Genomic DNA, 55576 nt, shown 5'->3' with positions numbered 1-55576 from the left:
GGGCGGCCGTCGTCGCCGGCGGCGCGGAGCTGCGCGCCCGGTACCGGGACGGCGACGCCGAGGCCGACCCGATTCGGGATGCGCTCGGCGACCGCGTCAAGCGCGTGCTCGACAGCTGGGCGCCGACGGCCCACTCGGGGCTGGTGGCCCGCGGCCGGCTCCAGGGCCTCGTGGAGTTCCGCCCGGACGAGGAGGAGCGGGCGGTCACGGAGCTGCTCGCGACCGAGGCCGGCGCCGCGGTCCGGCGGGAGGGCGACCTGTTCCTCGCCGCGAGCGACGAGGCGACGCTCGGCGAGCTGCGGTGGGCGCTGGACGACGCGGACCGGTGACCTCGAAAACCGACAGCCATTAGCACGCGCCGCGAGGAGACGCGGGCATGACCGACGCCACCCCCGCGTCGCTCGCGGAGCGCGTCCGCGACGGCGAGATTCGCTTCCACGAGCTCGAAGAGCACGCCGACGCCGACATCGCCGCGGCGGCGCGCCGGCGTCTGGTGAGCGAGACCGCGGACGCCGATATCGACGTGCTGGGTGAGTACGCGTTCGACGCGGCCGACGCCCACGGCTCGAACGTCGAGAACATGATCGGCGCCGTGCAGGTGCCGCTGGGCGTTGCCGGCCCCGTAGCCGTCGACGGCGGCGCGCTCGACGGCGAGCGGTACCTCCCGCTGGCGACGACCGAGGGCGCCCTCGTCGCCTCGATCAACCGCGGCTGCTCGGTCGTCAACGATGCCGGCGGGGCGACCGCGCGGGTGACGAAGAGCGGGATGACCCGCGCGCCGGTGTTCCGCGTCGCGGACGTCGCCGAGGCGGAGGCGCTCGTCTCGTGGGTGCGGGACAACGAGGCGGCGCTGCGGGAGGCCGCGGAGTCGACAACGAGCCACGGCGAGCTGCTCGACGTGACGCCGTACGTCGTCGGCAACAACGTCTTCCTGCGGTTCCGCTATGACACGAAGGACGCGATGGGCATGAACATGGTCACCATCGCGACGCGGGAGGCCTGCGACGCCATCGAGGCCGAGACCGACGCCTCGCTCGTCGCGCTCTCCGGGAACCTCTGTTCCGACAAGAAGCCCGCCGCGATCAACGCGGTCGAGGGGCGCGGGCGGTCGGTGAGCGCCGACGTGGAGATCCCCCGCGAGGTCGTCGAAGAGCGGCTCCACACGGCGCCGGAGTCGATCGCCGAGATCAACACCCGAAAGAACCTTATCGGCTCCGCAAAGGCCGGGGGGCTCGGCTTCAACGCCCACGTCGCCAACGCGGTCGCGGCGATGTTCCTCGCGACCGGACAGGACGAGGCGCAGGTCGTCGAGGGCGCGAACGCGATCACGACCGCGGAGGCGACGCCGGAGGGCGACCTGTACCTCTCGGTGTCGATAGCGAGCCTCGAGGTCGGCACGGTCGGCGGCGGGACGAAGCTCCCGACGCAGGCTGCCGGCCTCGACGTGCTCGGCGTCCGCGGCGGCGGCGACCCCGCCGGCAGCAACGGCGACGCGCTCGCGGAGGCCATCGCGGTCGGCGCGCTCGCCGGCGAGCTCTCGCTGCTCGCTGCGCTCGGCTCCAGACACCTCTCCTCGGCGCACTCGGACCTCGGGCGGTAGGCCGTCGCCGCCGCGAACTGCTTATCACTGACCGCTCAGTCCGACCACGGCGCGCAGTCGTCGCGGAGCGCGTCGCGGCCGGCGTCGGTGACCCGATACACCTCCTCGCCGGTCACCCGTTCCGCGAGTTCGGCCGCCTCGAGCGCCTCCAGCCGCGACTCGACGTGGTCGACGTACAGCCCCGTGTTGCTTGCGACGAACGCCGGGTAGTCGGTCCCCGCGTCGTCGAGGTACGCGAGGACCCGCTCGTCGGAGCGGGTGAGATCGGCGGTCGCGTCCGAGTGCTCCCGGCCCCGACCGTCGGGGTCGCTCTCCGAGCGCGTCCCCTCTTCCGGACCCGCGGCGGACGCGTCTGACGGAGACATGGTTACACGTATCAATGGTTGCCGGTATAAAGGGGTTTCCGTCCGTTCCCGCTGGCTGGGAGCGGGATCAGTCGTCGGCGCCGGCCGACTCGCCGTCGGGGCCCGGGCCGTTCGGCGACCGCTCCGGGAGCATGGGAGAGCCGTCGGCCCGCGGTCCGAGCCGCGGCCCGTGCGGGCCGTCGTCGGGGTCGATCCGCCGACGGGTGCGGTAGTCCGTGGAGCGCTCGACCGGGGTCCGGCCGATCGCCGTGATCATCTCCACGTAGTCGTCGAACGAGCGGTACTCGCCGTACTCGCCCCCGGCGCGCTTCGTGATCTCCTCGGAGAGGATGGTGCCCATGAAGTCGTCAGCGCCGCAGTTGAGCAGCTTCAGGCCGTGGGCGTCGCCCGACTTCACCCACGAGGCCTGCACGTGGTCGACGTTGTCGAGGAAGAGGCGCGCGACCGCGACCACGAGCTCGTCCTCGTCCCGCGAGGGACCGGAGTCGACGACCCCGTGGCGGTACAGCGGCGTGTTCTGATGGATGAAAGAGAGGGGGACGAACTCCGTGATCGAGCCGGTGCGGTCCTGGAGGTCGCGGATCACTCCCAGGTGCCGCGCCCGGTGTTCGACCGTCTCGACGTGGCCGTACATCATCGTGGAGGTGACGTCGAGGCCGGCCGCCATGGCGCCCTCCATCGCCGCGACCCAGTCGTCGGTGCGGATCTTTCCCGGGCAGATCACGTCGCGGACCTCGTCGACGAGGATCTCCGCGGCGGTGCCGGGCGCCGAGTCGAGCCCGGCCGCGGCGAGCTCGCGGTAGACGGTCTCGTACTCCCACTCCGTGCCGCGGGCGGCGTGGTACGCCTCCTCCGGCGTCATCGAGTGGAGGTGGACCCCGCCGACAGACATCGCCGCCAGCTGCTCGACGTATGTCCCCGGGTCGGTGGCGTACGTCTCGGGGGGCTTGTAGTTCACCGCGCTCGCGGGGTCGTCGTCCCCCGACAGGATCTCGTGGTGCTCCTCGTTCAGCGCCAAGGCGGGGTGGAGCCCCGACACCGAGCACACCTCGTAGACTCCCATGTCGAGGGCGTCCTCGACGATCCGTCGGGACTCCGCCGGGGGCTTCGTGAACCCCGCGTGGTCCGCGTCGCTGTCGGCCTCGAACGCGTGCGCGGAGTCCTTGAAGTTGCAGAACAGACAGCCCGTGTTGCAGGCGGTCGTGACGTTGTTGTTGAGGTTGGCGACGAACGTGACCTCGTCGCCGACCGCCTCCCGGCGCCGGCGGTCCGCCGCCTCGAGGACGGCCTCCTTCCGGACCGGGTCGATCCCGTCCCGATCGGTCCCGGTCGCGAGGAGCTCGGTCGCGTCGTCGACGGAGAGGCGGGTACCGTCGCGGGCCTTCGCCAGCGCGTTCTCGAACGACTGGTCGGTGGCGGGCTCGGCGAAGCCGAAGTCGCCGTCGAGATCGGCTGCATCGCGGTCTGTCGCGTCGGGGTCCCCCGCCGGATTCATCACGTGTGTCTCCCCGTCCCACGGATAAAAACGGGACGGTCACGGCACCGACAGACCAGTCGCGGCGGCGTCCCCGGCCACGAGGCGAGCGACGAGCCCGGGGCTTTGGAGAGATTCACCGTCGGTCCGCAGCCAGTCATTTATAAGCGCTCGCTCAGATCGACAGACGCGTTCACCGCGCTCGCGACAGTCGCTTGAAAACAGACGGCCCCGTCGGAGTCCTCGATCGACGACCGTTCGTCGAGGGGCCGCCGAACACAGAGCGCGAGTCGGCCACCGACCGGCGGTCACCCAACGAGACAGAGGCAGGTGAACCCCCGCTGCGGCTCAGTCCTCGCCGTCGGCGTCCCATTCCAGCCGGACCTCGTGGGTCGTTTTCCCGTCGGTCTCTCGGGCCCATTCGGCGACGGAGACGGCGCCACTCGGAGGGCGGCGTTCGGCGTCGGTCCCCTCACTTGTCGGCCGCATCCCCTCGAATCGGCCGGTGAGGTCCTCCCGAAGGCGGCGGAGGTACGTCGCCGCCTCGTCGCGGGTCATCTCGGCGTCCGACACCGAAGACTCCTCCCGCCCCCCGAGGGTCGCGTCGACGTGGGCGAGGCCGACCGCGTTGACCGCGGCGCCCAGCAACAGGACGACACCGGTGAAGTACAGCCAGGTGACCAACAGGAGAATGCTCGCGATGAGACTCCCGCCGCCGCCGCTCACGGAGACGTACAGTTGGAACAGCACTTGTAGGGTCGCCCACCCGACGGCTCCGACGACCGTCCCCGGAAGCACTTCCCGCGGGGCCACGTCGACGCCCGGAAACAGGTAGTACATCGGGAAAAACGCGCCACAGAGACCGACGACGAGTAGCAGGGGAACCGCGACCCCAACGAACGGGACCGCCGAGAAGAACGCGACGACAGTCGTCGCGCCGACCATCGCGACGGCGCCCAGCGCGAGGGTGAAAAGCACCACCAGGCTCTTCTTGATCTGGCCGAGGAACGATCCCCGGTCGGCCGTGTCGTAGATCTCCGAAAACGCCGTATCGAGCCCGCGGAACACCTTGATCGCCCCCCAAATAAAGGTGAACAGCCCGATGAGAGTGGCGCTGATCGTCGAGCCGGGACCGGCGGTTCGCTGCTCTTGGATCATCACCTCGATGACGCCGCCGACCGACGGCGAGACGCTCTCGGTCGCCACTTCGATTATCCGCCCCTGCAGCTCGGGTGCACCGAACACGGAGACCCCGAGGAGAAAGAACATGACCATCGGAACGAGTGAGACGAACGCGCTGTAGGCGATGCTGCCGGCGAGAAACGTCACGTTCTTCTCACGAAACACCCGCATGACGGATTTCCCTCGCGAGACCGCAGACAGTATGTTCATAGCTCACTCATCACATGCGAGCATTGTAACCGACGGGGGTCACAGGCCGCGCCCGACGCGATGCAACCCGAAGAGGCGAAACGTCCAATTTTTCCTGACACCGACGCGCTCTCGGCCCGTTTACACGCTCCCGATAGGTGGGTCGGTGTCCGTGTTGACCGACCGATCAGTCCACGGGAGCCGCGCTGTTCGGTCTCGGCCGCCGGATTGCGACCGGTTCGCCCGGTACACCGGAGTCCGAGCGAGGGCCGTCTTCCCCACTCAGCGTGGAGCTCCCACCGGCTACGACGGGGTTCGACGGAGCCAGCCGAACGACCAACGCCTCCGGGTCCGACACGCGTTCACGCCAAGTCCCGGTCCTCGTCCGCGTGTGCTCGGACCCACAGCTCGCCGATCCGCGAGAGGGTGGTCCGGTAGGACTTCCCGCGCTCCTCGCGCTCGATGTACCCCTTCCCGCCGGGGCCGAGCCGGTCGACGTTGTAGATCACCTTCGAGCGGAACGAGTCGGTGTACTCCTCGTTGAGGTCGGCCGCGAGCGTCTCCGCGAGCTCGGAGACCGACTCGAACTCGCCGTGTTCGCCGAGCGTGAACAGGACGAGCTCCTCGAACGGCTTGACGTTCTGGAAGGAGGCGACCGGCAGCTCGATCACGTGGCTGTCGCCAATTTTCTTCGCGCCGATGGTGGTGCCCCGCTCGTCGAACTCCGCCAGCAGGTCGGTCGTGCTCGCGAGGCGGTCGCCGACACGCTCGTCGTCGACCGCGTCGTCGTCGACCAGTTCCCGCAGGAGGTCCCGGTTGGCGCGGAGCTCCTCTGCCAGCTCGGTCTCCAAGTACTTCTCCGGGGCGGTGTAGTAGGTGTGGATGCGGTCGCGGTCGGCCTGTCGCTCGACCATGATCGAGTGGGCCGCGGTCGCGAACGCGAACGAGACCGGGCGGGGCATCGAACAGAGGTTCACCCACACCTCGCGCTCGTCGCCGTCGTCGACTCCCTCGTCTCGGTCCAACTCCGCGTTTATAAGATCGTAGGCGCGCTCGAAGGCGGCGTCGTAGTCGTACACGTCGGTGAGGCGCTCGCGGACGGTTTCGGCCCCGAGCAGGTTCCGGAAGTCCTGCTCGAGCTTCCGGGCGATGTTCCGCGAGTACTCGACGTTGGCCTCGCTGCCGACCGTTCCCTCCAGGAGGATCACCCGGTCGACGTCGAACTGGTCCCGGATGAGCGGGGCGATCATGCGGTCGTAGTCGAAGCCGACCGGCACGACGTGGGTCTGCATACGCTACACTACGTCGGGCCCGTTATATATCCGCCCGAGTCGCGGACCGCGAAGCGAGACGTCCTCGTCGCGAGGTCCCCCGAGCGCTTAACACGCTCGCCCCCTCGCCTCCTCCATGGAGAGCGCGCCCAACGTGTTCCTGCTGTCGGCGGACTCGCTGCGCGCCGACGCGTTCGCGGACGCGACCGAGCGCCTCGCGGACGAGCTCGACGGGACCCGGTTCCCGACCGCCGTCGCCCCGGCCCCGTTCACGGCCAGCTCCGTTCCCGCGCTCGCGACCGGGCGGTTCGTCGACGGCACGGGCCCCGACGGCGAGGCGCCCGAGGGCCCGGACGGCGACCCCGCGTCGCTTCTCACGCGCTTCCGCGAGGCGGGCTACGAGACGATACTGCTGACGGACAACCCCCTGTTCCGGCCGGCGCTCGGCGAGAGCGACCCGGCCGACGGGGGCCTGACGGCGCGGCTCGACGAGGCGCTCCCGCGGTCGGTGACGCGGGTCGTCGAGCGCGGCTACTTCGACGCCGTCTGGCCGCTCGCGCGGCGGCTCGGCCTCCTCGGACCGTACTACCGCCCAGCGACGGCGCTGCACGACCGCGCCCGCGAGCGGATCGCCGCCGCCGACGGACCGGTCTTCTGCTGGATCCACTACATGGACACCCACACCCCCTACTGGCCGCCGAGCGACGCCGCCAGGGAGCCCGGCGACTACCGGACCTCGGCCCTGAGCCGGAGCCTCGCCGTCCGCTCCGTCGACGACGTCGAGCCGAGGGACCTCGACCCGGTTCGGGCGCTGTACGACCGGAGCTGTGACGCGCTCGGGACGGCGGTCGAGCGGTTCGTCGCGCGGCTCCGCGACCGGGGCCACTACGACCCCGACCGCGACGTCCTCGCGGTGACGGCCGACCACGGGGAGAACTCGGACCCCGGGCGCGAGATGGTCGGCCACGTCCCCGCGGCCTCCTGGGAGTCGCTCGTCCGCGTCCCGCTGGTGGTCGCCCGGCCGGACTGGCCCGCGTCGGTCGTCGCGGACCAGGTCTCGCTGATCGACCTCCCGCGCATGCTGGCCGTCCCCGCGACGGAGGCGCCCGGTGAGCCCGAATCGGCGACTCCCCCCTCGCCGTCGTCGCTCGCCCGCGAGCACGCCTTCACGGTCGCCAGGGCCCTCGGCGCGTCGGACCTCGTGCGGGGCGTCCGCCGGGACGACGGCGAGAAGCTGTTCGGTCGGCGGACGGCCGACGGGGTCGACGCGCTCCGGACGGTCGCCCCGAGCGACGACCCGGGCGCGGAGCGGGTGCGCGAGCGTCGGTCGGCGGACTCGGCTCCCGGGTCGGACTCCGAGTCGCTGTCCGCCGTCCTCGCCGCGCGCGGCGGTCCCGTGGGCGAGGCGCCAGACACCCGGCGATACGACGACGCGCAGCTCCGGGCCCTCGGCTACCTGGAGTGACCGACTCGGGGCGACCGGTTCCGACGGCGAAGCGGTAACGGTAATCCGTCGGACCGAGAAGCGGGCCCATGGACGCACGCATCCGCGAGCACGCCGAGATCATCGCCGACCACTCGACCGGCATCGAGTCCGGTGATAACGTCGTCATCCAGCTGCCCGCCGAGGCGGAGGACCTCGCCGTCGCCCTCCACGAGATCTGCGGGGACCGCGGCGCCAATCCGGTGTACCTCAACTACTCCAAGCGCGCCCAGCGCGCCTTTAAGCGCTCGTCCGAGGAGTTCACCGAGCCGGACCACCGGCTCGCGCTCTACCGGGAAGCGGACGTGTTCGTCATCGCGCGCGGCGGGTCGAACGCGACCGAGGACGCCGACGTCGACCCCGAGACGAACGCCGCCTACAACCGCGCGATGGAGGACGTCAAGCGGACGCGCCTCTCGAAGACGTGGTGTCTCACGCAGTACCCGACCGCGAGCCACGCGCAGCTCGCCGGGATGAGCACCGAGGCGTACGAGGACTTCGTCTGGGACGCGGTCTCGCTCGACTGGGACGCGCAGCGCGAGTTCCAGGCGGAGATGGTCGAGATCCTGGACGGCGCCGACGAGGTCCGGATCACGTCCGGCGAGGAGACGGACCTCACGCTCGATATCTCGGGAAATTCGACGCTCAACGACTACGGCGAGGCGAACCTCCCCGGCGGCGAGGTGTTCACGGCGCCGGTCCGCGACGGCGTCGACGGCGAGGTCCACTTCGATCTCCCCCTGTACCGCTACGGCCGCGAGATCGACGGGGTCCGGCTCCGGTTCGAAGACGGTGAGGTCGTCTCTCACTCCGCCGAGCGCAACGAGGACCTGCTGACTGGGATCCTCGACACCGACGAGGGGTCGCGGCGCCTCGGCGAGCTGGGCATCGGGATGAACCGCCAGATCGACCGGTTCACCTACAACATGCTGTTCGACGAGAAGATGGGCGACACGGTCCACATGGCGGTCGGCTCCGCGTACCCGGAGACGGTCGGCGAGGGCAATGAGATCAACGAGTCCGCCGAGCACGTCGACATGATCGTCGACATGAGCGAGGACTCCGTCATCGAGGTCGACGGCGAGGTCGTCCAGCGAAACGGGACGTTCGCGTTCGAGGACGGGTTCTGAGGGCGGACTCGCCGTTCGGGCGTCGAGACCGGCGGCCTGAATTCGGTGGATCCGGCGTGCGGCTTTATATCGCGCCCCGACGTACGTCCGCCCATGCCTGAAGAAGTCCTCTTCGAGTCGGAGAGCCGCCGGAGCCGCGAGGAGATCGCCGCGTACCTCCGGACCGTCGTGGAGTCGCTGGAGTCCGGAAGCGAGATCACGTTCGTCCGGGGCGAGGAGTCGGTGACGATGGACCCCCCGGCCCGACCGACGTTCGAGGTCAAGGCCGAGCGAGAGGGCCCCGCCGACGGTCCCGGCGAGCTAAGCGTCGAGTTCGAGTTAGAGTGGGACGAGGACGGCGAGAGCGGCGGGCCCGGCGGGGAGCTACAGATCGAGTAAGCGGGTTGAGCCGGTCTCGGTCGACGGGACGCCGCCCGGAACGGACTGCGAGACGCCGCCCCGAACTACGGGACGCTGCCCGGAACGGACTGCGAGACGCCGCCCCGAACTACGGGACGCTGCCCGGGACCTCGACGAACGCGTCGCGTGCGGAGAGGCGGTCGAGCGTGTCGTCCACGCGGTCGCGGACCGACTCCATCCGTTCGACGAGCTCCTCGTACTCCTCGTTGCTCGTCGTGCCGGCGGCCTCCAGCGCGGCCTTCTTCGAGGCCAGCGCGAAGAACGCCTGGCTGTGCTCGTCGAACTCCGCCCGGTGGAGCAGCACCTCGACGAGCGTGAGGAGGTCCTCTTTCGTCACCGGCTTCGTCTTGTAGTCGTCGAACGGCATGTCGACGATGTCGACGTCGGGCTCGACCGCGGTCAGCATCGCGACGCGAGCGTCGTAGCCGGCCTCGCGCATGGCCGAGAGCACCTCGTGGCCGGACATGTCCGGCATCCGTCGGTCGAGGAGGACGACGTCGACCGACTCGTCCATCTGGTCTAACGCCGGCTCGCCGCCGGTCGCGATCCGGACGTCGTACGCCGACTCGAGGTACACCCGGTACAGCTCGGCGAGGTCGGGCTCGTCGTCGACCGCGAGGACCGTCGCGTCCGTCGTCTCGTCGCTCATGGTCGGGGGACCCCGGTCCCTGAATCCCCCGCGGGGGGCGCCGAGCCGACCCCATCGACCGCTGTTCGTGCACTCATAACGTGGGATACGCACACGGCCTGTTAAAACGTTAACTCGAGGATATCAGTTCTGATATTTCTGGGGCAGAGCGCGACGGGCGGCCGCCCCCGAACGGCGACGGGTTTGAGCTCCGCGGTCGGACCGACGAACGGCCGTGACCCAAAGGCACATTTACGCGCGCTTCGTACCAATGAGTAACGAATGTCCCACAGCCCCTCACTGCCCGACCGTCCCCGTTTAGAGCTCGATCCGGAGATGAGCGAGACGGAGCGGCTCGAAGCGATCCGTCAGCACTTCCGGCGGATCCTTCAGGTGAACGAGGAACTGGAACAGCGGCTGGACGACGCGCAGGGTCGCCGCGGCGAGCTGAAGACCGACGTCGACGAGCTGAAACGCGAGAACGAGGTGCTGAAGACCTCGTCGCTGTACATCGCGTCGGTCGAAGAGATCACCGACGAGGGCGTCGTCATCAAGCAGCACGGGAACAACCAAGAGGTCCTGACCGAGGCGTCCACCCGACTCGACGAGGACCTACGCCCCGGTGACCGCGTCGCGATCAACGACTCGTTCGCGGTCCAGCAGGTGCTCGACGACGAGACCGACTCCCGCGCGCAGGCGATGGAGGTCACCGAGTCTCCGGACGTCGAGTACGCTGACATCGGCGGGATCGACGACCAGATCCGCGAGGTCCGCGAGGCCGTCGAGGACCCCCTAGAGAACCCCGAGCAGTTCGAGGCCGTCGGCGTCGAGCCGCCGAGCGGCGTCCTGCTCCACGGCCCGCCGGGGACCGGGAAGACGATGCTCGCGAAGGCCGTCGCCAACGAGTCCGACGCGACGTTCATCAAGATGGCCGGCTCCGAGCTCGTCCGGAAGTTCATCGGCGAGGGGTCCCGGCTCGTCCGCGACCTCTTCGAGCTGGCCGCCGAGCGCGAGCCCGCCGTCATCTTCATCGACGAGATCGACGCGGTCGCCTCGAAGCGGACGGACTCGAAGACCTCGGGCGACGCCGAGGTCCAGCGGACGATGATGCAGCTGCTCTCCGAGATGGACGGCTTCGACGACCGCGGCGAGGTGCGGATCATGGCCGCCACCAACCGCTTCGACATGCTCGACGAGGCCATCCTGCGCCCTGGCCGGTTCGACCGCCTCATCGAGGTGCCCGAGCCCGACGCCGAGGGCCGCGCTCGCATCCTCGAGATCCACACCCAGCACATGAACGTCGCCGAGGGGACGGACGTGAGCGAGGTCGCCGCGGACCTGGAGGGGTACAGCGGCGCCGACGTCGCCTCGCTGGCGACCGAGGCCGGGATGTTTGCGATCCGCGACGGCCGCACCGAGGTCACGCTCGACGACTTCGAGGCGGCCCGCGACAAGCTCCAGGACGCCGAGCAGACCGAAGAGCGGGTCATCAACTACCAGTACTAACACTACGGATCGGCGGTCGGTTTCGGGTTCTGCGGCGTTTCTGGCGGTTGATCGGCGTTGAACAACGCCAAAGGTCCAGCCGCTCACTTATAAACGAGTGACGGTAAACCGACGGCGAACACCGCCAAAACCCCAGCCGCTCGGTTGTACGTCGTTGCTGGCGGATCGACGGCGAACACCGCCAAAACCCCAGCCGCTCGGTTGTACGTCGTTGCTGGCGGATCGACGGTGAACACCGCCAAAACCCCAGCCGGGCTCGACTCCCACAGCTCGCTGCGGTCCTCGGTCGCGACGCTCCCTGCGGTCCTTGCGTCGCTGGGGTCCGTCGAGCCCGGCTGCCCCTTTGCGTCCCACCCCACCGCACAGCACCGCACCTCACGCCTCCCCAGCCTCGTCGCCGGCGGCGAAGCCGCCGGCTGCAAGCGAGAGCTTCGCTCTCGCCCTGTCGGCCGCCCTCCGCTTCGCTCCGGGCGACCGACTCCCTCGCGCCCGGTTCGCGCCCCCGGGGCGCTCACCGGAGCGCGCCACCGCGATTATTGATAAATAACTGCCCCAACCGACTCTCCGGGTACGACCGCTTCGTAACCCCTTAGCGCGGGCGGCGCCGATCCCATCGCGATGAACACCATCCACGTCGCCGGCGGCGTCGGGGTCGCCGACACGGCGATGGCCTCCTACGACGCCGCGCTCGCGGACGCGAACCTCCACAACTACAATCTCGTGGCGGTCTCGTCCGTGGTCCCGGCCGAAGCGACCGTCGAGGCGGTCGAGGCGGTCCCCGACCTCGGCCCCGCCGGCAACCGGCTCACCGTGGTTGAGGCGCGCCGCACGGTCGGGCCGGACGACGAGGTGGACTTCCGCGAAGGCGGCCGCGCCGGCGCGGAGGACGCGGGCTCGAAGCGCGCCCCCCGGCGCCGCCCCGACGTGGCCGCCGGGTTGGGCTGGGCGACCGGCCCCGGTCCCGGACTCTTTTACGAGGTGACCGGCGAGGACCCGGAGGCGGTGCGCGAGCGCATCGAGGCCGGGCTGGACAGCGGCGGGGAACTACGCGACTGGGACCTCCCGGACCGGGAGGTCAGCGTGGAGACGGCGGCCGCGGCGCCGGACCGGTACACGACCGCGGTCGTGATCGCCGCGTACGGCGAGTCGGAGCCGATCCTCCCGCCGTCGGACGCGTAGCGCGGCCCTGCCTCCCCCCGCGTCCGGCTCCCGGCGACCTTGCGGGTTTGGCGGGCTTTAGGCGCCGCGAGGAGGGAAAAATAGGTAGTAATGACGACGAACGACGACCGGATCTGGACGACGCCCGTCGGCAGCCTCCCGCGACTGCCAGAGCTGCTTGACCTCTTCACGCGGCGGCGGGACGTCGCGGACCGGCTGGAGCGCGTCGCCGACGGGACGCCGCTGGTCGCCGCGCCCGACTGCGGGTTCGGCACGCAGGCCGGGATCGGCATGGTCGACCCCGAGATCGCGTGGGCGAAACCGGCGGCGCTTGACGAGGGCGCCGCGATCGCGACCGACCGGATCTACGGCTGAATCGCCCGAAGAGGGCGGAGGGTCGACCGGACCGCCCCCGCCGACGCCTTTTTGAACCGTCTCCGCGTATCTTGTGTGTCTTCGATGAACGGCAACAACCCGTACGCCGGGGCACCGGGCGTGACGAACGCGGGCGAGCCCGCGGCCGTCGACCTCTCCCCCGATCAAGAACGGCGCCTCCGGCGCGCGGTCGCCGGAATCGTTTCGCGAACCGAGTCGTATCTCCCGGACAGCTACGCCGTCGGCTCCGAGCTGTCGGTCGGCTCGAACGGGCCGCAGGCGACCGTCGCGGTCAACCCGCCCGCCGGCCACCCCGTCTCGGCCGGGTTCACGCCGGATCCCGACGAGCTGGAGGCCGGAATCGCCGACGCCGACACCGACGAGGTCGCCCGCGGGCTGGCCGCCAGCGCCGCGATGCAGGTCATGGACGCCGTCGGCGACGTCACGCCGACCGCGAAGTGAGTCCGGGCTACTCGGCCGACTCTCCCCGTACCGATCCGTCTTCCGTCGACCCCTTCTCCGCCGGCGCGTCTCCCGGCGGCTCGATGACTCCCTGCACGCGGCCGTAGATCCCGAATATCCCCTCGTACCCGCGCTCGCTCGCGAGGATCGGGACGGTCCCCGCCTCCTCGACGCGGTGCGTGTACACGTCGTCTTCGGCGAACACGGCTCCCTCGGGCATCTCCTCGAAGTTCGCGAAGTGGACGTGCGGCTCGCCGCCGCCCTTCGGCACCTCCTCGTCGCCCGCGACGACCGTCGTCTCGGTGAACGTCGGCGGCTCGTCGTCGAGCGCGCCGTGCGCACGGAGGAAGGCCAGACACGCCTCGTAGCCGAACGCGGCCGCCTCTTCACTCCCCTGTCGGCCGACCTCGACGGAGACGGTGTGCGGAACGGTGGAGTCGAGCGTCGTCCCGCGGAGCCCGCTCGCGTCGACGACGTACTCGACCGGCATCCCGGTCACGCTCCGGCGCACCGACTCGGTCGGGTCGCTGTAGATCGCGAACGGCGGCGGCGCGCTGTGCGACGTGTGGAGCGCGAGCACCGCGTCCGTCCCCTCCAGTTCGGCCGCGAGCCGCGGCGCGAGCGCCCGCTCGTACTCGTCGCTGTCGGGGTCGCCCGGAAAAGACCGGTTCAGATCCGCGTCCGTGTACCGCGTCCCGGCCGCCAGCGCCCGTTCGTTGGCGACGATCAGCCGAACGCAGCCGCTCCCCGTGCCGGTCTCGTGGAGCTCGTCGGCGAGTCGTCTCACGATCCGCTCGCCGGCGGGCTCGTCGCCGTGGATCCCGCCGACGATCGCGACGCGAGCCGAGCCGGCCGACCCGCGCTCGATCGTTTCCATGGCACACCGTACGCGGCGGTCGAACAATAAAGGGTGGAGCTTCGACCGCCTACCAACGGTGGTGAACGTGCTCGCGGACGCGCTCGTCGTACACCGCGCGGGCCGCCTCGTGCGCGTCGTCGTCGAGCGGCGGCCGATCGCTGACGGCGGCGTTCGCCCGGACGTGCTCGGGGGTCGTCGACCCCGGGATGACCGTCGAGACGGCGTCGTGGTCGAGGATCCACCGGAGCGAGAACGCCGCCAGCGAGAGTTCGTCGCCGGTCGGGTCGTCGGCGACCGCGTCGGCGCGGTCCGCGAGCGCGTCGGCGGCGTCGAGGCCGGCCTCGTAGGGGACGCCCGCGAACGTCTCGCCGACGTCGAAGGCGTCGCCGTCGCGGTTGTAGTTGCGGTGGTCGCTCTCCGGGAACTCGTCGTCCCGCGAGAGCGCGCCGGTCAGCAGGCCCGAGGCGAGCGGGACCCGACAGATCACGCCCACGTCGCGGGCGGCGGCCTCCTCGAGGAACAGCTCGGCCGGGCGCTGTCGGAAGGGGTTGAAGATGAGCTGGACCGACTCGACGCCGGGGTACGCGATCGCTTTGAGCCCCTCCTCGACGCGCTCGACGCTGACGCCGTAGCTCGCGATCCGCCCCTCGTCCGCGAGCGTCGCGAGCGCGTCGAACGCCTCGGGCCGGTAGTAGACGTCGGTCGGCGGGCAGTGGAGCTGGACTAGGTCCAGCGTCTCGACGCCGAGGTTCTCGCGCGAGCGGTCCACGAACCGCCGGAGGTTCGCCTCGCTGTACCCGTCGGCGACGTGGGGGTCGAGCCGGCGGCCGGCCTTCGTCGCGACCGTCACGTCGCCGTGCGCGATGTCGTCTTCGAGGACGTCGCCCAGAATCCGCTCCGAGCGCCCGTCGCCGTACACGTCGGCCGTGTCGAAGAAGTCGATCCCGGCGTCGCGGGCGGCCTCGACGGCCGCGACGGCCTCGGGCTCGCTCACGTCGCCCCAGTCGCTCCCGATCTGCCAGGAGCCGTAGCCGACCTCGCTGACCGCGCCGACGCTCCCGAGCGTGCGGTGATTCATGTCCACGTCCACCTGATCGGGGCGCCGGGAAGGGCGTTCCGGAGTGTGAACAAGAGACCGCCGAGCGGACGACGGCACGACCCGCTACTCGGTCCCGAGGTCGACCCCCGGGTCCTCGCCGTCGGTGGTCTCGCTCGCGTGCGCCGCCCCGTGGGCGTCGTTGTACCGCTGGATCTTGCGGTAAAGCAGGTAGCCGAAGCCCCCGACGTACAGCACCACGTAGACGAAGAACGCGGCGAGCTGGGGGAGTCCCGTCGCGGCCTGGATCAGCCCGCTTCCGAGGCCGACCGTGGCGTTGTAGGTGGCGTGGATCAGCGCGGCGACGATGAGCCCCTTGACGATGATCGGGCCGTGGTTCTCCGGGTTGAACTTCGCCAACCCGAGGTAGTAGCCCGCGAACGACGAGTAGACGACGTGCCCCGGCCCGGCTAACGCGCGGGTCGCGGTGATGTCGCTCCCGACACCGATCAGGTCTAAGCCGAGAGACAGACCGCCCACCTCCCCGACCGCTCCGCTGATGTAGATGGCGTTTTCGATAGTCGCGAACCCGAGTCCGGCGACGGCGCCGTACACCGCACCGTCGATGACCGCGGCGAACCGATCGTCGTTGTACGCGTAGAGCCGCACGGCGAGCAGTTTCACCGACTCCTCGACCGGGCCCACGATGAGGTAAAAAAACAGAACCATCCCGAGGCCGCCGAGCGCCGTGAAAACCGGCTGCGACACGCTGTTGACGACGGCGGCGAACCCCGCCGTGAGCACGCCGAGTATGAAGGTGGCCGCGAGCAGCGAGAGCGGCTCGCTGGTCGTCACGTCGCTCTGCCAGACGTACCCCGCAAGCGCCAGCGCGGGGAGGGCTGAGAGGGCGGTCAACACGCCGATCAAGGGCTCTCTCACGATACCGAGTCCGCCGACGGCGACGAAGATCAGGACCGCGAGCAGGACCAGGAGCGCCTGGCCGACGCGGACCGCCAACCAGTAGATCCCGACCGAGGCGCTGTCGAGGAGCGACCGCCGCTCCCACGACGAGATCCCGTAGAGGTCCCGCTCCTCGTCCGCCGCCTCGACGGGGTCCCTCTCCTCTTCTACGTCTCGCATGTCGATTCCGTCCGAGGGGCGTTCGCTTCGCTGGCACGGGCCGGACGGGACCCACCACTCGGCGCTTGACGGACCATTAGCTAAGCGTGAGTCCGAGACACACCTCAAACGACAGTTTGTCTCAGTTACTCAACTGTACCGTCTGGAGTGACAAAACGGCGCCGTCGCGTCGACTACAACACGTCCCCCAGCGCGTTCATCGTCTCCTCCACGCGCTCGATCCGCGCGCTGTGGCCCATGTGGCCGACGCGAAGGACGTCGCCGGCCAACTCCCCGAGCCCCGTCGCGACCAGCACGTCGCGCTCCTCGCGCAGCCGCTCCTGCAGCTCCTCGGCCCGCCCGGGGACCTCGAACGCCGTCACCGTCGGCGAACTGCGCTCGGGGTCGGGGTAGGGCTCCAGCCCCAGCTCCGCCCCACGCTCGCGACACCGCGCCGCGGCCGCCCGGTGTCGGTCCCGGACCGCGTCGAGCCCCTCGTCGAGCCACAGTCCGAGCGCCGCGTCGAGCGCGACGACCTCGGTCGTCAAGTGGGTGCACGGGAACCCCTCCGAGGTGTCTCTCCACGGCAGGAAGTTCGTGTACAGCGAGTGGGGGTCCCGGTCCTCCATCGCGGCCCACGCGCGCTCGCTGACCGCGGCCGTGGTGAGTCCCGGCGGCGCGCTGAAGCACTTCTGGGACGCGCCCAGACAGACGTCGATCCGCTCGGTCGGCACCGGAGCGCCGCCGAGCGAGGAGACGGCGTCGACGACGGAGACGGTCTCGCCGTCCGCCCCGTCCAAGAGGCTGAGCGCCGGCCCGAGGTCGTTGAGTGTCCCCGTGGGCGTCTCGCAGTGGACCATCGTCGCGACCTCGAAGTCCCGGCCCCGCTCGGCCAGGACCGACTCCAACTCGGCGAGCGGGAGCGGCTCGTCGTCGTCGGCCGAGACGAGGGTCGCCTCGCCGCCGTACGACTCGACGAAGTCGGCGAACCCGTCGCCGTAGAGCCCGTTCGAGAGGCACAACACCTCGGTGCCCGGCTCGACGAGCGAGGCGACCGCGGCCTCCAGCCCGAGGATGCCCTCGCCGCCGGGGACGACGACGTCGCGGGCGGAGCCGTCGCCCGTCTCCTCCGTTTTGCCCGGCTCCGTCCCGTACACCGCCGCCAGCCGGTCGGTGAGGCGCTCGTAGATCCGTCGGAACTCCGGGTCGACGTCGGGGTTGATCAGCTCGCGGCTCATCGCGTCGCGGACGGGTTCGGGGACCGCGGTCGGTCCCGGCGTCATGAGCATGCGCGACACCTCGGGACGGGGAGTAACAACCCTGTCGTCCGGTCGAACCGCGGATCGGAGCCCTTCCCGACACGTTAATACCGTTCTGTCGCTTTCGTCCCGCCACGATGATGCTTCCGACCCACGTGCTGGCCGGGATGCTGCTCGCCGCGCCGCTCGTGCGCGTGGCCCCGGAGCTGGCGACCGTGGGATTCGTCGCCGGCTTCCTTGGGGGCCTGTTCCCCGACCTCGACATGTACACCGGTCACCGGAAGACGCTCCACTACCCCGTCTACTACTCCGCGGCCGCCGTCGTCGCCCTCGTCGTCGCCCTCGCGGCCCTGTCCGCGCTCACCGTCGCTGCGGCCCTGTTCCTCCTCGGGGCGGCGCTCCACAGCGTCTCGGACGTGTACGGCGGCGGGCTGGAACTGCGGCCGTGGGAGGGGAACTCCGACCGGGCGGTGTACGACCACTACCGGGAGCGCTGGGTCGCGCCGCGGCCCGGCGTCAGGTACGACGGCGCCGCGGAGGACCTCGCGCTCTCGATCGGACTGGCGTTCCCGCTCCTCTTCCTGCTCTACGGCCCGCTCCGGCTGGTCGTACTCGGGACGCTGCTCGTCGCCGCCGCGTACACCGTCCTCCGCCGGCACCTCGCGGAACTCGCCGCGCTCGTCATTCCCCTCGTGCCGGCGGCGCTGACTCCCTATCTGCCGGACCGATACGCCGACGAGGAGCACTTCGAGTAGCGCTCGGCTCCGGTCGACCCGCCCTCTCTCCGAGCCCCGCGACCGTCAGTGACACTCGTCCACACGGTATTGTGTGTTTCTCCCAAAACTATTATCCGCGCAGGGAGCGTAGGAAAGGGTATGAGTTCACCCGAATCCGTTCCCGCGGAGCCGATCCAGCTGTCCGACCCGGACGACTTCGACGACGTCGTCGCCGACCACGACGTGGTCCTCGTCGACTTCCACGCCGACTGGTGCGGCCCGTGTCAGATGATGGAGCCCGCCGTTGAGGCGATCGCCGCGGACACCGACGCCGCCGTCGTGAAGGTCGACGTCGACGTCCACCAGTCGCTCGCGGCCGAGTACGACGTCCAGAGCATCCCGACGCTGCTGGTGTTCGCCGGCGGCGAGCTCGCCGACCGCATGGTCGGCGCGCAGAGCGAGGACGCCCTGACCGACGCCGTGTCGGAGCGCGCCGCCTGAATGGCCACCCCAGACGGCGACGCGGAGAGCGCCGGAGACGACGGGATGACGGCCCGGGAGCTGCGCGCCGACGTCCCGGCCCTCGGCGAGGCCGCGTACTTCAACTTCGGCGCGCACGGCCCGAGCCCGGAGTACGTCGTCGAGGCCGCCGGCGAGTTCATTGCCGACCACGAGTACGGCTCGGCGACGACCGATCCCTACGGGCACGCCTTCGAGACGTACGAGGACGTGCGCGAGCGGATCGCCGCGTTCGTCGGGAGCGACCCCGCCGAGATCGCGCTCACCGAGAGCACGACCGACGGGATCACCCGGATCGCCGGCGCGATCGACTGGGAGCCCGGCGACGTCGTCGTCCGGACCGACCTGGAGCACCCGGCCGGGATCCTGCCCTGGAAGCGGCTCGAACGCGAGGGCGTCGAGGTCCGCGTCCTCGAGACCGAGGGCGGTCGCGTCGACCCGGACGAGTACGCCGAGGCGGTCGCCGACGCGCGGCTCGTCTGCTTCAGCGCGATCACCTGGACCCACGGGACGCGCCTCCCCGTCGCCGACCTCGTCGCGGTCGCGAACGACGCCGGCGCCTTCACCCTCGTCGACGCGGTCCAGTCGCCCGGACAGGGCCCGCTGGACGTGTCGGCGTGGGGCGCCGACGCCGTCGCCGCCGCGGGCCACAAGTGGACGCTCGGCCCGTGGGGCGCCGGCTTCCTCTACGTCGACCGCGACGCCGCCGCCGAGCTCGCGCCGCGCGCCGTCGGCTACCGCGGCGTCGAGGACCCCGACGCGGCCGAGATCGAGTACAAGGCGGGCGCGCCGCGGCTGGAGGTCGGGACGACGACCGCGGCCGCCCACGTCGGCCTCGTCGAGGCGCTCGACGCGATCGACGCGGTGGGCCTCGACGCGATCGAGTCCCGGATCGAGACGCTCACCGACCGGTTCAAGGCGGGCGTCCCCGCGGACCGACTGTTAAGTCCCCGCGAGTTCGAGAGCGGGCTCGTCACGGTCGACGTCGACGACCCAGAGGCGACCGTCGAGCGCCTCGCGGAGGCGGGGATCGTCGTCCGCTCGCTGCCGCACCCGGACGCCGTCCGCGCCTCGATCCACGCTGTCTCGACCGAGTCCGGGGTCGACCGGCTGGTCGACGCGCTCGCTGAGGGGTGGTGAGGCCGAGGGACCGCTCCGCGGGACGCCCCGCGTCCCGTCGCGGTCCCGGCCGACCGGACGCGTTTTGAGACTCGCCGCACAAGACCGCGTATGGGTTTCCACACGTTCGACGCCGACCGGGCGGAGGAGCTTGAGCGCCCCGACCGGTACCGCTGGGTGTCCGCCGAGGAGCTTCTCGGCCCGCTCGCGGCCGCGGACGCCGCGGTCGTCGCCGACCTCGGCAGCGGCACCGGCTTCTACACCGACGACGTCGCCCCGCACGTCGAGACCGTCTACGGCGTCGACGTGCAGGCCGAGATGCACGACCTGTACCGCGAGAAGGGCGTGCCGGAGAACGTCGAGCTCGTCGCCAGCGACGTGGCCGACCTCCCGTTCGCGGACGGCGAGCTCGACGGGGCGTTCTCGACGATGACGTACCACGAGTTCGCGGGCGAGGCCGCGGTCGCCGAGCTCGCGCGGACGATCCGGTCCGGCGGCCTCCTCGTCACCTTCGACTGGACCGCCGACGGCGACAGCGCGCACGGCCCACCGGTCGACGAGCGGTTCGCCGCCGGCGACGCGGTCGCGGCGCTGGAGGCGGCCGGCTTCGAGGTCGTTTCGGAGTCGACGCGGACGGAGACGTTCGGCGTCGTCGCCGAGGCGCCGTAGGTCGCCGAGGTCGGCCCGACGAGACGGTCGCTCTCGAACGTCCGTGAAGAAGTACCGTTAGGTGCGTCCGGCCCGTAAGGAGAGCTATGTCCGTTCGCTTCCGATCGGTCGTCGCCGCCGCGCTCGCCCTGCTCGCGACGCTTATCGCGCGGCCGGTCGCGGCTCACGTCGACTACGTCACCGAGGGGTCGGGCGACCCGATCGACGCGGTCACGTTCACCGCTGAGGTGCTGTCCGACCCGTTCAACGCGGCGTTGTTCGGGGGGTCGGGGTTTCTCGCGGTCGCCGGGATCGCCGCGTACCTGTGGATACGCCCGACAATCCTCGACATCGTCGTGCTGCGGAAAAAGCTCGCCGGGTACGGCGACCTCATCCCGTGGATGCTGCGGCTCGCTGTGGGGCTCCCCCTCGTCGGCGCGGGCTTTCAGGGGTACCTGTTCGCGCCGACGCTCTCGTTCGACGTCGGCGCAAGCCCCCTCTTTCGACTCCTCTTCATCGGGCTCGGCTTCTTCCTCCTCTTCGGGCTCGGGACACGGATCGCCTCGGCGGTCGGCCTGCTGACGTACGCGTGGGTCCTCGTCGCCGTCGATCCCGCCGTCGTCCTCGCGATGGAGTACGTTCCCGTGCTGGTCGCGCTGGCGGTCCTCGGCGGCGGGCGCCCGAGCGCCGACGACATGCTCTTGGAGGTCGCGAGCACGCCGGGGTCGTACTACGGCCGGATCGACCCCGTTCACCACCTGAAGTCGTTCCTCGACGACTCGATGGGCCCCCTGCGGCGCTACGTCCCGACGGTCCTTCGGGTCGGGATGGGCGTCTCGTTCGTCTACCTCGGCCTGATACAGAAGCTCGCCGACCCCGGCAGCGCGCTGCTCGTCGTCGAGAAGTACGGTCTCACGTCGGTGGTCCCCGTCGACGCCGGGCTGTGGGTCGTCGGCGCCGGGATGACCGAGATCGCGGTGGGGGTGGCGCTCATCGCGGGCTTCTTCACCCGCGGCGCGGCCGCGCTCTCCTTCGTGCTGTTCACGACGACGCTGTTCGGGCTCCCGGACGACCCCGTCCTCGCCCACGTGGCGCTGTTCGGGATGGCCTCCGCCGTCTTCACGCTCGGCTCCGGACCGCTCGCGTTCGACCGGTGGGTCGGGCGACCCGCGCTCGACGACGACGAGTCGGTGATTCCGGCCGACTGAGGGCCGGGAGACCGAGGCCCCGCGGACCGGGAGCCGAGGACGACCGGTTTTAAGCCGCGTTCGCCCGCGTTGTCTGATATGCACGTCGACCTCGGCAACGCGGTGGAGACGACGCCCGGACTCACGGACGAGACGCTGGAGCGGCTCGACGACCGGGTCGCGGACGCGCACGACCGGATCGCCGCCGGCATGGCCGACGAGGAGTTCGGCTACGCCGCGCTGAACTTGCCGGCGGCGACCGACGCGGACGCGATCCGGGAAGCGACCGACCGGTTCGACCGCCCCGAGGCGGTCCTGACGGTCGGGATCGGCGGGAGCGCGCTCGGCGCGGCGACGATCGCGAACGCCCTCGAAAGCGACGTCGACGCGCACTTCCTCGACAACGTCGACCCCGACGCGGTCGCCGCGCTGCTCGACGACCTCCCGCTCGCCGACACCGTCGTCAACGTCGTCTCGAAGTCCGGGACGACCGCGGAGACGCTCGCGAACTTCCTCGTCGTCCGCGAGGCGATGACCGAGGCGGGCGTCGACTGGACCGAGCGCACCCTCGTCACCACGGGCGAGGAGGGGAATCTCCGCGCGCTCGCCGACGCCCACGACCTCCCCGCGCTCGACGTGCCGGACGGGGTACCCGGGCGATTCACCGCGCTCTCGACGGTCGGGCTCGTGGCCCCGGCGCTGCAGGGCCACGACATCGAAGCGGTGCTGGCGGGCGGCCGCGACGGGATGGCGGACCTCTCGGGCTCGCTGTTCGAGTCGCCCGCGTACGCCTACGGCGCGGCGACGTACGCGCTCGCGGAGCGCGGCGCGCTCACGAACGCCGTGATGCCGTACGCGGAGTCGCTGGAGACGTTCGCGGAGTGGTTCGCGCAGCTGTGGGCCGAGAGCCTCGGGAAGGACGGCCTCGGGCAGACCCCCGCCCGCGCGCTCGGCGCGACCGACCAGCACTCGCAGCTCCAGCTGTACCGCGCCGGCCCGTCGGACAAGCTCGTCTCGCTCATCCGGCCGACGGAACGCGCGGAGACCGCGATCCCCGAGACCGACCTCGACGGCCTCGCGTACCTCGGCGGCTCGTCGCTCGGCGACCTGCTGGACGCCGAGTTCGAGGCGACCGAGGCGAGCCTCGCGGCGGCCGACGTGCCGAACCTGCGCGTCGAGATCGACCGGGTCGACGAGCGGAGCCTCGGCGAGCTGCTGTACGCCATGGAGGCCGCCTGCGTCCTCTACGGCGAGCTGGCGAGCGTCTCGACGTTCACGCAGCCCGCGGTCGAGTGGGGAAAGAAGGCGGCGCGCGGCCTGCTCGGCGGCGGTGACTTCGCGGAGGCCGACGCCGTGGCCGACAAGCGCGAGCTGCGGGTCGACGGCTCCTGAGCCGAGCGGCGGCCGCGCGACCCGAACCCTTCGCTTTCCGGTGCCAATAAACCGGCGCGAGTCGTATCCCCGCCGATGAGCGAGACGCCCCCCGAGCCGGTGAACCGGATCCTCCGCGTCGCGAGCGCGGTGTTCGCGGTCATCCTCGCGCTGTTCGTCGCCAGCGCGGTGACGGCGCCCCTCTCCCAGTCCGCCGTCTCGCTGGGGCTCGTGAGAGAGGGGACGACCGGGCTGCAGGTGTTCCGGACCCTGCTGCAGTTCGCCGGCTTCTTGGTTGCCGTCGTCGGCTACCTCGCGATCACCGACCAGTGGGGGCTCGTCCGCGCCGGCCGGCCGACGCTCCGAGACGCCGGGCTCGCCCTCGCGGGCGGGGCGGTCCTGTTCGCGTTCCAGTACGGCGCGCTGTTCGTGCTCGGCGAGATCGGGCTCACGACCGGGCAGAACCAGGCGGTCGTCCCCGACGGCGACCCGGTGACGTACTACCTCGTCATGATCGCCGTCTCGCTGCTCGTGGTCGGGCCCGTCGAGGAGGCGCTGTTCCGCGGGGTCGTTCAGGGCGGGATCCGCCGCGCGTTCGACGCGGGTCCGGCGATCCTGCTCGCGAGCCTTGCGTTCGGGCTGGTCCACCTCCCCTCCGTCTCCGGGACGCCCGGCCAGCGGTGGGCGTACGTCGCCGTCGTCGTCGTGCTCGGCGCGGTGCTCGGCGCCCTCTACGAGCGCACGGGGAACGTGTGGGTCCCCGGCCTCGCGCACGGCGTGTACAACGGCGTCATCTACGTGGTGTTGCTCGCGCAGTCAATATGAGACTCAGACGTGATTGGCGTCAGCAGTACTGAAGCCCCGACCGCTCGTTTATAAGTGGCTGTCGGCACGTACTGGGCGGTGAACGGGTTCGAACCTCCTGTCGCTCGGTTATAAATGGCTGCATACGGATCGACGGTGAATACCGCCAAAGCCCCAGCCGCTCGTTTATAAGCAATTGACTGCGAATTGACGGTGAATACCGCCAAAGCCCCAGCCGCGAGAGGCGCGGACGCTCGCTGCGCTCCTCAGTCAGTCGCTCACTGTGTTCGCTCCCTCCTTGCGGTGCTTGCGTCGCCTCCGCGCCTCTCGCGACTGCCCCTTTGAGTCCCACCCCGCCCGCACAGCACCGCAGCCTCATTCCTCCCCAGCCTCGCCGCTCGCTTCGCTCGCGGCGTCCCTCGCGCGGTGCTGTCGCCGGCGCGTAGCGCCGGCTGCCAGAGGGACCTTCGGTCCCTCGCGACTCGGCCGCAAAGCGGCCTCGCAGGCACGCGCCGACCGCACCGGCGGATCATTTAAAAACGCGTCTTGCCCCACCGCAGGTCGTCGTACGTCGCCTGCTGGTCGCTGTCGAACCGCTCCTCGAACTTCCGGCGGAGCGCGGCCTTCTCGGTGGCGTCGATCCGCGCCAGCTCGTCGGCCTTCGCGACGGCCTCCGGGGGTCCGCGGGTCGTCGCGACGTCGGCGAGAACCTGGCGAGTGAGCCGGTCGCGGGTCTCGGCGTCGCGGGTGAACGCGTACGGCGCCTCCAGCTTGTACGTCACGTCGGTCCGGGGGTCGTACACGATCATGAACGTGGGCTCGTACAGCTCGGGGTCGAGCTCGCGGTCGATCCCGAGCGCGTCGCCGTCGGCCGCCATCGTCGCGTCCGCGCCCCCGCGGCTGTGGAACCAGGTGGTGAACGTGAGCGCGTCGTCGAGGCGGTCGCCGCGGGCGCTTCCGGCCGCACCGGTCTCGCCGAACACCCCGTCGCCAGAGCGGTCCGGGTCCCCCCGCCGTTCGAGGAGTCGGGTGAACAGCGCGGTGTCGTCGGGCCACGGCGGCTCGACGCCCTTCCGCGCCAGCGCGCGGACGACCGTCCCGCTGGAGGGGTTCTTCACGAAGCCGACGAGCGGGACGTTGCGCTCGACGAACCGCTCGACGAGTCGGACGTACTTCTCGACGACGGCTTGGGGCTTCGCCTCGCGTGCGAGCGCGCCGAGTTCGGGGTTGCGGTCGTCCCACGTGAACAGCTCCTTCGGGTAGATCGGGCCGTCGAGAACGAGCAGGTCGTCGACCTCCTCGGCGTGGTCGAGCGCGTGGGTCCCCTCGGCGAGGTATAAGGCGAGCGCGTGGACGACCCCCTCTGCGTACCGGTTCACCCGCGGCGCGTGGAGCACGCGCTGGCGGGTGTGGCCCTCGTCGCGCTCGGTCCAGTCGCCGTCGAAGTCGGCGGTGGAGTCGCCGGCGTGGACGGTCGCGACGATCGTGCGGTCGCGGTGGAGCCCCAGGTCGGTCGGGTCGCTCGCCATCGCGGCGTGGGCCACGTCGACGACGAGCCCGTTTTTAAACGTCGTCGGGTTGATCGTCCCCGAATCGAGCCCGTGGACCGTCTCGAACGGGCGCTCGGCGAGGGCGGCGTCGTCGACGGGGGCCAGCCGGCGCTCGTGGTCGCCGACGGGCTCGACGACGACGCGGCCGTCGCGGCGAAGCTCGGGGAGCCAGTCGCGCCACACCCGCTCCGCGAGGTCGTCGTGGTCGGTCGTGTCCACGTCGCTCGCGATCCCGTACGCGAGCCGCGCGATGTTCTCGACGTGGATCGGATCGAGCGTCACGGCCGTACTGCGGGCCGACCGGTCTTAAAAGCGTTCGCCCGAAGGGACGCGAAGTCGGCTGGAGAACCGCTTGAAGTATCAAAGCGAATATTCGGGGGAGAAGCTTCTTTGTCGGAATCAGTGGAGTCGACACCATGGCAGAGTCAGGGGTCACGTCGGCGACGACGACCGGGCAACCGCACGGAATCGGCGAGAAGCTCCGCGAGTTCGTCCGATACATCCCGGATGGGACGTCGATACCGGAAGAGATGTGGAGCGGCCGACACCGGAACATCTTGATCGTTATCGCGGTCCAGGTGCCGCTACTGATCGCGCTGGGGCTGTACAGCGGGACCGAGTCGTTCACGGGCGCGGAGATCCCCGCTGCCCCGGCGTGGATGCTCGGCGGGTTCACCGCCCTCATCCTCGGCACCGCGGCGCTGGCGAACTGGTCGCGGCTGGGACGACGCCAGCGGACGGTGCTCGCGGCGTTCAGCGGCATGACGGTGTCGATGGCGCTCGTCAAGCTCTCCGGCGGCTACATCGAGGCGCACTTCCACTTCTTCGTCTTCATCGCCGTCCTCGCGCTGTACGAGGACTGGCTGCCGTTCGCCGTCGGGATGCTGTACGTCGCGATCGGGCACTGGACATTCAGCCTGATCGACTCCAGCCTCGTCTACAACCACCCGGCCGCGATCGCCAACCCGATCGTCTGGGGCGGGATCCACGCGGTGTTCATCACGGGGCTCGCGCTCGCGCTGATGGTCAACTGGTACTCCATCGAGAAGTCGCGCGAGGAGGCGCAGCGCCAGCTCGACCTCGTCGCCGAGCAGAAGTCCGAGATCCAGGACGTCGAGGAGGCGAAGGCGGAGGTCGAGCAGCGCCGCGAGGAGGTCGAGTGGCTGAACCAGCACCTCGAGACGAAGGCCGACGACTACAGCGCCACGATGGACCGGGCGGCCGACGGCGACCTCACGGTCCGGCTGGACGCCGACAGCGAGAGCGAGGCGATGGAGCAGATCGGCGCCGCGTTCAACGAGATGATGGACGACATCGAGGCGACGATGCGGGACGTCCAGTCGTTCGCCGGCGAGGTGTCCGCGGCCAGCGAGAAGACGGTTGAGGGCGTCGACACCGCCGAGGCGCGCAGTGAGGACGTGAGCCGGTCGATCGAGGAGATCGCCGAGGGCGCGGCCGACCAGCGCGAGATGCTCGAACAGGTCTCCGGCGAGATGAACAACCTCTCGGCGACGATCGAGGAGGTCGCCTCCTCGACGGAGACGGTCGCGGACGCGGCCCAGGAGACCGCCTCGATCGCCGACGAGGGACAGGACACCGCGGGCGAGGCGATCGACAGCGTCCGGGAGTCGCGGGACGCGATCGGCGAGACGGCCGAGAAGGTCAGGGTCCTCGACGAGCGGATGGACGACATCGGCGAGATCGTCGACCTCATCGGCGACATCGCGGAGCAGACGAACCTGCTCGCGTTGAACGCCAACATCGAAGCCGCGCGGGCCGGCGGCGGTGGCGGCGGGAGCGACGGGTTCGCGGTCGTCGCCGACGAGGTCAAGCAACTGGCCGAGGAGACGCAGGAGGCGGCCCAGGAGATCGAGGAGCTCATCGCCGGCACGCAGGCGCAGACGCAGGCGACCGTCGAGGAGGTCCGGACGGCCGAAGAGCACATGGAGGAGGGCGCCGAGGCCGTCGAAGACGCCGCCGACGCGTTCGCCGAGGTGGCGGACAACGCCGGGGAGACCGACGACGGGATCCGCGAGATCAGCAAAGCGACCGACGATCAGGCCGCCAGCACGGAGGAGACGGTGTCGATGGCCGAGGAGGTGGCGGGGATCAGCAAGTCGACCGCCGACGAGGCGGACGAGGTCAGCGAGGCGGCCGACGAACAGCTCGCCGCGATGTCGCAGGCGACCGCCGAGGCCGGCTCGCTCGCCGACCAGGCCGAGCGGCTCGGGGCGCTGCTCCGCAAGTTCGAGGTCGGCGAGGAGTCGCCGGGCGACTCGTCGGCGTCGGGGACGCGAACCGTCGCGATGGGCGACGGCGGGCGGTCGGACTGAGGCGGCGGCCTCGGACGGCCAGCCGGCTATCTTTTAAAAGGCGTCGACGACGGCCGCCAGCACCGGCAGCGCGCGCTTCACCTGCGCGCCGTCCTCGACGAAGACCAGCGTCCGCGGCGGCCGGACCGCCTTCGGCCTGACGCGGAGGCCCGCCTCGTCGGCCGCGGCGGCGACGACCTCGGGGATCTCGGGGCTCTCGGCGTCGCCCCCGCCGACGAACTCGATCCGGACGCGGTCGGGGTGGAGGGAGACCTCGGCGACGACCGCGGCGTCGCCCACGTCGCCCGCTTCGGCGTCGCTCCCTCCGTCGCCGTCGCCCGCGCGAACGATCCGGTACGCGAGCGCGCCGTCGGCCGTCGGCTCCACGTCGGGGTCGGCGTCGGCGAGCGCGAGGTCGCGCAGTCGCCCCTCGTTCCCGGAGACCTCCGAGGCGAGCAGCTGCCCGATCCGGACGCCGTCGGTCAGGCGGTCCGCGACCATCAGGCGTCACCCGCGGCGTCGGCTGCGTCGGCGCCTCCGGCCTCGTCGCCGTCGTCGGTCGCGTCGCCGGCGGCCGCGAGCTCTCCGCGAACGTCGGCCGCGAGGCGGTCGACCGCGGCGCCGTGTTCCTTCGCGACGAGGACCGCGGCCGCCTCGATGGTGACCGCGAGCGCGCGCTGCCGCTCGTTGATCGCGGCGACGGCGCGCTGCTTCTCGACGCCGGCCGCGACGATGGCGTCGAGGGCGGTCTCGAACGTGGACTGCTCGCGGAGGATCGACTCGTCGGGCGTGAACCCCTCCGGGACGAACACCTCGTCGGGGTCGAACCGCGGGACGAGGTCGCCGTCCTCCTCGTCGACCAGCCCGCGGCCGACCGCAACGTCGACGAGCCGCTTCGCCTGGTCCGGCGAGAACCAGTCGCGGTCGAGCGACAGCGCGACGACGAACTCGCCCTCGCCCAGCCGCTCCTTCGCGCGGTGTTTGAACGGGACGGCGACGGCGACCTCCAGGCTCATGTTCGATGGGCGGGGCGTCGACGGCGGTAAACCTACCGGACCGCGGGGAGCGGCGAGCGACGGAGACCGCGCTCAGTCGTCGTCCGTCGGGACGCCGGCGTCGTCAGTCGCGGGGGAGCCGCCGGCCCCCGTCGCCCCGGGACCGACGTCCGCCGACGCGGACGTCGCGTTCAGCGAGTAACCGGTCGCGGCCATGGCGAACAACACGAGCGGCGAGAGGAACGCGAACAGGTAGTACGGCGCGTACTCCAGCGTCGGCACGCCGGTGACGCCCGCCATGTAGACGGCGCCCGCGTGCCACGGGAACAGCGCGCCGGTCGGCGTCCCGGCGGCCTCGACCGCGCGGGAGAGCTGGTCGGTGTCGAGCCCGAACTCGTCGTAGGTGTTCCGGAGCGTGACGCCCGGGAGGACGATGCTCATGTACTGCTGGGCCGTGAGCGCGTTGATGAGGATCGCGGAGGCGCCGGTCCCGGCGACGAGCGCGCCCGGGCTCCGCACGGCCGAGGTGAACCGGTGTGCGATCACGGCCAGCACCCCGGTTCGCTCCAGGATGCCCCCGAGCGAGAGCGCGGCGACCACGACCGTGATCGTCCACGCCGAGCCGGTGAGCCCGCCAGTCGCGAGCAGGTCGTTCACCGTGGTCGAGCCCGACTCCGGCGCGGTGCCGTACATGAACGCGTCCCACGCGGCGACGAAGCCGACCCCCTGGACGAGGATCGTCGTGAGCACGCCGGCGAAGACGCCGGCGACGAGGGTCGGCAGCGCGGCGTGCCCGCGCAGCGCCAGCCCGAAGGTGACCACGAGCGGGACGAAGGCGAGCAGCGTGACCGCGTACGTCCCGCCGAGCGCGCCCTGGATCTCCGCGATCCTCCCCGCCGGGATCTCCCCGCTCGCGCGGAGGCCGAGCGCGGCGAAGCCGAGTACCGCGAGCCCGAAGGCGACGACGGTCCCGGTCCGCATCCGGCGGATGTGCCCGTACAGGTCGGTGTTGGTGACGCCGGCGGCGAGGTTCGTCGTGTCGGAGAGCGGTGACTGCTTGTCACCGGCGTACGCGCCCGAGAGGACCGCCCCGACCGTCATCGGCGAGGGAACGCCGAGCCCCGCGCCGATGCCGACGAAGGCGACGCCAAGGGTCCCGACGGTCGTCCACGAGGAGCCGATCGCGAACGCGACGACGGCGGCGAGGACCGCGGCCGCCGGCAGGAACGTCGTCGGCGTGAGGACCTCCAGCCCGTAGTACATCAGGGTCGGAATCGTCCCGGCGCTGACCCACGTCGCGATGAGCCCGTAGATGGTGAAGATGATGAGCAGCGCCTGTAACCCCATCACGAGCCCGTTGGCGATCCCGTCGAACAGCTCCTCCCAGTCGTAGCCGAGCCACAGGCCGAACCCGCCGACGAAGGCGATACTCCAGAGGAGCGGCGGGTGCGGGTCGAGACCGAGGACGGCCGAGCCGATACCGAGGAACGCCACGACGGCGAGGACCGGGACCAGCGCCGCCGCGAGGCTCGGGCGGCGGTCCGGGTCGAGGTCCCCGTACGTCGTGGGCGTGAACGAGCGTGCCATGAGCGAGATATTCTTTTAGGACATAAATATAAATCGAAATATGCGCATAAAATATAATAATCGTTCATCGGTGTCGCCGACTCCCCGCCACCGAACCCCGCCGATCCGACCGTGTGCCGTCGTATCGCGGGGATCGCCGAACGGACGGTCTTATACGCGTCGGTGGACAATACTCGGCAACATGATATTTGAGGGCCTCCCGACGACTCCCCGATCGGAGGAACTCGTCGACAAGGCGTTCTCGCGGGCGGCCCGCGCGGGACGCGCGAAGCGCGGCCACGAGGCGCAGGAGTCGATGCTTCGGACCGCGGGCAACGTGCTCTCGGACAACCTGGAGAACGTCGTCGTCTCGTGGCCGGACTTCGGCTTCGACGTCGACCCGTTCTACTACGAGCTCGCCGACGCGATCGCCGACGTCGACCGCCTCCGGCAGGCGCTCTCGCAGGTGATGTGGGCCAGCCGGCAGATCGAGGACCTCCGCGACGAGTACACGACGAAGGTCCGGAGCGCCGACGTCGACACGGCGCGCAAACACCGGAAGCAGGCGTTCGCGCGCATGGCCGACGTGATGGACCAGATCGAGGAGGACCTGCGGTACATCGGCGACTCGCGGGACCAGCTGAAGGTGCTCCCGGACATCCGGCCCGACGAGCCTGCCATCGTGATCGCCGGCTACCCGAACGTCGGCAAGTCGTCGTTCGTCAACCGGGTCACCCGCGCCTCCAACGAGATCGCGGAGTACCCGTTCACCACTCGCGGCGTCCAGATCGGCCACTTCGAGCGGGACCGCGTCCGGTACCAGATCGTGGACACGCCCGGCCTCCTCGACCGGCCCGAAGACGAGCGCAACGACATCGAGGGGCAGGCGGTCAGCGCCCTCGAACACCTCGCCGACGTCGTCGTCTTCGTGCTTGACCCGTCCGGCGACTGCGGCTATCCGCTCGACGTCCAGCTGGAGCTGCGCGAGGAGGTCCGCGAGCTGTTCGGCGACGCCGTCCCGTTCCTCACCGTGGCGAACAAACACGATCGCTTCGAGGCGGTGCAGGCCGAGTCCGTCGACGCGACGATGAGCGTCACCGAGGACGAGAACGTCGAGGACGTGCTCGACATGGCCGTCGAGGCGGCCGCGTTCGAGCCGGACCTGCCGACGCGGGACGGCGGGGAGTAGGCGGGGAGCGACTGCCCGCCCGGCGCCCCCGAAAGGATGCTTTCAAGCGGGCGCTCGCCGAAGCGGCGTGTATGTACGACGGTCTCAAGGGATTCCGCGACTTCTACCCCGGCGAGCAGTCCGCCCGCCGGGAGGTGACCGACGCGATCGAGGGCGCCGCGAGCCGGTACGGCTTCCGCGAGATCGCCACCCCCGCCCTGGAGCGGACGGAGATGTACACTGACAAGTCCGGCGAGGAGATCGTCGAAGAGCTGTACGCCTTCGAGGACAAGGGCGGCCGCGGCGTCTCGCTCACCCCAGAGCTCACCCCGACCGTCGCCCGGATGGTCGTCGCGAAGGGCCAGGAGCTCTCGAAGCCGATCAAGTGGGTGTCCACCCGCCCGTTCTGGCGCTACGAGCAGGTCCAGCAGGGGCGGTTCCGCGAGTTCTACCAGACGAACATCGACGTGTTCGGCTCGTCCGCGCCCGAGGCCGACGCCGAGGTGCTGGCGGTCGCCGCCGACGCGCTGACGGACCTGGGGCTCACCGCCGACGACTTCGAGTTCCGCGTCTCGCACCGCGACATCCTCGGGGGCCTCGTCCGGGCGCTCGCCGACGACCCCGACGCGGTCGACACGGAGGCCGCGATCCGCGCGGTCGACAAGCGCGCGAAGGTCGACGACGGCGAGTACGTCGGGCTCCTCTCGGACGCCGGGCTCGACCGCGCGACGGCCCGCGAGTTCGACGACCTCATCTCGGGCGTGGAGACGGTCGACGACCTCGACGCGGTCGCCGCGGCCGGCGACGAGTCGGTCGAGGACGCGGTCGAGAACCTCCGGAACGTGCTCGCCGCGGCCGACGACTTCGGCGCGGGCGAGTTCTGCGAGGTGTCGCTGACGACCGCCCGCGGCTTGGACTACTACACCGGCGTCGTCTTCGAGTGCTTCGACTCCACGGGCGAGGTGTCCCGCTCCGTCTTCGGCGGCGGGCGCTACGACGACCTCATCGAGAGCTTCGGCGGCCAGCCGACCCCGGCGGTCGGCGTCGCCCCGGGTCACGCCACCCTCAAGCTCCTCTGTCAGCGCGCCGGCGTCTGGCCCGAGGAGGAGCTGACGACCGACTACTACGTGCTCTCCGTCGGCGACACGCGCGGCGAGGCGGCCGCGCTCGCCCGCGACCTCCGCGCGCTCGGCGACGACGTGGTCGTCGAGCAGGACGTCTCCGACCGGTCGTTCGGCGCCCAGCTCGGCTACGCCGACTCGATCAACGCCGACACGGTCGTCGTCGTCGGCGAGCGCGACTTGGAGAACGGCGAGTACACGGTGAAGGACATGGCGAGCGGCGACGAGACGACGGTCCCGGTCGAGGAGTTCCCGCCCGCGCCCGGGGACGGGCGAGGGCTCCCGGCGTACGAGGACTACGAGTAAGCGGCCGGCGCGGTTCGGCGCCGCCAGAGGCCGGCTCGTTCCCGCTCGGTCCCTCAACGCTTTTCCGTCGCGCGTCGGGACGGTGGGGACGATGATTCCCCTCGCGACAGCGATGGCTCCCGGGGAGATCGGCCTCCGCGTGGCGGCGGGCATCGCCCTCATCCTGATCAACGCGTACTTCGTGGCGATCGAGTTCGGCCTGACGCGCCTGCGTCAGTACCCCGAATCGGAGATGGACACCCCCGGACTGCGGCGGGCCTGGGAGATGACCGACGACCTGGAGTTCTACCTGACGACCTGTCAGGTGTGGATCTCCGGGACGTCCATCGCGCTCGGCATCGTCGCCGAGCCGGGGCTGGCGGCGCTGTTCGCCCCCATATTCGAGAACACGGCGTTCGCGTCCGCCGGCGCGGGCTCGCTCCTCGGCTTTTTCCTCATCAACATGGTCCACCTGACGCACGGCGAGCAGACGCCGACGTACCTCGGCGTCGAGCGCTCGAAGCAGGTCGCGGAGTACGGCTCCCGACCGCTCTACTGGTTCGCGTGGCTCATCTCGCCGCTGATCACGTTCGGCGACTGGGTCGCGAAGGCCACGCTCGGACTCTTCGGCGTCGAGATGACCGGCTCGTGGACCGAGGCCGAAGAGGAGGTGCTGGAGACGCGTGCGCAGCTCCGCACCCGCCTCGGCTCGATGATGGAGGAGGTCGATCTCCCCGAGGAGCGCCGCGAGGAGGTCCTCAACGCGCTCGACGTCGACGAACTCGCCGTGCGGGAGGTGCTGACGCCGGCCGACGAGGTCGTCTCCCTGTCGACCGCGTCGTCGGTCGACGAGAACCTCGACCGGATCCGCGACACCCCGCACAGCCGGTTCCCGCTCGTCGGCGACGACCTCACCGACTTCGAGGGGATCGTGTACGCCCCCTCCATCGTGAGCCGCTTCGAGGAGCTCCGGGACGGCGACCTGACGTTCGCGGACGTCGCGGCCCCGCCGATGACAGTCTCGGCGGACGCGAGCGTCAGCAACGCCTTCGACCAGTTCCAGGCGGAGTCACAGGAGCTCGCCCTAGTGATCGAGGACGGCGAGGTCGTCGGCCTGATCACCGCGACTGACGCGATGGAGTCGGTGCTGGGACAGCTGGAGGACCCGCTGGACGCCGGTGATTTATAAAACGACGCGGTGGCGTGTGCCTGCGAGCGCCTGAAAGGCGCGAGCCGCACGCGCGAGGGACGCCGCGAGCGAAGCGAGCGGCGAGGCTGGGGAGGCGTGAGGCTGCGGTTGCGGTGCGGTCGGGTGGGGCTCAAAGGGGCAGCCGCGAGGCGGGCGCAGGCGACGCAAGCACCGCAATGAGGGAGCGGATGCGACCGAGTGAGGAGCGCAGCGAGCGTGCGCCCGCCTCGCGGCTGGGGCTTTGGAGGTGTTCTCCGTCGATCTGTACTCAATTATTTATAAGCAAACGGCTGGGGCTTTGGAGGTGTTCTCCGCCGATCTGTACTCAATTATTTATAAGCAAACGGTTGGGCGTTGGGAACCGTTGCTCGTGTCGTCGGTCACTTCTTGTACGCCTCGCGCAGGAACACCAGCGCGCCGCCCAGCATCGCGAGATTCCCGAAGAAAGCGAGCCGTTCCCCGCTCTTGTCGTCCTCGTCGGCGTTCCAGAAGTCGTGCATCGTCGCGGTCACGACCGTCAGGAACGTCACGGCCGCGCCGGTCGTGATCCGGGGGAGTCGCCACAGCGCGATCCCGATTCCCGAGACGAGCATCATCCCGGAGGCGAACGGGGCCGCGAGGTCGGGGGCGGGGACCCCGGCTGACTCCGCGTACTCGATCGTCTCGTCCATCTCGCGGAAGTCCTCGGAGGCCTGCGCCGCGAGGCCGATCCCGAGCAGCGCGCGCCCGAGCCGCGAGGGCGCCCCGGCGTCGTCCGTCGTTTCGTCGTCTACCCCCGTGTCGCCGTCATCGTCGGTCATGCCCGTCCGTACGATAGCATGACATATAAATCGATGTGCGGAAGCGGCGCGCGACCGCGCCGGAACGCGGACGCCCGACTATCCCCAGTTCCACCGGGCGTGAAGCCGGCGGACGGAGAGGTCGAGCCAGAAGCCGATGAAGCCGATCACCAGCATGATCGCGGGGATCTCCGCGTAGGAGAACCGGTCGCGGGCGTCCAGGATGAGGTAGCCCAACCCGGTGTTGACCCCGAGCATCTCCGCGGGGACGAGAATGATCCAGAGGATACCGATCGACAGGCGGATCCCCGTGAGCATGTCCGGGATCACCGCCGGGACGACGACGCGGCGCAGCAGGGCGCGCGTGTCCCCGCCGAGCGACTCCCCGACCGTGATCCAGTCGTCGTCGATGGTCGCGATCCCGTGGGCGGTGTTCAACACGATCGGCCAGAGGCCGGCCATGAACATCACGAACACCGCCGACTGGGTTCCCACGCCGAAGACGATGATCGCGATGGGGAACCACGCCAGCGGCGAGATCATCCGCATGAACTGGAAGAGCACGGTCGTCGCGCGCTCGGCCGCCTTGAAGTAGCCGACGACGATCCCGATCGGGAGCCCGACCGTCAGGCAGAGCCCGAGCGCGATCGCGAACCGGTAGATGCTGACGAACACGTGGTCGTAGAACGCGGGCGACACCACGAGCTCCGCGAGGACGGCGAGCGTCGCCGCCGGCGCGAAGTTGGTGATGATGCCGCTGCCGAGCGCCGTCACCGCCCACCAGACGGCGAGGCCGCCGAGGAGCCCGACCGCCGGCAGCAGGCGGCCGCGCTCTCCGACCAGCTCAGAACCGTATCGTCTCTTGTCTCTCGTAGCCATCGTCCTCGGGAACGTCGAACGCCGGCGGGCCGCCGGCTTCTTCCAGCGCTGTGCGAACGGGGTCGTACGCGACGAGGTCGTCGGCGACCTCGGCGGGGTCGAGCTCGTCGAGGAAGGCGTCCTCGCCCTCCACGCGCGTCTCGCGCATACGGCGGACCAGCTCCTCCGTGTACGACGGGTACGGGTACGGGTAGAAGCCGATCCGTTCGATGTCCCAGTCGGCGTTTTGGATCGCGCCCGACTCGAGGTACGGCTCGTGCTCGTCGTAGTGGGTGAGCGCGCGGTCGATCGGCTCCGGCCCCTGCGGGAGCAGGCCGCTCCCCTCCGAGGAGAGCAGCTGTGCCGCCTCCGACCGGTTCTCGCGGAGGTACTGCTGGGCGTCAACGATCCCGCTCATCACGTCGGTCGTCCACCCGGGCTGCGACTCAACCAGCTCCTCGCGCATCACGACGACGCAGCAGGCGTGCTCGCGCCAGACGTCGCCGGTGAACCGCAGGATCTTTCCGCCGGCGTTGAGCTCGCCGATCGCGTTGAACGGCTCGGCGACGATGTACCCCTCGATGGAGCCGTTCGCGAGCGCCGCGGGCATGTCCGGCGGGGGCGTCACGACGAGGTTGACCTCGTCGTCCGCCACCTCGTCGGCCGAGGAGTCCGTCCGGGGGGTGAGCCCGTGCTCGCGGAGCCCCATCTGGAGGATGACGTTGTGGATCGAGTACCAGAACGGGACGGCGACGGTGCCGCCGCCGAGGTCCGCCCACTCGTCGATGTCCTGTTGAACCGTCAGCGCGGAGCCGTCCGTGTGGTCCCACGCGACGACCTGCACGTTGGCGTCCAGCTCGTCGCCGTAGCGCATCCACACCGTCATCGGCATCAGGAAGTGAGCGACGTTGACCGCGCCCGAGAGGAACGCCTCCGCGAGGTCGGACCAGCCGCGGAACAGGGTCGGCTCCGCGGCGTCGACGCCGTGGTCCGCGAAGTGGTCGTTAGCGTACCCCGTCAGCAGAGGCGCCGCGTCCGTGATCGGGAGGTAGCCGATCTCCGCGGTCGGTGGCCCGCCGTCTCCGCCGCCGCCACCGACGCCGAGACAGCCGGCCGTCGAGCCGACGCCGGCCGCGGCGAGCGACGCCAGCCCCGACTCCTTCATGAACTCGCGCCGGGAGAGTCCGCTCGTGCGGGCCTTCTCGGAGGGATCTCGCCAGCCGGCGCCGCCGACGAGCTCGCGCGCGCTCTCGGCGACGTCGGGGTCGACGTCGTCGTGGTTCGTGTGATCGTGTGTCATTCGAGCCCCACCGCCTCCAGGCGCTCGAAGGTCGCCGCCCGCTCCGCGAGGAACGCCTCGTCGTCGCGCGAGCGCGTCTCGCTGTCGATCCGCTCGACGTGTTCGATGCCCGCGGGGACCGGCCCCATGATCGCGACGCGGTCGCCGAGGTACACCGCCTCGTCGATGTCGTGCGTGACGAAGGCGGCGGTGACGCCGAGCTCGTCGACGATCCGCAGCAGCTCGTCTTGTAGCTCCATCTTCGTCAGCTGGTCGAGCGCGGAGAACGGCTCGTCGAGGAGCAACACCTCTGGCTCGTTCGCGAGCGTCCGCGCGAGCGACGCGCGCTGCGCCATCCCGCCCGACAGGTCGGCGGTGTCGGCGTCCGCGACCCCGTCAAGGCCGACCAGCTCCAGCAGTTCGTCGATCAGGTCCGGGTCGGGCTCCTCGCCGCGGAGCCGCGGGCCGATCTCGACGTTCTCGCGGACCGAGAGCCACGGGTAGAGGAGCGGATCCTGGAAGACGACGCCCCACCGGTAGTCGGGCCCCGTCACCGCTTCGCTGTCGATCTCGACGCGACCGCTGGTCGGGTCCTCGAGCCCCGCGAGCAGGTGCAGCAGGGTCGTCTTGCCGCAGCCGGACGGGCCGAGCAGACAGCAGACCTCGCCGGGGTCGACCGACAGGTCGAGCCCGTCGAAGACGAGGGTCTCGTCGTACCGCTTCGTGAGGTCGCTGGCGACGATCGGCGCCGCGTCGGTCGCGCGACGGTCGGCGTCGCCGGCGTCGGCGCCCACCGCGGACGCGGAGCCGGACCGGACGTCGGACGCCTCGCCGTCGTCGTCGGCCGTCGCCGGACGGGACTCGATCGACATCGGTCAGTCCGCCGTCGCCTCAGGCTCGTCCTCCTCGGACTCGGCTTCGTCGTCCGGGAGCACGCCCTCGTTCTCGACCTCCTCGGCGGTCCCGATGTCGGCGTCGTCCGGGACGAAGCCCTTGTCGCGCATCCAGTCGGTGGTCGCGTCGATCCGCTTCTCGTCGGGGGCGCGCACGGGCAGGAACTCGCGGAGCTCGAACTCTTCGCGGAGTCGTTCGAAATTCACGTCGTCGAAGGCGGGCTTGTCGGCGGCCTCGTCCTCGAGGAGTTCGACGTAGCGGTCGGTGTACCCCTCCAGGTCGTCGTTGATGTCGGCGACCGCGCGGTTCAGCGCCGCGAGGAACCCCTCCAGCTTCTCCGGCTCGGGCTGCTCGCGCGTCGTGATGGCGGCGCGGCACGGCCCGTCGAAGACTTCCTTCAGCTCCTCGTCGTAGCGGCCGAGGGTGACAAACGGCTCCAGTACCGCGATGGAGTCGACCTCGCCCTCTTTCACCGCGTCGAAGCGGTCCTCGGCCTCACCGACGTGCTCTAAGACGATCTCGTCCTCGTCGAACCCCTCGTTTTCCAGCATCTCTCGCATCGAGTAGAACGAGGTGGCGTACTTGTTGATCCCGACGGAGCGACCGCGCAGGCCGTCGATGGTATCGGCGTCATCGTCCGCGTCGACGAAGACGACGCGGTCCCACTCGCTGTAGGAGCCGACGATATCGCGGTCGGTCTCGGAGACCTCTTGGACTGCGTTCCACTCGCAGACGCCGTGGGTGCCGCCGTCCTCGTCCATATCGTCCCACCAGTCGGCGTCGAAGGCGTTCTCGCCCTCGAAGTCCTGCGTGCCCGGCGCGAAGTACGAGAGGTCGGCGTCGACGCCCTCGTCCTCGAAGTACCCCTTCTCCTCTGCGATGTCCTGCACGAGCCTCCACGTGAAGTATTCGTGCGAAACATTGAGATCTGACATCGAATGCTTCTTAGTTTTATTGTAACCTATAACTCCGGAAACCGACAAGGATGAGCGGTGCAACCGCGTTCGCGCAAGTATTGCGACGGCCGAACGGATTCGGTCGCCCGCTTGAGGGGGAGCTCCCCCGCAACTACCCCGAAATCCCCGCGGAACCGCCGCTAACGGGAGCATTTTACTGACGGATGTGAACAGTTTGCATCCGAGATAGCCGCAATAATTGTTCGTTTCTCCGTCGAGACAATCGAACAGACGTCTCAGGCCCGCTCGATACGATTCAGAAGGCTCGGCGGCGACCACGGTTCGGAGCTGACGCTCAAAATAGCGGTTCGGGCGCGTCAGTCCGCCGTCGCGGCGGGCGCGTCGTGGTCGATTCGGTGCCGAGGAGATCGAGGAACGCCGCGATCCACCCGGGGTGATCGGGCCACGCCCGGCCGGTGACGAGGTTCCCGTCCGTCGTCACGCCGTCGACCCACGAGCAGCCGGCGGCCTCGACCTCGGGGCTGACCGCGGGGTACGCCGTCATTTCGTAGCCGTCGAGCACCCCCGCTGTCGTCGGGCTTCGCCCGACTGCCAGAGGCGCGTCGGGCCTCGCTGTCGCGAGGATCTGTGGGCCGTGGCAGATCGACGCGACCGGTTTGTCGGCCTCGAAGAAGTGCCGCACCGCGCCGAACACCTCGTCGTGGCCGCGGAGGTGCTCGGGCGCGCGTCCCCGAACGGGTCGCCCTACCGTTCCGCCGACGAGGGCGGCGAGGGGTTCTCGACGTCGGGGGGCCCGAGGTCCCGCTGAAACTCGTCGAACCGGTCGAGGTCCTCGGGGAGCTCGTACTCGATCTCGCGCTCGTCCTGGTTGTCGGGGAGCCGTCCGTCCTCCAGATCGGCGGCGGCCTCCTCCCAGCCGGGCTTCACGCGCACGCTCCGGGCGGGGGAGCCGACGACGACGTGGTGGTCCGGGACGTCGCCCTGCACGACCGAGCGGGCGCCGACGACGCTGTTCTCGCCGACTCGGCAGCCGGCGCGCACCATCGCGTCGTAGGTGACCCGGGCGTCGTCTTCCACGACCGTGTGGAAGTTGCGGACCTCGGTCTGGTCGACGAGGTCGTGGTCGTGGCTGTAGAGGTGGACCCCGTCGGAGACCGACGCGCGGTCGCCAATGGTCAGCTTCCCGCGGTCGTCGAGGTGGACGTCGTCGTGGATCACGACGTTGTCGCCGACCTCGATGTTGTGGCCGTAGGTGACGGAGATCCCCTTAAAAAAGCGACAGTCGTCCCCGCACTCCGCGAACAGGTGGTTCCCGAGCATCTGGCGGAACCGGAGGGCGAAATCGACGTTATCAGCCATCGGCGTGGCGTCGAACTGGCGCCAGAGCCACTGGAGGTGTTTCGAGGGCTGGAACCGCTCTTCGTCCTTCTCGGCGTAGTACTCCGACTCCAGCGTCGCGTTGCACGGGTCGTACCCCTGCAGACGGATGCGCTCGGCTCTCGACACCGACTCCCCGTCCTGCCACGCCTCCCACCGCTCGCGGTCGCCGTGCAGGTCGATCAGGACGTCGCGAACGACGTCGCAGGTGTCCTCGTCCGAGGAGAGCCGCTCGTCCACCTCGTCGATGAACCCTCGGACCCCGGCCTCCGCGCCGTCGGGCAGGGACACGTGTCGCTTTGTCATCGGCCGACCTTCGTCGCCGTCCCTCAAAGGGATTCGGTTGTGCGGATGCGAGGTCGAGACGCCTGACCGTGGTCGCAGCAACCTATAAACCGGAGGCGGAGTCCCGCGGCGTGGGCGAGACCGCACCCGCTAAGTGTCCCGATCCCCAACTCGAGGTATGCAACACCGCGAACTCGGGAACTCCGGCGTCGAGGTCTCTGAGATCGGCTTCGGCGCGTGGGTCGTCGGCACCGACTGGTGGGGCGACCGCTCGGACGAACAGGCGGTCGAGATGGTCGAAACGGCGCTCGACGCCGGCGTCACCTACGTCGACACCGGCGACGTGTACGGCCACGGCGACAGCGAGGAGATAATCGGGAAAGCGATCGACGGGCGCCGCGACGAGGTGACGCTCGCGACGAAGATCGGGTACGACTTTTATAATAACCCGCAGGCCGGTCACGGCGAGCTCCCGAAGGAGCTCGACCGCGAGTACCTCGAGACCGCGTTCGAGCGCTCCCTCGACCGGCTCGATACCGACTACGTCGACCTGCTCCAGCTCCACAACGCGAACGTCGACGACGTCACGCCCGAGGTGCGCGACCTCCTCGCCGAGTGGAAGGCCGACGGGCGCGTCCGCGCGCTCGGCTGGGCGCTCGGCCCCTCGATCGGCTGGCTCGCCGAGGGCGACGCCGCGATCGAGTACGACGAGTTCGACGCGGTCCAGACCGTCTTCAACCTGTTCGAGCAGCAGCCCGGTCGCCACTTCGTCGACGCGATCCGCGAGAGCGACTCGGACACCTCGGTCATCGCCCGGGTCCCGCACTCCTCGGGCCTGCTCAACGAGCAGGTGACGCCCGACACCGTCCTCGAGGACGGCGACCACCGCTCGCACCGCCCGAAGGAGTGGTACGAGACCGGCTGGGAGAAGGTCGAAGCCATCCGCTTCCTCGAGGACCCGGAGGACGCCGAGGGAACCCGCACGATGGCGCAGGCCGCGATCCGCTGGCTCCTCGCGCACGACGAGGTCGCCTCCGTGACGCCCACCTTCCGCGACGGGGACGACATCGCGGAGTGGAGCGCGGCGGGCGTGCCGCCGCTCTCCGAGGCCGAGTGCGACCGCGTCGACGAGCTGTACGCGCGGAACTTCGATATCGACCGCGACGACGGGATGGACGTCCTCCGGACCTCCGTCGACGGCGATGACATCGAGGCCGCCGGCCTCGACAAGCGCGCCGCGTCGTACTGAGACCCGGCGACGCCGTCGGCACCGACGCCGAGCCCGCTTCTTTCGCCTCGAGACCGCACGACTGCGAAGCGACGCGACCTCTCACGATCAGTTTCACCGCGGTCCGAGTATCACCGGGACTCTGGGGCGCGAGCGCTCGCGAGCCGGAGCCGCGGCTCGCCGGCGCGGAAGTGGTGGCTCGGTGGGAAATCCCTCGTCACAAGGGGCTCAGTGGGGGTAACACGTCGTCATGGCCACCACCACGAGCGTGGCCGTCCGCAGTTATAAAGCCCTCGCGACGGCGCCGCGGATCGCCCCGTCCCGGTGAGACCCCGTCGCGCCGCCCGGCTACCGCCCGCCGGCGACCCGGCTCGCGACGCGGTCCCCGTCGGACCGTATCCGCTCCGCAAGCTCGGAGACCTGCGCCAACACGGGGTAGCGGGGGCCGTCCGTCGGCCCGTACAGGTACTCGTAGAAGGCGCGGTCCTCGCCGGGATCGGTCGCGGACGCCGGTGTCATCGGGGGGTCGCTGAGCGCTTCCTGCCGCTTCGCGGCGACCTCGTCGCACTCGTCTTCGAGCCCGTCCAGCCGCTCCCAGACGTCGATCGCCGCGTCGGTCCCGGGTCCGGAGACCCCGTCGAGGTGTTCGAGGAGCCGCCGTCGCCGCCGGTCGACGCCGGAGAGGTCGCTCTCGAACGCCCGCAGCGCCTCGATCTCCTCGCCGATCCCGTCGGCGAGCGTCGAGCGCGCGTCGGCCGCCCGCCGGCTCCGCCTGACGAGCGCCGACTGGGACGCCGCGGAGAGGGTGCCGTTCGACGCCAGCGCGGCCGCGGTGTCGGGCCCCAACTCCGCGGCGAGGCTCTCCGGGATCGTCTCGTCGTACTCCTCCCTGTAGTGGGGGACCGACATCACCGTGTCGCGGTACGCCGCCAGCACCCGCCTCAGCCTGACGTCGTCGCCGCCGACGCTGTCGACCGTGCGAACCGCGGCCATCGTCCCGTCGAACCCCGACGCCGTCGCCCGAGTCGGCGCCGGATCGAGCGCCGAGACGCGGTCCGCGAACGACTCGAAGGCGTCGCGCTCGGCGACGACGCGACGCCGCTCGCGCTGGTCGGCGTCCACCGCGTCGCGGACGTACGCGAACGCGAGGAACGCCGCGAGCCCGACGACGACCGCGGCGGCGACGACGGCCGGCTCGCTCGCCGCCGCCCCGACCTCACACGAGAGGGCCGTGCACTCCTCTATCGCCGCCGGGTCCACCTCACGGATCCGAAAGACGTTGGCGGAGCCCGAATACACGTTCATTACATCCGTTAACACGGTTCATGCACAAAGCGTTTGCGCCCGGCTCCGAGTGTCGGTACGCCGTGGCCGGACGGAAGGGGGGAGCTACTCGACGACGCCGTCGTCGGTGATCACGGTGTCGATCATCCCGATCGGGGTCGCGTCGTAGCTCGGGTTCTCGATCTCGACGCCCTCGACCGGCTCGCGCATCACCTCGACGGCGTCCCGGAACTCGTTCTCGAAGCGGAACTCCTCTATCGTCTTCGCGCCCGAGCCGACCGCGGTCACCGGGATCCCGAGCTCGCGCGCGGTGACGACCAGGGGGAAGGTCCCGACCCGGTTGTAGTAGGTGCCGCCGGTGATACAGGTGATCCCGAGGAGGACGCGGTCGCAGTCGCGGAGGGCGTACCCCATCGCGCTGTCGACGACCATGCGGACGTCGACGCGGGACACCCCGGCGAGGACGCGCGCTGTCTTCCGACCGAGCGTGCGCGGGCGCGCCTCCGTGACGTAGACGGTCAGGTGCGCGCCGTCGCGCGCGGCGTTCTCGACGGACTCCAGCACCGTCGTGGAGTAGTCGTGGACGAGCAGCGTGTCGCCGTCCTCGATGTGTTCGGCCGCGTTGGCGGCGGCCTCCCCCTTCGCCGTCTCGATGTCGTCGACGACGCGGTCGATCGTCTCCTCGAGCAGCTGTTTGGCGTCCTCGACGCCCGTCGGCTCGCCGATGACAGAGCGCTCGACGTCGCGCATCGCGTTGTGGAGCGCGGCGTGCGAGGGGTTCGACCGGCGCAACACCCCCGCGTTGTGCTCCAGGTCGCGCTCGAACTCGTCGACCGCCACGTACTCGCGGTCGAGCAGCTCCGCGAGCGCCCGCGTCGCCTTCACGGCCACCGCCGACGTGCTGTGGGTCCGCATCGCCCGGATCTCGGCGACGGTCTCGTCGATCATACCGAAACGGTCGTCGCGGCCATTCAAAGGGGTTCCGGGGTTTCGGCGATCGGATCCGAACAACGCGGTCGGCGCGTGCCTTCGAGCGGCCGACAGGCCGCGAGAAGCGCGCGCGAGGGACGCGGCGACCGTAGGGAGCCGCGAGGCTGGGGAGGCGTGAGGTGCTGTGGGGCGCGGTGTGGGGTGGGACTCAAAGGGGCAGTCGCGAGGAGGGCGCAGGCGAGGTAAGCACCGCAACGAGGGAGCGAACGAAGTGAGCGACCGAGTGAGGAGCGCAGCGAGCGTGCGCCCTCCTCGCGGCTGGGGCTTTGGCGGTGTTCGCCGGCGATCCTGTGTCGATTATTTATAAGCGAGCGGCTGGGGCTTTGGCGGTGTTCGCCGACGATCCTGTGTCGATTATTTATAACCGAGCGGCTGGGGCTTTAGAGACGTTCTCTACATCACCGACAGCAACGACTTATAAACGAACTGACAAACACGCAGCGGTGCTCCGACGATCGAACCGATACCTCACTGAGAAGACGCGCTTCGTCCGATCTAGGCGTACTTCGCGACGATGTTGAGCACGTCGTCGAGCTCGTCGCCGTCGAGCGAGAAGCGCTCCTGGGCGAACACCGAGCGCAGCTCGGTGCGGTCCTCGGGGAGCAGGTCGGCAATCTTCACGGCGGTCGGGACGTCGATCTGCTCGAGTTCGGTCAGCTCCTCGACGAGCTCGCGGGACTCCTCGGGGTCGAGCCGGGCAAACCGGTTGACGTGCTCGATCGCGCGGGCGAGCTCGTAGCGGAGGTCGCGGTCCTCGTCGTCGGCGCGCTCCGCCTCGATGTCGACGAGGACATCCTTCGCCTCGGAGATGGTGACGTACTCCTCGTCGACCTTCTCTTTGAAGATTGTCATCTCAGTTCTGCTGGGCGCTCATGTGGGCGGCGCGGACAATGAGCGTCTTCGTCTTCCCGCCGTCCGAGATCTCGACTTTGAACGCGGCGCCCTGCTTGCCCAGGACGGTACCGGTCCGACCATCGAAGCGCGGGTGGAAGCGGCCCTCCTGGACGCTGGGGTCGATTTTGAGGTGGACCTGTGAGCCCGTCTCGAACTCCTGGATGGCTCGCTGCGGCGGCGACGTGCCGCGGTCGCGCGGTTTGTTCGAGAGCTTGTCGCGGGTCGCTTTCTGAGGTCCATTAGAACTCGGCATGGTCTTGGGCTACGTTCCGCTGCCGCAGGTATAAATGGTGCGTTACGGGCGCCGCCCGAGAGCGGGTACCACACCGCCAGTTGGGCGGGTTGCCGGCCGGCGTCGCCCGCTTCGGTCTCGCGGAGCGCAGCCGTCAGAAGCCTCCGCTACAGCCGCAAAAACTACCCTATGGAAGCCCCCCTATCGAAAGTGCTAATCCCGGGAGTTCCCTAACGTGTTCGTAATGAGTCATCAGCTGCCGGACGTACAGGCGTCCGCGCCCGACGTCACCGTTGGGCTCTCGCAGGTCGGCGTCACCGGCGTGGAGAAGCTCGTCAAACTCGCCCGGGGAGATCAGCGACCGATCGTCCTCATGGCCGAGTTCGAGGTGTTCGTCGACCTCCCGAGCGGTCGCAAGGGGATCGATATGTCCCGGAACCTCGCGACGATCGACGAGATCTTAGAGGAGATCACCCGCGAGGAGGCGTACCGCGTCGAGGACGTCTGCGGGGACGCCGCCGAGCGGCTCCTCGAAAAACACGACTACACCACCACCGCCGAGGTGTCGATGACGGCCGAGCTCGTCACCCGCGAGGACACGCCGGCGTCGGGGATCGAGACGCAGAGCACGGCGACGATCGTCGCCAGCGCCAGCGCGACCGAGGAGGGCACCCGCGAGGAGATCGGCGCGGAAGTCACCGGAATGACCGTCTGTCCCTGCTCGCAGGGGATGAGTGAGTCCCGCGCCCGAGAGAAGCTCGCCGACCTCGGCGTCGACGAGGAGACGACCGAGGAGTTCCTGGAGGCCGTCCCGCAGCCGGGCCACTCCCAGCGGGGCCACGCGACGCTCACGGTCACCACCGACGGCCACCCCGACATCGACCTGCGCGATCTCATCGACGTCGCCCGCGACTCGATGAGCGCGCGGATCTACAACATGGCGAAGCGGCCCGACGAGGACCACATGACCTACGAGGCCCACGCCGACGCGAAGTTCGTGGAGGACTGCGTCCGCGCGCTCGCCGAGGGCACGGTCGAGGAGTTCGACCACCTCTCGGACGACGCCGTGGTGCACATGAAACAGTCGAACGACGAGTCGATCCATCAGCACAACGCCCACGCCGAGCGGGAGGTCACCATGGGCGACCTGCGGACCGAGCTGAACGCTTGGTAGGCGCGTCCGACCCCGTTCGCCGACCCAGCTCCCCGACGACCTCCGCACACCGGCTACGCTGAAACCGCTCTCTCAGGCGCAGTACGGTATGCAGCCGCCGATCCCCTCAAAGAAGAGCCGTATCGCGCGACGGTGACTGCCGCGGAAAGCCATTTCCGTCGCGGCCGCCAAGGTAAGGGAATGGTTTCCGAGGAACTCGACAACGTCGACAAGGGCATCCTGTATCTGCTCCAGAAAGACGCTCGGCGTAACACGACTGAGGACATGGCCGAGAAAGTCGGCGTCTCGTCCAGCACGGTCGCGAATCGGATCAACAGCCTGGAGGAACGCGGCGTCATCCTCAGCTATCACCCGACCGTGAAGTACAGCGAAACGGGGTTAGGTCATCACCTCCTCGTCACCGCGACGGTCCCTCTCCGAGACCGAGAGGCGCTGCTGGACGAGATCATGGAAGTGTCAGGAGTAGTGAGTATCCGGGAACTGTTGACAAACAACGAGAACCTGTCGCTGGAGGTCGTGGGCCGCACGTCGGAGGACATCGAGGACACACTCGAAGGGTTGGACGCTCTCGGCGTCGATATCGAACGGATGGAGATGATGAAACAGGAGCGAGCCAACCCGTACAACCACTTCGGAAAGGAGTTCGCGAGCGAGGAGGACACTGGCTAATTTCCAGTCGGTTTTAAACCCTTCTGGAAATTATCAAAAACCCGATAGGTTCAAGAAGGTCGAGACAGTACACAAGTGTATGGTTCAGGCACGGTCCTCGACAGCGGACGTCGACGACGTACTCTGTGAGATAGTCGACAAGATAGCCGAAGTGGAAGACGTCGACCCGCTCGAGCTCACCCCTCCGCTCTACGAGGTAATCGACCCCGAGGCCTTGGGACAGATGTTCGCCACGATCCCGACCGCCGATCGGATGGAGCTCAGGGTGAGCTTCCCGTACGAGGGATACGAAGTGACCGTCCACGGCGACGGCGACGTCTCCGTCGAGGAGTGAGCCGCGCCGGTCCGCGCAGGTAGGCGGTTCGCGTCGCCGCGCGCGTTCCATATGCCGCCGTATTCGGACCGGAACGCGTCACCCGCTGATCGGTCGCTGAAACCCCGCTCACCCGAACGACAGCGGCTCCGCCTCCGTCCACTGCGGCTCGAACTCCTCGGCCACGCTCGTCGCGAACTCCGCGTCCTTCACGTCGATCATCGCGAACGGCTCGTCGCCCGAGAGCGGGTGCGGGACCTCGATGCACACCTCGATCCCGTCGAAGACGTTGAACGTTCCGTCGACGCCCCCGGTCGTCCGAACCTCGAATCCCTCCATATCCGACAGGTCCGCGGTGTACCGCCGACCGACGCTCCGCGGCAGCGCGTCGACCGTCTCCGGCGACAGCAGCACCCGAATTTCGACCCCGCGTTCGAGCGCCGACTCCAGCTCCGCGGCGACCCGCTCCCCGATCGTGCCGAGGTCGAAGCCGGTCGCCGGCGCGCCGACGACCACGACCATCCGTCGCTCGGCGGCCGCGATCCGCTCCAAGAGCAGGTCCGTCGCCTCCTCCGCGCCGACCGCCGCGGTCCAGAACTGGCCGTCCACCGGCTCCCCCGCGTCGAGCTCCGTCGAGAGGTCGGCGACCACCTCCTCGTACTGCTCCGCCTGCGTCTCCAGCTCCCGCTTCTTCTCGTCGAGCAGCCGATCGAGCGCGGCGTCGGGCTCGACCGCCGCGTACTTCTTCGGCCGGCTGGCGGCCTGACTCCGGACGAGGTTGTGCTGCTCCAAGCTGTTGAGCACGTCGTACACCCGCCCCATCGGGACCTCGCTGGCACGCGAGAGGTCCTTCGCCGTCGTCGGCCCGGTGCGCAGCAGCGCGCGATAGGCGCGCGCCTCGTACTCGGAGAGCCCCAGGTCCCGGAGAGATGCCATACCAACCGATCAGACGGCACCGACATAAACACGTCGCCCGTTTACACGCAGCCGTAGTGGGAAGCCGTCGATCCCCGGCGCCGTGATATTCCCCGGGTCGTCGCAGACGACCGTAAACGGCGGAGCGCGCCGGGCGTCGCCGCTACTCCGCGGTCTCGGCGACCCGGCGCATCAACTCGTCCGGCGTTTCCGCCGGTTCGGAGACCGCGTCGCCGGCGAGCACGACCGCCGACCCCGCGGGGGCCGAGCGCGGCGCCGGCGACTCCTCTAGGTGGGCGTTCGGGGCGACGACCTTCTCGTGGTCCGCGACGCGCCACGCCGCGCGGTGGAGGTCGCTGCCCGATTCCTCGCCGACCGCGACGGCGGTGGTACCGCGGCGGAGCCGCCCGACGAGGCTCCCGTAGCCGGCGACCTGCACGCTCAGCCGCTCCGTGGCGCCCGCGAACGACTCAGCCGCCTCGCGGGCGACCTCCCGGTAGCGGTCCTCCCCGGTCAGCGCCGCCAGGTCGAGCAGCGCGGTCGCCATCTCGACGTTGCCGTCGAGCGGGCGGAACGGGCGGTCGAGCAGCCCCGCCCCCGACCCCGGCCCGTCCACGAAGGAGCCGTCGACGTGGAGCCGGTCTATCGCTCGGTCCGCGACCGCGCGGGCGACCTCGGCGCCCTCGCCGAGAACGCCGGCGGCGCGGACGTACGCGCTCACGACGCGGGCGACGTCGTCCAGCAGGTCCGACTCGCCGACGTCGTCGCCGCCGCGGTAGCGGGTCACCTCTCCGGAGTCGACGTCGACCAGGTCGCGTTCGAGCCCGTCGAGGATCCGGTCGGCGTACTCGCGGGCGCGCTCGTCGTCGGTGTACGCGGCCACCGCGAGCAGCGCGTCGGCCGCGAGCGCGTTCCCCCCAGCGAAGACGGTCAGGTCGCGCCGGGGCGGGTCGAGGTCGGCGCGGTCGTCGGCTGGCGCGGCGTAGTAGGCGCGACCGAGCCCGGGCCCGAGGCTCCCGCCGACGCCGTAGCCGGTCCAGAGGTCGTCGGTGAGAAAGCCGACCGCGTCGGTCGCGGGCCCCAGGTACGCCTCGTCGCCGGTGTAGAGGTAGGCGTTCGCGAACGCGCGGGTGACGGCCGCGTTCGTGTCGATCGGCTTCTCGTAGGCGACGTCGCCCCAGTCGCGGGTCCCCGCGAACCGGAAGAAGCCGCCGGCGACCTCGTCGGCGAGGTGGTCGCGCACCGCGTCGAGCGTGCGGAGCGCGCGGTCGCGGTCGCGCTTCAGCGCGAACTCGACGGTCCGGGGAAGCGGGAACTTCGCGTCCGACCCCCAGCCGGCGTACTCGGCGTCGTACTTGGCCTCGACCTGCCCGGCGAGGTGGCTCTCTATCGCATCGGTCAGCTCCCCGCTCGGCGGGAGGTCGGCGTCGAGCGCGCGAGGGACCCGGCCCGCGGATCGACCCTTCTCGGCCCACATCCCTCTGACGGACTCGAGCACCTGCCGCATCCCGTCGACGTCGAGGTAGCCCGCGCCGGTGAGCAGCTCGCCGTCTGGCGTGAGGAAGGCCGTCGTCGGGAACCCGCCCATGTTGTACCGCTCCCGCACGCGCGGGCGGCGGTCGACGTCGACGCGGACCGGGACGAACCCCTCGTTGACGTTGGCGGCGACCCGGGGCTCGGCGTAGGTGACGGCGTCCATCTCGTGACAGCCCTCGCACCAGGTGGCGGACAGAGAGAGGAGCACCGGCCGGTCCCGCTCGTCCGCCTCGGCGAACGCCTCGGGCCCCCAGTCGCGCCACTCGACGTGCGTCTCGTCGGTCATACAGGCGGTCGGGTCGGGCGGTGGGTAAGCGCTTCGAGACCGCCCGAGAAGTCGCCGTCTGGACCGGCGGCTACTGCCGGAAGACGGAACCGAGAGGGAGGGCGCGGTCGGTGCGTCCGGCGGGCAGCGCCTCGGATACGGCCTTCGCGCCGCTCAGCGCTTGTAGTCGTGGCCGAGCGCGAGCGCCAGCGCGTTCGCGAACAGCAGGCCGACGAACAGCAGCCCGGTGCCGCCGTCGAGCCCCGTGTACAGCAGGGCGGGGTACGTGGCCGGGATGGCGATCGCGGCCCAGAAGGCGGCGGCTTTCATCGTGCCGGTCATCAGCCCGGCGACCTGTCGGCCGGAGGCGAGGCGCGTGGGAGCGGGGATTGACATGGACACTTCTCTGTATAACGGGGACCCACATATAGCCGGTAGAGGGTTCGGGGATTTTCAGCCCATTTCTCTGCTCGTTCTGACATTTTAAAACCGTCTCAAAAACAGTTTAACTATTTATCGAGCCTTCTCATCCTTTTTGGGGGATCCAGGCGATCTCCGTCGAACGACGCCGACGATCGCTCCTCGTCGTCGGATCTCGCCGATCGATAACGGAACCCCCCGATCGACGCCGAACCTCGCCGGTCGATCTCGATCCATCGATTCGCCGACAGGTCGTCCGGCTGCCGCGAGACCAACCGCTTTGAGCCTCCGGGAGAATCCGGATATATGACTCACACCGACCCGACGGCAGTCCGCGAGGCGCGCGACGAGAGACGGGCCGCGGCCGACGGCGGGGGGAGACCGCGCGTATCCGTCGTCGCCTGCGGCGGCACGATCGCATCCGAGCCGGACGACGGCGGCGCCGCGCCGGCGAAGACCGGCGACGACCTTGTCGCGGCGGTGCCGGGCGTCGAGCGACACGCGACCGTGAGCGCCCGCGAGGTCTGCTCGCAGCCCGGGTTCGACGTGCGCTGGCGCGACGTGCTGGCGACCGCGGCGGCGGCGCGGGAGGCGGTCGCGGACGGCGCCGACGGCGTCGTTGTCACCCACGGCACCGACACCCTCGCCGACACCGCGTTCGCGCTCGACCTGCTCACCGACCTCGACGCCCCGGTCGTCGTCACGGGCGCCCAGCGCCGGCTCGACGAGCCCTCCAGCGACGCGCCCGCGAACCTGACGCTCGCGGTCCGGGCCGCCGCGGACGATCGGTTCGCGCCGGGGGTTCAGGTCGCGTTCGACGACGAGCTCCACGCCGCCCGCGACGTCCTCAAGGGCCACAGCAACGCCCTCTCGACGATGACCTCGCCGGGAGCGGGACCGGTCGCGACGGTCACCCGTGCCGGCTCGCGGCTCCGTCGATCGCCCGAGCGCGGCGTCCCGATCGATCCCCTCGCGGACGCGATCGAGAGCGGCGACGACGTGCCGGAAGTTCCGGTGGTCCACTCCGGGACCGGCGTCGGCGCGGACGCACTCGAGCGCGCGGTCGACGCGGGCGTCGGCGGGGTCGTGATCGAGGGGACCGGCCTCGGCAACGTGACCGCCGCGATCGGTGACGCCGTGGACGACGCCCTTCCGGAAACGCCGGTCGTCGTCGCCGGACGGCCGCCGGCCGGCCCGACCGAACCGGTGTACGGCACGCCCGGCGGCGCGGTCACGCTGGCGGAACACGGCGTCACGTTCGCCGGTCCGCTCCCGGCGTCGAAGGCGCGGATCGCGCTCGCGCTCGGACTCGCGGCGGGCCTCGACAGCGAGGGGAAAGCGGGGGGCACCAACCTCACCGATCTGTTTCGGACGTCCGAGAGCGTCTGAGCGTCCGAGATCACACAGAGAGCCGTTTGGGCCTACACGAGGCACTTATACGCGCCTCGCGTAGCGGCGGGCATGACCGGACGCACGCGCAGAGCGACCCTCCACGGTCTCGGTGTCGGCGGCCTCGCCGCGCTCGCCGGCTGCACGGGCGAGGGCGATCCGGGGACCAAAGACGACGGCGACGGAACCGGCGAGAGCGACGGGACCGACGGGGGGGACGGCGACGACGCCGACGCGAGCGACCCGGACCCCGAGACCGAGGTCCACCGAGTCGGCGCCGCCCTCTCGGGGCCGGCGTGGGACCGGGAGGAGCGCCGCGGCTTCTGCGCGCTGTACGCGGACGAGAGCGGCGCCGCGTGGCTGCTCGGGGACGCGTCCGCGGAGACGGTCGCGTTCGTTGAGGCCACCGACTTCGACGAGTCGGTGCTCGCGTACGTCGAATCGGTCGGGCCGACGACGTGTCACGCCGAGATTGCGCTCGCCGACGTCGCCGTCGAGGACGGGACGCTCGTCGCGAACGCAACCGTCGAGGGGCCGGACGACGACGTCGCCTGCGGGGAGGCGATCACGCTCTCCGGGGCCTTCCTCCGAGTGACGACCGACGCCCGCCCCGACGCGATCCGGGTGTCGGTCACGGACGGCTGGGGGGAGACGAGCGAGGTGACCGGCGAGGAGCGCAGTGGGGGCGTCTGAGGGGTCACGCCGATTTAACCCCGCACCTCGATCAGGAGGTCCGACTCGGGCGACTCCCCCATCGCCTCGCGGACCCGGTCCCACGAGAGGTCCGCGCGGGCGGTCACCGTCCCGGCCGCGACCGCGCCGCAGGCGTTCCCGACGAGCAGGGGCACCTGGTAGTCGCGCGGGTCGTGCGAGAACCCGCCGTCGGTGATCTCGGGCTCGCGGAGGGCCGCGCCGAGGAACCCGGCCGCGAACGCGTCGCCGGCGCCGGTCGTGTCGACGGGGTCGACGTCGAAGCCGGGATGGGAGACGTCGCCGTGGGGCGTCCGGACCGTCGCGCCCTCGCTCCCGAGCTTGATTGCGACCACGCGGTCCTCCGGTTCCCACGGATCGACATCGGTCGAGTCGGCGAGGGCGTCGGCCTCGCGGCTATTTAAGAAGAGCACGTCGGCGGCGTGGAGCGCGGCGTCGAACTCCCGGTCGCCGACGCCCCGGCCGGGGTCGAAGCTCCGGGTCGCGTCCGCCTCGGCCGCCGCGGTCCCCAGCGCGGCCGCCGTCTCCGGCCGCTGGCCCGTGAGGTGGAGGTGGTCGGCCGCCGTCAGGGTGTCGCGGTCGAGGCCGGCCGCGGTGAACGACTCGTTGGCGCCGTCGTTGGCGAGCATGAGCAGCTCGCCGCCGCCGTCGACGATCACGTACTTCACTGAGGTCGGCTCGTCGGCGTCGACAAGCACCTGCCCGGGGTCGACGCCGGCGCTCGCGAGCTCGCGGAGCGCGAGCGCGCCCGACTCGTCGCCGCCGACGCTCCCGTAGACGACCGACTGGCCGCCCAGGTCGACGAGCCCGACCGCGACGTTGGCGGCGCTGCCCCCGCCCGACTGCTCGAGGCGGTCGATCCGGGTCTCGCCGTCGGCCTCCGGCAGTCGGTCCACGTGGATCGTCACGTCCCAGTTGATGTGGCCCGCGGTGACCACCTTCGGCGCGCGAGTCGACTCCTCGGGCGCGAGGTCGGGGTTCTCGTCGACCGGGCCGGGGGCGTCCGACCCTCCCGCGTCGCCGCCGGGTCCGGGGTCGTCGCTCGACCCGGAACCGCCACCCGACTCGGCGTCCCCGGCCTCCCACTCGGAGACCTCTTCGTCCCACTCGGCGACCTCCTCCTCCCAGTCGTCGGGGGCGCCGTCGCCCTCGCCGCTCATGGTTCCGCCCACGGCTCCGCGGCGCCCTCGCCGAACAGCTCGCGCATGAGCGTCACGATGCTCTCGGGCGGGAACTGGCCCTGCTCGGTGACGATCGCGTCCATGTACCGCGGCGGCGTCACGTCGAAGGCGGGGTTCTCGACCGCGACCTCGCCGATCTCCTCGCGGGCCTCGGGGTCGATCACCTCCGTCTCGTCGCGCATCTCGATCTCGACTGTGTGGCCCGTCAGCGTCTCCGGGTGGAGTTTGATCGTCTGGGCCGCGGTCATGATCGGGACGCCGCGCTCGCGGGCGTTGACCGCGAGCCCCGAGGTGCCGATCTTGTTTATGACGCCGCCGTCTGCGGCGATCGAGTCGGCGCCGACGACGACGTGATCGACCTCGTCGAGGTACCGCCGCGCCGCGGAGTCGACGATGAGGGTGACGGGGACCCCGGCGTCGCGGAGCGCCTCGGCGGTGATGTGGCCCTGCTGGCGCGGGCGCGTCTCCTTGACGACCGCCGAGATCGACTTCCCCTGATCGACGGCCGCCTCGATGCACGCGAGCGCGTCCGTCGAGTGGCAGTGGGTCATCACCGTGTCGCCGTCGGCGAGGCGGTTCGCACCCACCCGTCCGAGGTCCTCCTGCGCGCGGTCGAGCTGGCGGACGAACGCCCCGCTCGCGTCGACCACGCTCCGGCGGAGCCGGTCGACGTCGTCCCCCTCCATCCGCTGGAGGACGTACCGGAGGGCGTTCGGCAGCGAGACGGCCGTGGGGCGCGTCTCGCGGAGCGTCCGGGCCGCGGCGCGCATCGACGCGCGGAACGCCGCCGGGTCGCTGGCGGTCGGTCCGCCGTCCGCGGCCGCGCGCGCCTGCTCGGCGAGCGCCTCGGCCGCGGCGGAGGCGATGGTCGCCGCCCCGCGGATCTCCATCGTCGCGATCTCCTCGGCGGTCTCGCGCACCGGGACCGCCGGCTCGTGCTCGGGCATACCGATCCGGTAGCCGTCCGGCTATTTATAAAACCGGGCGACTGTCGCGGTCGCGTAAAGTTAGAGGATGAGGCGTTCGACTTCAGAGTGCTTATGGCCGAAATCGAACGCCTCAGCGAAGGTATCGCGTGGATCGACTTGTCGTTTGTGGAGCGAGATCGGACTCCACGCTGGGCGATTGAAGAAGGGATTCGCTGTCATTTGACTGGTATGTCACTCCGAGAGGTGAGTAAATTTCTTGAGCAGTATGGGATCAAACGGAGTCACGTCGCTATCCATAATTGGGTTCATAAAGCCGATCTGCAGCCGATCTCAACCGTCTCCGAGGATCAGCTTGCGGTTGACGAAAAGATGATCCGCCTCCACGGCCAGAAGTTCTGGCTGTACGGTGCGGTTGATCCACAGACAAACGAAATCCTCCATACGCTCTTGCGTAGCACATTGTTGATTTCAGAGAGTGGCTTTGACGGCGTGTTTGAGCGCTTCTCGTCCGGGTTTGCGGTAGAGTTCTCGTCTGAGTTGGAACGCTCGGAGATACTGTGTGAGGCGGTCTTTTGAGATGCCTCGATGCGGCGAGAGCCACCGTCGCGCCAGCGACGCGTGGCTCTCGCAGGTGTTCACGTGGACCGTGTCGTCGGCGTATTCACCGTCTCCGTGAACGACGTATTCGCGGTCGAATTGGGCGTCTTCTGTAAGTGGATCGTACGCGCAAAATCCGTCGGTATAGACGGTGAGAGGCTCCTGCTGGCGGTCAGCCAGCAGGAGCCGGATCGTCGATTCGTCTGCGGATTTCGCTGGCACAACGTACCGTTGCTCGGTGCCGCGATCCACGAGAACGAACACAGGCGGTTTGTCTTGATCATACGTTCCGCGCCCGCGTCGGGCGAGGCCGCGAGAGCGCGACCAGCGGTCGCGCTCGCGGCCTTTTAGGCCGGCAGAGACGTAAAACTCGTCAATCTCGACCGGTCCACGGAGATCGAGTGACGGCGCGTCG

The 55576-nt window shown here is 70.1% G+C and carries 53 protein-coding genes and 4 pseudogenes (1 of these 57 only partly in view); 27 read left to right on the top strand and 30 right to left on the bottom strand.

What is annotated here, in order from left to right; genetic code table 11:
- Window positions 1–329, top strand: partial view of a hypothetical protein gene (locus N5096_RS10500; protein ID WP_267664545.1) — the 3' portion only. It extends 34 nt beyond the left edge of the window; only the last 329 of its 363 coding nucleotides appear in the window; its start codon lies beyond the left edge, outside the window; the stop codon is at window positions 327–329.
- A gap of 47 nt (window positions 330–376) precedes the next feature.
- On the top strand, window positions 377–1600 hold the full coding sequence (gene hmgA, locus N5096_RS10495; protein ID WP_267664544.1) for a hydroxymethylglutaryl-CoA reductase (NADPH): 1224 nt from the start codon (window positions 377–379) through the stop codon (window positions 1598–1600).
- Window positions 1601–1635: 35 nt separating this feature from the next.
- Here hmgA and N5096_RS10490 read toward each other — a convergent pair whose 3' ends face one another.
- The 4 genes from N5096_RS10490 to N5096_RS10475 form a co-directional block, all read right to left on the bottom strand.
- Window positions 1636–1965, bottom strand: coding sequence for a DUF2250 domain-containing protein (locus N5096_RS10490; RefSeq protein WP_267664542.1), 330 nt, complete (start codon window positions 1963–1965; stop codon window positions 1636–1638).
- Window positions 1966–2032: 67 nt separating this feature from the next.
- Window positions 2033–3460, bottom strand: coding sequence for a 7,8-didemethyl-8-hydroxy-5-deazariboflavin synthase subunit CofH (gene cofH, locus N5096_RS10485; protein WP_267664540.1), 1428 nt, complete (start codon window positions 3458–3460; stop codon window positions 2033–2035).
- Window positions 3461–3787: 327 nt separating this feature from the next.
- Window positions 3788–4792 (bottom strand): YihY/virulence factor BrkB family protein, encoded by a 1005-nt coding sequence (locus tag N5096_RS10480; RefSeq protein WP_267664539.1) that lies wholly within the window; start codon window positions 4790–4792, stop codon window positions 3788–3790.
- 380 nt (window positions 4793–5172) lie between these two features.
- On the bottom strand, window positions 5173–6102 hold the full coding sequence (locus N5096_RS10475) for an HFX_2341 family transcriptional regulator (protein ID WP_267664537.1): 930 nt from the start codon (window positions 6100–6102) through the stop codon (window positions 5173–5175).
- A 115-nt stretch (window positions 6103–6217) separates the two neighbouring features.
- Here N5096_RS10475 and N5096_RS10470 point away from each other — a divergent pair, with 115 nt between their 5' ends.
- The 3 genes from N5096_RS10470 to N5096_RS10460 all read left to right on the top strand — a co-directional run bounded on the left by N5096_RS10470 (window position 6218) and on the right by N5096_RS10460 (window position 9072).
- Window positions 6218–7546 carry a sulfatase-like hydrolase/transferase gene (locus N5096_RS10470; protein WP_267664535.1) on the top strand — a complete coding sequence of 443 codons (1329 nt, stop codon included), beginning with the start codon at window positions 6218–6220 and terminating at the stop codon, window positions 7544–7546.
- Between the two features lie 68 nt (window positions 7547–7614).
- On the top strand, window positions 7615–8694 hold the full coding sequence (locus tag N5096_RS10465; RefSeq protein WP_267664534.1) for an aminopeptidase: 1080 nt from the start codon (window positions 7615–7617) through the stop codon (window positions 8692–8694).
- A gap of 93 nt (window positions 8695–8787) precedes the next feature.
- Window positions 8788–9072 carry an amphi-Trp domain-containing protein gene (locus tag N5096_RS10460; protein ID WP_267664533.1) on the top strand — a complete coding sequence of 95 codons (285 nt, stop codon included), beginning with the start codon at window positions 8788–8790 and terminating at the stop codon, window positions 9070–9072.
- A gap of 109 nt (window positions 9073–9181) precedes the next feature.
- Here the strand turns inward: N5096_RS10460 and N5096_RS10455 are convergent, their stop codons facing one another.
- Window positions 9182–9742 carry a response regulator gene (locus N5096_RS10455; protein WP_267664532.1) on the bottom strand — a complete coding sequence of 187 codons (561 nt, stop codon included), beginning with the start codon at window positions 9740–9742 and terminating at the stop codon, window positions 9182–9184.
- Window positions 9743–10003: 261 nt separating this feature from the next.
- Here N5096_RS10455 and pan2 point away from each other — a divergent pair, with 261 nt between their 5' ends.
- The 4 genes and pseudogenes from pan2 (at window position 10004) to N5096_RS10435 (ending at window position 13222) form a co-directional block, all read left to right on the top strand.
- Complete coding sequence (gene pan2, locus N5096_RS10450) at window positions 10004–11227, top strand: proteasome-activating nucleotidase Pan2 (protein WP_267664531.1); 1224 nt, start codon at window positions 10004–10006, stop codon at window positions 11225–11227.
- Window positions 11228–11845: 618 nt separating this feature from the next.
- Window positions 11846–12406 carry a pyruvoyl-dependent arginine decarboxylase gene (locus tag N5096_RS10445; protein WP_267664530.1) on the top strand — a complete coding sequence of 187 codons (561 nt, stop codon included), beginning with the start codon at window positions 11846–11848 and terminating at the stop codon, window positions 12404–12406.
- A gap of 183 nt (window positions 12407–12589) precedes the next feature.
- A pseudogene (locus N5096_RS16355) lies at window positions 12590–12760 on the top strand (methionine synthase); the annotation flags it as partial.
- An 84-nt stretch (window positions 12761–12844) separates the two neighbouring features.
- Window positions 12845–13222 carry a DUF5811 family protein gene (locus N5096_RS10435; protein ID WP_092563984.1) on the top strand — a complete coding sequence of 126 codons (378 nt, stop codon included), beginning with the start codon at window positions 12845–12847 and terminating at the stop codon, window positions 13220–13222.
- 7 nt (window positions 13223–13229) lie between these two features.
- On the opposite strand, the gene N5096_RS10430 is transcribed toward N5096_RS10435, so the two are convergent.
- From N5096_RS10430 to N5096_RS10415, 4 genes are all read right to left on the bottom strand, one after another.
- Window positions 13230–14099 carry a M14 family metallopeptidase gene (locus tag N5096_RS10430; RefSeq protein ID WP_267664528.1) on the bottom strand — a complete coding sequence of 290 codons (870 nt, stop codon included), beginning with the start codon at window positions 14097–14099 and terminating at the stop codon, window positions 13230–13232.
- Between the two features lie 49 nt (window positions 14100–14148).
- Window positions 14149–15159 (bottom strand): aldo/keto reductase, encoded by a 1011-nt coding sequence (locus N5096_RS10425; RefSeq protein WP_267664527.1) that lies wholly within the window; start codon window positions 15157–15159, stop codon window positions 14149–14151.
- 84 nt (window positions 15160–15243) lie between these two features.
- Window positions 15244–16257 (bottom strand): PrsW family intramembrane metalloprotease, encoded by a 1014-nt coding sequence (locus N5096_RS10420; protein WP_267664525.1) that lies wholly within the window; start codon window positions 16255–16257, stop codon window positions 15244–15246.
- Window positions 16258–16430: 173 nt separating this feature from the next.
- Window positions 16431–17525, bottom strand: coding sequence for a pyridoxal-phosphate-dependent aminotransferase family protein (locus N5096_RS10415; protein ID WP_267664524.1), 1095 nt, complete (start codon window positions 17523–17525; stop codon window positions 16431–16433).
- A 107-nt stretch (window positions 17526–17632) separates the two neighbouring features.
- On the opposite strand from N5096_RS10415, the gene N5096_RS10410 reads away from it, so the two are divergent.
- From N5096_RS10410 to N5096_RS10380, 7 genes are all read left to right on the top strand, one after another.
- Window positions 17633–18250 carry a metal-dependent hydrolase gene (locus N5096_RS10410; RefSeq protein WP_267664523.1) on the top strand — a complete coding sequence of 206 codons (618 nt, stop codon included), beginning with the start codon at window positions 17633–17635 and terminating at the stop codon, window positions 18248–18250.
- A 120-nt stretch (window positions 18251–18370) separates the two neighbouring features.
- On the top strand, window positions 18371–18712 hold the full coding sequence (gene trxA, locus N5096_RS10405; protein WP_267664522.1) for a thioredoxin: 342 nt from the start codon (window positions 18371–18373) through the stop codon (window positions 18710–18712).
- Complete coding sequence (locus tag N5096_RS10400; RefSeq protein WP_267664521.1) at window positions 18713–19870, top strand: aminotransferase class V-fold PLP-dependent enzyme; 1158 nt, start codon at window positions 18713–18715, stop codon at window positions 19868–19870.
- Between the two features lie 90 nt (window positions 19871–19960).
- Complete coding sequence (locus tag N5096_RS10395) at window positions 19961–20518, top strand: class I SAM-dependent methyltransferase (protein ID WP_267664519.1); 558 nt, start codon at window positions 19961–19963, stop codon at window positions 20516–20518.
- A gap of 86 nt (window positions 20519–20604) precedes the next feature.
- Window positions 20605–21705, top strand: a complete 1101-nt coding sequence (locus tag N5096_RS10390; RefSeq protein ID WP_267664517.1) for a DoxX family protein — start codon at window positions 20605–20607, stop codon at window positions 21703–21705.
- Between the two features lie 78 nt (window positions 21706–21783).
- Window positions 21784–23076 carry a glucose-6-phosphate isomerase gene (locus N5096_RS10385; RefSeq protein ID WP_267664515.1) on the top strand — a complete coding sequence of 431 codons (1293 nt, stop codon included), beginning with the start codon at window positions 21784–21786 and terminating at the stop codon, window positions 23074–23076.
- 75 nt (window positions 23077–23151) lie between these two features.
- Window positions 23152–23880 (top strand): CPBP family intramembrane glutamic endopeptidase, encoded by a 729-nt coding sequence (locus tag N5096_RS10380; protein ID WP_267664513.1) that lies wholly within the window; start codon window positions 23152–23154, stop codon window positions 23878–23880.
- A 512-nt stretch (window positions 23881–24392) separates the two neighbouring features.
- Here the strand turns inward: N5096_RS10380 and N5096_RS10375 are convergent.
- Complete coding sequence (locus N5096_RS10375) at window positions 24393–25691, bottom strand: DNA double-strand break repair nuclease NurA (RefSeq protein ID WP_267664510.1); 1299 nt, start codon at window positions 25689–25691, stop codon at window positions 24393–24395.
- Window positions 25692–25825: 134 nt separating this feature from the next.
- Here N5096_RS10375 and N5096_RS10370 point away from each other — a divergent pair, with 134 nt between their 5' ends.
- Window positions 25826–27742 (top strand): methyl-accepting chemotaxis protein, encoded by a 1917-nt coding sequence (locus N5096_RS10370; RefSeq protein WP_267664507.1) that lies wholly within the window; start codon window positions 25826–25828, stop codon window positions 27740–27742.
- Between the two features lie 33 nt (window positions 27743–27775).
- Here the strand turns inward: N5096_RS10370 and N5096_RS10365 are convergent, their stop codons facing one another.
- The 3 genes from N5096_RS10365 to arcD all read right to left on the bottom strand — a co-directional run bounded on the left by N5096_RS10365 (window position 27776) and on the right by arcD (window position 30303).
- The gene (locus tag N5096_RS10365) at window positions 27776–28222 is read right to left on the bottom strand and encodes a DUF7993 family protein (RefSeq protein ID WP_267664506.1); all 447 of its coding nucleotides are present in this window, start codon (window positions 28220–28222) and stop codon (window positions 27776–27778) included.
- Window positions 28222–28737: a DUF2240 family protein gene (locus N5096_RS10360; RefSeq protein ID WP_267664504.1), complete on the bottom strand. Its 516-nt coding sequence runs from the start codon at window positions 28735–28737 to the stop codon at window positions 28222–28224. Before N5096_RS10360 ends, N5096_RS10365 begins: the two co-directional genes overlap by 1 nt.
- A 72-nt stretch (window positions 28738–28809) precedes the next feature.
- Window positions 28810–30303 carry an arginine/ornithine antiporter ArcD gene (arcD, locus tag N5096_RS10355; RefSeq protein WP_267664502.1) on the bottom strand — a complete coding sequence of 498 codons (1494 nt, stop codon included), beginning with the start codon at window positions 30301–30303 and terminating at the stop codon, window positions 28810–28812.
- Window positions 30304–30484: 181 nt separating this feature from the next.
- Between arcD and N5096_RS10350 the strand changes: the two genes are divergently transcribed.
- From N5096_RS10350 to N5096_RS10340, 3 genes are all read left to right on the top strand, one after another.
- Window positions 30485–31471 (top strand): NOG1 family protein, encoded by a 987-nt coding sequence (locus tag N5096_RS10350; RefSeq protein ID WP_267664501.1) that lies wholly within the window; start codon window positions 30485–30487, stop codon window positions 31469–31471.
- Between the two features lie 71 nt (window positions 31472–31542).
- Window positions 31543–32877 (top strand): histidine--tRNA ligase, encoded by a 1335-nt coding sequence (hisS, locus tag N5096_RS10345; RefSeq protein ID WP_267664500.1) that lies wholly within the window; start codon window positions 31543–31545, stop codon window positions 32875–32877.
- 91 nt (window positions 32878–32968) lie between these two features.
- Entirely contained in the window at window positions 32969–34045 is a 1077-nt protein-coding gene (locus tag N5096_RS10340) for a CNNM domain-containing protein (RefSeq protein ID WP_267664499.1), read from the top strand.
- 380 nt (window positions 34046–34425) lie between these two features.
- Here N5096_RS10340 and N5096_RS10335 read toward each other — a convergent pair whose 3' ends face one another.
- The 7 genes and pseudogenes from N5096_RS10335 to N5096_RS10305 form a co-directional block, all read right to left on the bottom strand.
- Window positions 34426–34845 (bottom strand): DoxX family membrane protein, encoded by a 420-nt coding sequence (locus tag N5096_RS10335; RefSeq protein WP_267664498.1) that lies wholly within the window; start codon window positions 34843–34845, stop codon window positions 34426–34428.
- A gap of 78 nt (window positions 34846–34923) precedes the next feature.
- Window positions 34924–35703 carry an ABC transporter permease gene (locus tag N5096_RS10330; RefSeq protein WP_267664495.1) on the bottom strand — a complete coding sequence of 260 codons (780 nt, stop codon included), beginning with the start codon at window positions 35701–35703 and terminating at the stop codon, window positions 34924–34926.
- The gene (locus tag N5096_RS10325; RefSeq protein ID WP_267664494.1) at window positions 35669–36982 is read right to left on the bottom strand and encodes an ABC transporter substrate-binding protein; all 1314 of its coding nucleotides are present in this window, start codon (window positions 36980–36982) and stop codon (window positions 35669–35671) included. The genes N5096_RS10330 and N5096_RS10325 overlap by 35 nt, the downstream gene beginning before the upstream one ends.
- The gene (locus N5096_RS10320) at window positions 36979–37833 is read right to left on the bottom strand and encodes an ABC transporter ATP-binding protein (RefSeq protein ID WP_267664492.1); all 855 of its coding nucleotides are present in this window, start codon (window positions 37831–37833) and stop codon (window positions 36979–36981) included. The genes N5096_RS10325 and N5096_RS10320 overlap by 4 nt, the downstream gene beginning before the upstream one ends.
- 3 nt (window positions 37834–37836) lie before the next feature.
- Window positions 37837–38790 carry an ABC transporter substrate-binding protein gene (locus N5096_RS10315; RefSeq protein WP_267664490.1) on the bottom strand — a complete coding sequence of 318 codons (954 nt, stop codon included), beginning with the start codon at window positions 38788–38790 and terminating at the stop codon, window positions 37837–37839.
- Between the two features lie 338 nt (window positions 38791–39128).
- Window positions 39129–39502 (bottom strand): annotated as a pseudogene (locus tag N5096_RS10310) (DJ-1/PfpI family protein); the annotation flags it as partial.
- 14 nt (window positions 39503–39516) lie between these two features.
- Window positions 39517–40455: an acyltransferase gene (locus tag N5096_RS10305; RefSeq protein ID WP_267664488.1), complete on the bottom strand. Its 939-nt coding sequence runs from the start codon at window positions 40453–40455 to the stop codon at window positions 39517–39519.
- A gap of 157 nt (window positions 40456–40612) precedes the next feature.
- On the opposite strand from N5096_RS10305, the gene N5096_RS10300 reads away from it, so the two are divergent.
- The gene (locus N5096_RS10300; RefSeq protein WP_267664487.1) at window positions 40613–41683 is read left to right on the top strand and encodes an aldo/keto reductase; all 1071 of its coding nucleotides are present in this window, start codon (window positions 40613–40615) and stop codon (window positions 41681–41683) included.
- 327 nt (window positions 41684–42010) lie between these two features.
- Here the strand turns inward: N5096_RS10300 and N5096_RS10295 are convergent, their stop codons facing one another.
- The 4 genes from N5096_RS10295 to N5096_RS10280 form a co-directional block, all read right to left on the bottom strand.
- A complete protein-coding gene (locus tag N5096_RS10295) occupies window positions 42011–42967 on the bottom strand; it encodes a DUF7260 family protein (protein ID WP_267664486.1) in 957 nt (318 codons plus the stop codon).
- 84 nt (window positions 42968–43051) lie between these two features.
- A complete protein-coding gene (locus tag N5096_RS10290; RefSeq protein ID WP_267664484.1) occupies window positions 43052–43894 on the bottom strand; it encodes an eIF2B alpha/beta/delta subunit family protein in 843 nt (280 codons plus the stop codon).
- A 537-nt stretch (window positions 43895–44431) separates the two neighbouring features.
- The gene (locus N5096_RS10285) at window positions 44432–44788 is read right to left on the bottom strand and encodes an RNA polymerase Rpb4 family protein (protein ID WP_267664483.1); all 357 of its coding nucleotides are present in this window, start codon (window positions 44786–44788) and stop codon (window positions 44432–44434) included.
- A 1-nt stretch (window position 44789) separates the two neighbouring features.
- On the bottom strand, window positions 44790–45083 hold the full coding sequence (locus N5096_RS10280) for a 50S ribosomal protein L21e (RefSeq protein ID WP_267664481.1): 294 nt from the start codon (window positions 45081–45083) through the stop codon (window positions 44790–44792).
- Between the two features lie 223 nt (window positions 45084–45306).
- On the opposite strand from N5096_RS10280, the gene mptA reads away from it, so the two are divergent.
- The 3 genes from mptA to N5096_RS10265 all read left to right on the top strand — a co-directional run bounded on the left by mptA (window position 45307) and on the right by N5096_RS10265 (window position 47239).
- Window positions 45307–46236, top strand: coding sequence for a GTP cyclohydrolase MptA (mptA, locus tag N5096_RS10275; RefSeq protein ID WP_267664480.1), 930 nt, complete (start codon window positions 45307–45309; stop codon window positions 46234–46236).
- Window positions 46237–46416: 180 nt separating this feature from the next.
- Window positions 46417–46905: an Lrp/AsnC family transcriptional regulator gene (locus N5096_RS10270; protein WP_267664478.1), complete on the top strand. Its 489-nt coding sequence runs from the start codon at window positions 46417–46419 to the stop codon at window positions 46903–46905.
- 79 nt (window positions 46906–46984) lie between these two features.
- Entirely contained in the window at window positions 46985–47239 is a 255-nt protein-coding gene (locus N5096_RS10265; RefSeq protein ID WP_267664477.1) for a HalOD1 output domain-containing protein, read from the top strand.
- A 108-nt stretch (window positions 47240–47347) separates the two neighbouring features.
- On the opposite strand, the gene N5096_RS10260 is transcribed toward N5096_RS10265, so the two are convergent.
- The 3 genes from N5096_RS10260 to N5096_RS10250 all read right to left on the bottom strand — a co-directional run bounded on the left by N5096_RS10260 (window position 47348) and on the right by N5096_RS10250 (window position 50330).
- A complete protein-coding gene (locus N5096_RS10260; protein ID WP_267664475.1) occupies window positions 47348–48154 on the bottom strand; it encodes a TrmB family transcriptional regulator in 807 nt (268 codons plus the stop codon).
- Window positions 48155–48296: 142 nt separating this feature from the next.
- Window positions 48297–49955, bottom strand: coding sequence for a DUF255 domain-containing protein (locus tag N5096_RS10255; RefSeq protein WP_267664473.1), 1659 nt, complete (start codon window positions 49953–49955; stop codon window positions 48297–48299).
- A gap of 153 nt (window positions 49956–50108) precedes the next feature.
- Window positions 50109–50330 carry a DUF8028 family protein gene (locus tag N5096_RS10250; RefSeq protein ID WP_092564890.1) on the bottom strand — a complete coding sequence of 74 codons (222 nt, stop codon included), beginning with the start codon at window positions 50328–50330 and terminating at the stop codon, window positions 50109–50111.
- 330 nt (window positions 50331–50660) lie between these two features.
- Here N5096_RS10250 and N5096_RS10245 point away from each other — a divergent pair, with 330 nt between their 5' ends.
- The gene (locus N5096_RS10245) at window positions 50661–51743 is read left to right on the top strand and encodes an asparaginase (RefSeq protein WP_267664469.1); all 1083 of its coding nucleotides are present in this window, start codon (window positions 50661–50663) and stop codon (window positions 51741–51743) included.
- 72 nt (window positions 51744–51815) lie between these two features.
- A pseudogene (locus N5096_RS10240) lies at window positions 51816–52406 on the top strand (hypothetical protein); the annotation flags it as partial.
- A 44-nt stretch (window positions 52407–52450) separates the two neighbouring features.
- Here the strand turns inward: N5096_RS10240 and N5096_RS10235 are convergent.
- The gene (locus N5096_RS10235; protein ID WP_267664466.1) at window positions 52451–53614 is read right to left on the bottom strand and encodes an ATP-dependent ribose-1-phosphate kinase; all 1164 of its coding nucleotides are present in this window, start codon (window positions 53612–53614) and stop codon (window positions 52451–52453) included.
- Window positions 53611–54582, bottom strand: coding sequence for a ribose 1,5-bisphosphate isomerase (locus N5096_RS10230; RefSeq protein WP_267664464.1), 972 nt, complete (start codon window positions 54580–54582; stop codon window positions 53611–53613). The genes N5096_RS10235 and N5096_RS10230 overlap by 4 nt, the downstream gene beginning before the upstream one ends.
- A gap of 93 nt (window positions 54583–54675) precedes the next feature.
- Here N5096_RS10230 and N5096_RS16350 point away from each other — a divergent pair.
- Window positions 54676–55023: pseudogene (locus N5096_RS16350) on the top strand (IS6 family transposase); the annotation flags it as partial.
- A 9-nt stretch (window positions 55024–55032) separates the two neighbouring features.
- Here N5096_RS16350 and N5096_RS10225 read toward each other — a convergent pair.
- On the bottom strand, window positions 55033–55576 hold a 544-nt coding region (locus N5096_RS10225; RefSeq protein WP_267664463.1), incomplete at its 5' end, for an IS1595 family transposase.

It is taken from the genome of Halorubrum yunnanense, assembly GCF_026586675.1.
Taxonomy (GTDB): domain Archaea; phylum Halobacteriota; class Halobacteria; order Halobacteriales; family Haloferacaceae; genus Halorubrum; species Halorubrum yunnanense.
This window is presented reverse-complemented; position numbering and strand designations above follow the sequence as displayed.

Coding starts and splice junctions, on each gene's coding strand:
- N5096_RS10290 (WP_267664484.1), bottom strand. CDS start 43,894: ATGATCGACGAGACCGTCGCCGAGATCCGGGCGATGCGGACCCACAGC.
- N5096_RS10335 (WP_267664498.1), bottom strand. CDS start 34,845: ATGACCGACGATGACGGCGACACGGGGGTAGACGACGAAACGACGGAC.
- N5096_RS10350 (WP_267664501.1), top strand. CDS start 30,485: ATGATATTTGAGGGCCTCCCGACGACTCCCCGATCGGAGGAACTCGTC.
- pan2 (WP_267664531.1), top strand. CDS start 10,004: ATGTCCCACAGCCCCTCACTGCCCGACCGTCCCCGTTTAGAGCTCGAT.
- N5096_RS10255 (WP_267664473.1), bottom strand. CDS start 49,955: ATGACCGACGAGACGCACGTCGAGTGGCGCGACTGGGGGCCCGAGGCG.
- cofH (WP_267664540.1), bottom strand. CDS start 3,460: ATGAATCCGGCGGGGGACCCCGACGCGACAGACCGCGATGCAGCCGAT.
- N5096_RS10385 (WP_267664515.1), top strand. CDS start 21,784: ATGCACGTCGACCTCGGCAACGCGGTGGAGACGACGCCCGGACTCACG.
- N5096_RS10305 (WP_267664488.1), bottom strand. CDS start 40,455: ATGACAAAGCGACACGTGTCCCTGCCCGACGGCGCGGAGGCCGGGGTC.
- N5096_RS10270 (WP_267664478.1), top strand. CDS start 46,417: ATGGTTTCCGAGGAACTCGACAACGTCGACAAGGGCATCCTGTATCTG.
- N5096_RS10320 (WP_267664492.1), bottom strand. CDS start 37,833: ATGTCGATCGAGTCCCGTCCGGCGACGGCCGACGACGACGGCGAGGCG.
- N5096_RS10325 (WP_267664494.1), bottom strand. CDS start 36,982: ATGACACACGATCACACGAACCACGACGACGTCGACCCCGACGTCGCC.
- N5096_RS10370 (WP_267664507.1), top strand. CDS start 25,826: ATGGCAGAGTCAGGGGTCACGTCGGCGACGACGACCGGGCAACCGCAC.
- N5096_RS10295 (WP_267664486.1), bottom strand. CDS start 42,967: ATGAACGTGTATTCGGGCTCCGCCAACGTCTTTCGGATCCGTGAGGTG.
- N5096_RS10360 (WP_267664504.1), bottom strand. CDS start 28,737: ATGAGCCTGGAGGTCGCCGTCGCCGTCCCGTTCAAACACCGCGCGAAG.
- N5096_RS10465 (WP_267664534.1), top strand. CDS start 7,615: ATGGACGCACGCATCCGCGAGCACGCCGAGATCATCGCCGACCACTCG.
- hisS (WP_267664500.1), top strand. CDS start 31,543: ATGTACGACGGTCTCAAGGGATTCCGCGACTTCTACCCCGGCGAGCAG.
- trxA (WP_267664522.1), top strand. CDS start 18,371: ATGAGTTCACCCGAATCCGTTCCCGCGGAGCCGATCCAGCTGTCCGAC.
- N5096_RS10300 (WP_267664487.1), top strand. CDS start 40,613: ATGCAACACCGCGAACTCGGGAACTCCGGCGTCGAGGTCTCTGAGATC.
- N5096_RS10395 (WP_267664519.1), top strand. CDS start 19,961: ATGGGTTTCCACACGTTCGACGCCGACCGGGCGGAGGAGCTTGAGCGC.
- N5096_RS10380 (WP_267664513.1), top strand. CDS start 23,152: ATGAGCGAGACGCCCCCCGAGCCGGTGAACCGGATCCTCCGCGTCGCG.
- N5096_RS10230 (WP_267664464.1), bottom strand. CDS start 54,582: ATGCCCGAGCACGAGCCGGCGGTCCCGGTGCGCGAGACCGCCGAGGAG.
- N5096_RS10425 (WP_267664527.1), bottom strand. CDS start 15,159: ATGAATCACCGCACGCTCGGGAGCGTCGGCGCGGTCAGCGAGGTCGGC.
- N5096_RS10480 (WP_267664539.1), bottom strand. CDS start 4,792: ATGCGGGTGTTTCGTGAGAAGAACGTGACGTTTCTCGCCGGCAGCATC.
- N5096_RS10470 (WP_267664535.1), top strand. CDS start 6,218: ATGGAGAGCGCGCCCAACGTGTTCCTGCTGTCGGCGGACTCGCTGCGC.
- N5096_RS10420 (WP_267664525.1), bottom strand. CDS start 16,257: ATGCGAGACGTAGAAGAGGAGAGGGACCCCGTCGAGGCGGCGGACGAG.
- N5096_RS10365 (WP_267664506.1), bottom strand. CDS start 28,222: ATGGTCGCGGACCGCCTGACCGACGGCGTCCGGATCGGGCAGCTGCTC.
- N5096_RS10490 (WP_267664542.1), bottom strand. CDS start 1,965: ATGTCTCCGTCAGACGCGTCCGCCGCGGGTCCGGAAGAGGGGACGCGC.
- N5096_RS10235 (WP_267664466.1), bottom strand. CDS start 53,614: ATGAGCGGCGAGGGCGACGGCGCCCCCGACGACTGGGAGGAGGAGGTC.
- N5096_RS10430 (WP_267664528.1), bottom strand. CDS start 14,099: ATGGAAACGATCGAGCGCGGGTCGGCCGGCTCGGCTCGCGTCGCGATC.
- N5096_RS10250 (WP_092564890.1), bottom strand. CDS start 50,330: ATGTCAATCCCCGCTCCCACGCGCCTCGCCTCCGGCCGACAGGTCGCC.
- N5096_RS10445 (WP_267664530.1), top strand. CDS start 11,846: ATGAACACCATCCACGTCGCCGGCGGCGTCGGGGTCGCCGACACGGCG.
- hmgA (WP_267664544.1), top strand. CDS start 377: ATGACCGACGCCACCCCCGCGTCGCTCGCGGAGCGCGTCCGCGACGGC.
- N5096_RS10410 (WP_267664523.1), top strand. CDS start 17,633: ATGATGCTTCCGACCCACGTGCTGGCCGGGATGCTGCTCGCCGCGCCG.
- N5096_RS10285 (WP_267664483.1), bottom strand. CDS start 44,788: ATGACAATCTTCAAAGAGAAGGTCGACGAGGAGTACGTCACCATCTCC.
- N5096_RS10455 (WP_267664532.1), bottom strand. CDS start 9,742: ATGAGCGACGAGACGACGGACGCGACGGTCCTCGCGGTCGACGACGAG.
- N5096_RS10390 (WP_267664517.1), top strand. CDS start 20,605: ATGTCCGTTCGCTTCCGATCGGTCGTCGCCGCCGCGCTCGCCCTGCTC.
- N5096_RS10280 (WP_267664481.1), bottom strand. CDS start 45,083: ATGCCGAGTTCTAATGGACCTCAGAAAGCGACCCGCGACAAGCTCTCG.
- N5096_RS10315 (WP_267664490.1), bottom strand. CDS start 38,790: ATGTCAGATCTCAATGTTTCGCACGAATACTTCACGTGGAGGCTCGTG.
- N5096_RS10460 (WP_267664533.1), top strand. CDS start 8,788: ATGCCTGAAGAAGTCCTCTTCGAGTCGGAGAGCCGCCGGAGCCGCGAG.
- N5096_RS10260 (WP_267664475.1), bottom strand. CDS start 48,154: ATGGCATCTCTCCGGGACCTGGGGCTCTCCGAGTACGAGGCGCGCGCC.
- mptA (WP_267664480.1), top strand. CDS start 45,307: ATGAGTCATCAGCTGCCGGACGTACAGGCGTCCGCGCCCGACGTCACC.
- N5096_RS10340 (WP_267664499.1), top strand. CDS start 32,969: ATGATTCCCCTCGCGACAGCGATGGCTCCCGGGGAGATCGGCCTCCGC.
- N5096_RS10330 (WP_267664495.1), bottom strand. CDS start 35,703: ATGGCTACGAGAGACAAGAGACGATACGGTTCTGAGCTGGTCGGAGAG.
- N5096_RS10475 (WP_267664537.1), bottom strand. CDS start 6,102: ATGCAGACCCACGTCGTGCCGGTCGGCTTCGACTACGACCGCATGATC.
- N5096_RS10415 (WP_267664524.1), bottom strand. CDS start 17,525: ATGCTCATGACGCCGGGACCGACCGCGGTCCCCGAACCCGTCCGCGAC.
- arcD (WP_267664502.1), bottom strand. CDS start 30,303: ATGGCACGCTCGTTCACGCCCACGACGTACGGGGACCTCGACCCGGAC.
- N5096_RS10435 (WP_092563984.1), top strand. CDS start 12,845: ATGAACGGCAACAACCCGTACGCCGGGGCACCGGGCGTGACGAACGCG.
- N5096_RS10400 (WP_267664521.1), top strand. CDS start 18,713: ATGGCCACCCCAGACGGCGACGCGGAGAGCGCCGGAGACGACGGGATG.
- N5096_RS10245 (WP_267664469.1), top strand. CDS start 50,661: ATGACTCACACCGACCCGACGGCAGTCCGCGAGGCGCGCGACGAGAGA.
- N5096_RS10265 (WP_267664477.1), top strand. CDS start 46,985: ATGGTTCAGGCACGGTCCTCGACAGCGGACGTCGACGACGTACTCTGT.